Source organism: Sphingopyxis sp. L1A2A (assembly GCF_005502465.1).
Taxonomy (GTDB): domain Bacteria; phylum Pseudomonadota; class Alphaproteobacteria; order Sphingomonadales; family Sphingomonadaceae; genus Sphingopyxis.
This window is the reverse complement of the sequence record NZ_SCOT01000010.1, coordinates 1-56,813: the sequence shown is the minus strand read 5'-3', so window position 1 is coordinate 56,813 and position 56,813 is coordinate 1. Positions and strand designations below refer to the sequence as shown.

Sequence of the window (56,813 nt, the reverse complement as noted above, 5' to 3'; positions counted from 1 at the left end):
CGAGGCAGATTGTGACTTTGGTCGGCATCGGCCAGCCGACGATGCTCGCGGCCGTGAAGAATCCGACGCGAAAGTCCGGCTGGGGCGAGAGCCGGGCTGTCTTCTCGCGTGCGATTCGGGTGGCAGCATCGTCTGGATCGATCCCGAGATAGCGCGCGCCTCCGCCGCGCCGCGCGATCGCCAACGCGAGATTGCCGGTGCCCGAACCCACATCGAGAATGATGTCGTCGGGCGCCGGCGCCATAAGCTCGACCAGCCGGCCGCGCCACCGGCGCTCGCGCGTCGTGATCGCGACGCCGGCGTCGTAGAAAGGCGTGAGGAAATGATAGCCGGCCGCAGGCGTAAATCTTGGGTTCCTGTCCTGCGAATCTGACATCGCTCGTGCTTTCCTCCTGCCACCCGGACCCCGTCAATCGGCAAAGGGTTCCAATGTTCCGAACCATGCGACCAGCGCGAGAATGGCAAGTCCCGCGGACGCTTCGAGCACGAGGCTGCGGCGCATCGCCGACACGGCGAGACTCGAATCGGCGCCTATTTCGTCGGGGCTGGCGACCGATGCCTGCAACGCCGGCGTAAGTCGCCAGCGGTTGACCGCGGCGAGGGCGAGCATCGCGGCGAAAAGGATGAGCTTGGCGACGAGAAGCTGACCATAAGGCGAGACGATCGATCGCCCGACATTCTCGACTCCGATGATAATCTGGCTGTTCACCAGTCCGGTCGCGGCGATCACGAGCACGCACAGCGTCCCGACGCGCGCGAACTGGTCGAGGCTTCGCGCGGCAAGCGCGAGCCTTTCCGTCCCAGGTGGGTCGCCGGGGCGAAGGAGCAGCAGAAAGGCGGCAATCGCACCGAACCAGACGGCTGCGGCAATCATATGGATCGCGTCATTGGCGCGATGCACGGTGCCGACGATACCTTCGGACGCGCCGGCGTGGCCCGACCAGACCAATGTTGCCAGCCCGGCCGAGCCGGCGACGCTCAGGACCGATGCCGCAGCGACGGGATTGCGGCCAAGCCAGAAGCTCGCCGCCCCGGCGACCAGCAGCGCGAACATGCGCACAAGCCATGCGGTGCCGACGTCGGTCTCCCGGACCATCGTCAGAAACATCTCGGGGTCGATAGCGAGGACCCCGACGCCCTGCATGCTCGCGGTCAACAACGCCATGCCGGCAAAGGACAGGATCAGGCCCGAGACGCAGAGCCCAAACTGCGGGCGCCCGAAGAGCGCTCCGACGCCTGACGTCCGTTCGTCGGATCCGAGCGCATAAAGTGAGAAAGCGGCAAGCCCCGCAATAAGCATCAGGTTCGCGAACAGCGCGAACCTGACACCCATCAGCAGGAGATCTGCCACCTTCTTTTTACTTCACGGTGAAGCTGAATTCGCTACCCATGCGGTGCGTGTCGGCGCCCGCAGCCGACCATTTGACCTTATAGGTGCCGGGAACGAGCGCGCGCTTGACCATCAGCATCATCGATTTGCCGCCCTTGCCCATCATGGACGTGGTGGGGATCTTCATCGGAGCGTGATTGGCCATGCCGGGCATCCCGGTCATCACCAGTTCGGCCTTCACCGTCGAGGCGATAACCTTCTCGTTGAACTGCAAATTGACCGAAGTCACCTTCGAAACCGTTGAATTCGCGGCCGGCGTCGAGCCGACGAGCTTGGTGTGGGCGCTTGCGACGCCCGGCACGAGAAGCAGCGCTACGGCCGCGGTGACAGAGGGGAGAAACGACTTGAACATTAAAACCTCCAATTGCGGGTCTGTCCTGCTAATACGCAAACCAGCCGCGCGGCCCTCACAAATTGGTTTCGCGTTGTTGGATTATTTCTGAGGGGTGATGGGATCATGCGCGTATGATCTATGGATGGACTGGCAGGAAAGGCCGATGGACGAACTCCGGATTTTGAATGAAGCGAAGGTGCCGAGCGCACTGGACACGCTCGACGAGCGTGTCCTCGTCGCGCTGTCGGCACGGCTGCGCGAGGCGTCGGCGATGCGGCGCATGATGGCGCTCGCCGCTTTCGTCTCGCTCGGCGGCGGTTTCTTCGTCGGCAGCGCCATCGTTCCGCCGGCCGTGGCCGCGAGCCCGATCACGCCGCTCATTCCGGCCAGCCCGCTGGCCCCCTCGACCCTCCTGGATTCGCGATGATGACGTCGTCGCGCCGTTTGCTGCTTTTCGGTCTGGTCGCTTTCATCGCCGCGCTCGCCGGTGTGCTCGCCGGGCGGCTCATCGTCGAGACACCGCGCGCAAGCGAGACCGAGCTGCACGCTTTGCTGCATCGGGAGCTGAAACTCTCGTCCGCGCAGCAGGTAAAGATCGACCGGATCGAGGCGAAATTCGCCGAGCGGCGCGATGCGCTCGAGCTCGATATGCGCGCCGCCAATATCCGGCTCGCGCAGGCGATCGAAGCCGAGCATGGCTATGGACCCCGCGTCACCGAGGCGATCGACGAGACCCACCGCGTGATGGGCGAATTGCAGAAGGAAACGCTCCAGCATCTGTTCGCGATGCGCGTCGTTCTTGATCGCGACCAGGCCGCGATGTTCGACAAGAGCGTGGTCAAGGCGCTGACCGCCGATGCGCGGTGAGCCTCGATCTCGCGCAATGTAGCGATCGCGAGCTCGCCGCACTTGCCCGGGCAGGACAGCAGCAGGCCTATCGGGAATTTCTCAGTCGCTACAAGGCGCCCGTGTTTCGCCTGATCCGCAACAATATCGGCGACCCCGACGAGGCGATGGACCTGACGCAGGAAAGCTTTGTCGCGGGCTTTGGGGCGCTTGGCCGCTATGACGCCGACCGGCCCTTCCAGGTCTGGATATCCCGTATCGCGCTCAACAAATGCCGCGACTGGGCGCGGCGGCGTGCGGTTCGGTCTTTTTTCTCTCGCGCCCTGCCCCTCGAAAGCGCGCACGATGTCGCGAGTGAAGGCCCCGCGCCCGACGCCGAGGCGGCAGACCGCACCGAACTGGAGCGCGTTCGCGCCGCCATGTCCCGCCTAGCGCCCAATCTGCGCGAGGTCCTCATCCTTCGCGGCGTTGAGGATCTAAGCCAGTTGGAAACCGCCGAGCTGCTGCAAGTCAGCGAAAAGACCGTGGAGACGCGGCTTCACCGGGCCCGTGCGAAATTGAAGGCTCTGCTGGGCGAAACGACCACCCACGCGGCGGAGTAAACGCAGCGCGGGACATTTGGCGATTTTCGCCTGCGAGGGTGAGGGGCGGACGATCGTGCCGCGTATGACTAAAGAGACAAGGCAACATCCGGGAATTTTATGCAGATAGACAGGCGTCGTTTCGTGACGGGTGCATTGGGCGGCGGGACAGTGGCCGCGCTGGCGCCCTGGTTTCCGGCGTGGGCCCAATCGGTGTCGCCAGGCATCGTCGCGCCGCTGCCGACGGTGTCGGGCAATGACATCACCCTTCGTATCGCGCGCCAGACGATGCGGATCGACGGCAAGGTCAGCCGAGCGATCGGGATCAACGGGACGGTGCCCGCGCCGCTCGTTCGCCTGAAGGAAGGCCAGACCGCGCGCCTCACGGTCGTCAACGATCTCGACGAGGACAGCTCGATCCATTGGCATGGCCTAATCCTGCCGTTCCAGATGGATGGCGTCCCGGGCGTCAGCTTCCCCGGCATCAAGCCGCGCTCAAACTTCGTTTACGAATTCCCCGTCGTCCAGTCGGGGACCTATTGGTATCACAGCCATTCGGGACTGCAGGAGCAGCTTGGCCATTATGGCCCGATCGTCATCGATCCCGCAGGTCCCGATCCGATCGGCTTTGACCGCGAGCATGTCGTCGTCCTGTCCGACCACAGCCAATTGTCTCCCGAGGCGATCTTCCGCAAGTTGAAGGTCAACCCCGGCCATTTCAACATGCAGCGACAGACGCTTTCCGGTCTCCTGGCCGGCAAGGACCAATCACTGAAGGAACGCATCGAATGGGGCAAGATGCGCATGGATCCGACCGACGTCGCCGATGTCAACGGATCGACCTATAGCTTCCTCGTCAACGGCCATGGCCCGCGCGACAATTGGACCGCGCTCTTCAATCCCGGCGAGCGGGTGCGGCTGCGGATCATCAACGCCTCGGCGATGACGATCTTCAACGTGCGCATTCCGGGCCTCAGGCTGACCGTCGTGCAGGCCGACGGGCTCAACGTCGTCCCAACCGAAATCGACGAGTTCCAGATCGCCGTTGCGGAAACTTACGATGTCATTGTCACGCCGGTCGAGGACCGCGCCTATACGCTTGTCGCCGAAGCCAACGACCGCTCGGGCATGGGGCGTGCGACGCTTGCGCCGCGCGCCGGCATGGCCGCCGACGTCCCGCCGCTGCGCGAACGCCCGCTCGCGACCATGAAGGACATGGGGATGGGCGACATGGACATGTCAGGCGGTTCCATGGCGGGAATGGACCATTCGGGCGGTGGCGCCACGGGGGCCATGCCAATGCCCGCAAGCGATCCTGCCTGCTCGCCCGAACATGCCAAGATGGGCCATTGCACGCCCGCGGCCGAAGGCGGCGCGATGGCGGGGATGGATCATGGATCGGGTGGCGGAATGCAGCACAGCATGCGCGATTTCGACGTCGCCCCGCAGGTCAAACGCGACCCGAGTGTCCAGACCATCTCGCCGATGCCGGTCGATCGCATGGGCGAGCCGGGGCAGGGGCTCGAAAATGTCGGGCACAAGGTGCTCACCTATCATGATCTGGTGGCGCTCGAGCGCAATCCCGATGTGCGCGCCGCCGAACGCTCGCTCGACATTCATCTGACCGGCAATATGGAGCGGTTCATGTGGTCGTTCGATGGCGTCAAGATGTCCGACCATCATGAGCCGATCCCCTTCATCGAGGGTGAGCGGGTGCGGATCAACCTCATCAACGATTCGATGATGAGCCATCCCATCCACCTCCATGGCCATTTCTTCGAACTGGTCACGGGCAAGGGCGATCGCTCGCCGCGCAAGCATACGGTTCTCGTTCAGCCCGGAGGCACCGCCAGCTTCGATTTCACCGCCGACGCGCTCGGTGACTGGGCGTTCCACTGTCATATGCTCTACCATATGCACGCCGGGATGATGCGCGTCGTCAGCGTCCGTCCGAAGGGAGACGCGGCATGACCCGCGCTTCGCTTTTCCTCGCCGGCACCGCCGCGCTCGCTTTCGCCGTTCCCGCCACCGCGCAGTCGATGGATCATTCGTCGATGCCGGGCATGACCATGCCGGCCGAGCCGAAGAAGCCAGCTGCCAAGCCGCAGCCGGCTCCGCCGCCGCAATCCGAACCCGCGCCGATGCCCGAGATGGATCATGGCGGCATGGATATGAAACCCAAGGATGCAAGTTGCGCTCCCGAGCATGCGGCGATGGGCCATTGCACGCCCGAGGCAAAGTCTTCGGACAACGGCTCGAGCGCGGAAATGCCGGACATGGGCGCGATGGACCAAGGCACGGTGGCCCCGGCCGATCCCGACTGTCCGCCCGAACATGCCAAGATGGGCCATTGCACGCCGAAGGACGCGTCGATGGAACCGATGGAAGGCATGGCCGGAATGGGCGGGGCGAGCGGCACCGACTTGCCTCCGGGCGATGCCGCCGCGCCGGCGCCGCCCAGCGACTGGTATGCCGACCGCATCTATCCCAAGGCCGAAATGGAGCATTCGCGCCATGCGATGATGGAAGAAAATGGCGCGCAGAAAATCGCCTTCATCAGTTTCAACCTCGCCGAATATCAGGCGCGCAAAGGGCATGACGGCTTTCGCTGGGACGGCGAAGCCTGGTATGGTGGCGATATCAATCGGCTCACCGTCAAAAGCGAAGGCGAGGGGGTTTTTGGCGAGGGCATCGAAGGCACCGAGACGCAATTGCTCTACAGCCGTGCCGTCGGCCCCTATTTCAACGCCCAGGCCGGCATTCGGCAGGATCTCGGACCCGGTCCCGATCGCACCTATGCGACAGTGGGCTTCGAGGGGCTCGCGCCCTATTGGTTCGAGGTCGAGGGCGCCCTGTTCTTGTCGAACAAGGGCGATCTGCACGGCCGGCTTGAAGGCTATTATGACCAGCGCATCACCCAGAAACTGATCCTCCAGCCGATAGCCGAGCTGAATTTCGCGTTACAAGATGTTCCCGAAATCGGGGTCGGGTCCGGCTTGTCCGACGTGGAGCTCGGGCTGCGCCTGCGTTACGAAATCGTCAAGGAATTCGCCCCCTATGTCGGAGTCGAATGGGAACGCAAGGTCGGCGATACGGCCCGTTTCACGCGGGCCGCAGGGGAAGACCCAAGCAGCGTCAGCCTGGTCGCAGGGGTGCGGGTCTGGTTCTAACTCGCGGCGGGGCAACAGATAGGAGAATTGCCGTGAAGTCAGCTTATCGAAGCCTCGCCTGGCAAACGCTCGTCGGCGCCGTTATCATGTATCTCGTCATGTTCGTGATGATTGATCGTCTGTCGAGCTTCTACAACAATCTCAACATGGCCTATATGACGCTCATGATGGTGGCGCCGATGGTCGTCCTGATGATCATCGCCATGCCCGACATGTTTCCTGACAAGCGCCGAAACATCCTCCTTTTGGGCGGAGCGGCGCTCGCCTTCTTTGGCAGCTTCGGGCTCATTCGCACGCAGACCACGATCGGCGACCAGGCCTTCCTGCGGTCGATGATCCCGCATCATTCGGGCGCTGTCCTCATGTGCGAGCAAGCCCGCCTCTCGGACCCCGAGGTGCTTGAATTGTGCCGCGGCATCATTGCGGGCCAAAAGGCAGAGATCGACCAGATGAAGCGAATATTGGACCGAAAATGACGCCGACCTCAAATTACAGCCGGCGAAGCCTTCTTGGCTTGTTCGCCGTTGCAGGCGGTGCCGCGCTTGTTGGATGCGATCGGCGGCCTGCTGCCGGAACGGATACGGCGGGGGCCGCTTTGCCGGCAAGCAGCGGCGGGAGCCAGGCGATGCTCGTTTACCGCGACCCCGAATGCGGCTGCTGCGAGGCGTGGGCCGATATCGCACGCAAGGCTGGCTATAACGTGACTGTCGAGAGTCGCGCTGACATGGCCGCAGTGAAGGAACGCTATGGCGCTCCGCCCGACCTGGCGTCGTGCCACACCGCGATCGTTGCCGGCTATGCGATCGAAGGTCATGTGCCGATGCCGCATGTCGCAAAGCTGCTCCGTGACAAGCCGCGCAACATCCGGGGGATCGCCGTTCCCGGCATGCCGCGGGGCTCGCCGGGCATGGAAATGCCCGATGGGAGCCAGGACGCTTTCGATGTGATGGCGTTCGACATGCAGGGCAAGGCGTCGATCTTTTCCGCTTAGGGCGGGGCCAATTTGGGGCGCCGAGGCGCGACATCAAAAAAAAGTCATTTTCCGGTGAGGGGTAGATGCTTCGGGTGCGTATTATACTCACCGGCTATGGGTCGTGTATCTTCATCTAAGATATTGATCTTTAAGACAATTTTCTGTTGACCTGTATATACATTTGATGCTCTCTCCGGTGCATAACGCAACCAGAAGGGGGTTTCGCCATGAAGTTCAGGACAGTTTTGCTTGCCGGCGCTGCGGTTTTTGCGGGCGTTTCGGCGCCAGCCCTCGCTCAAAGCGAGTCGGCACCCGAGGCCGGAGCGGATAGCGCGAGCAGCGGCAGCGATATCGTGGTGACCGGGTCGCGTATCCGCCGGCAGGATCTCGCGGGCGTTGGGCCGGCGACGGTCGTTTCGGCCGAGCAGATCGAGAACACCGGGGTCGTGAATATCGAGACGGTGCTGCAGCGCCTCCCCGCCAATGCGGGCTTCGCGGGCAACCAGACTTCGGCCTACTGGACTGGCAACGGCTACGGCACCGCGCAGGTCAATCTGCGTGGTCTCGGCATCAAGCGCACCCTCGTGCTGCTCAACGGCCGCCGCCTCGTCGCCGGCGGCACGGGCGCGAACTCGTCGCCCGACCTCAACATGATCCCGGTCGTCGCGCTCGCGCGCACCGACGTCCTCAAGGACGGCGCGTCGGCGATCTATGGCGCCGATGCGATGGCGGGCGTCGTCAACCTCGTCACCCGGACCGACTATGAAGGTCTTGGGATCAGCGCGCGGCAGGGGATCACCGAAAAGGGTGATGGCTCGGATTTCACCGCAGACCTGATCTGGGGCATGCGCAACGACCGCGGCGGTTTCATGGCCGCGGTAACCTACCAGAAGACCAGCGCCGTAAACATGGCGACCCGCGCGCCCTGTTCGCTGGCCGAAACCACCCCCGGCACACTTGGCTGCGTCAACAGCGCATCGACGATCGGCGGACGCGCGGTGCTGCCGAACGGCCAGCAAATCAACTTCAACCAGGTGCTCGGCGGCAACGGAAATTTCTTCGAGCCCTACAGCGCGGCGAAGCATAATTTCAATTCGGCCCCGTTCCTCAACGCCGTCAGCCCCGTCGAGCGCGTCAGCACCGCCTTCTTCGCCGACTATGACCTGACCGACAATATCGAGGCGTTCGGCGAATTCCTTTACACGTTCCGCAAGTCGAACCAGATCGCGACGCCCGGCACGCTGCGCAACCTGTCGATCGCGGCGAGCAACCCCACCAACCCGACCGGCCAGAATATCGTCCTCATCCAGCGCCGCCTCGCCGAACCGGGTGCGCGCCAGTTCTTTCAGGAAACCGATACCTGGCAGGGCACCTTTGGACTGCGCGGCAAGCTGTCGAACGACTGGGGCTGGGAAGTCGCGGGCAGCTTCGGCCGCAATACCGCGGTCGACGGGTCGACCAACATCGCCAATCTCGAGCGCGTCGCCAACACGCTCGACACCAGCAAATGTAGCCTGGCCGCGGGCGCTTCGATTCCGTGCGCCGATTATCTCGGCTTCGGCGATCTGACGCCCGAGGTTCTCGATTATATCCTCTTCACCTCGCGCGACCGAGGCGGCAACGAGCTCGCGACGTTCACGGCCGATCTCAACGGCGATCTGTTCAAGCTGCCTGCGGGGCCCGTCTCCTTCGCGGCGGGTGTCGTCTATCGCAAGGAAAAGGGCTGGCGCGATCCCGATCCGCTGACGGTGCTCGGGATTGCCAACACCAACCAGCAGGACCCAATCTCCGGAACGAGCACCGCGAAGGAGGCCTATCTCGAACTGTCGGTGCCGATCCTTGCCGATGCGCCCTTCTTCCAGGCGCTGACGGCGGGCGGCGCGGTGCGCTATTCGGACTATGACCTGTTCGGCAGCGACTGGAACTATAAGGCGAGCCTCGACTGGGTCATCAACGACAGCTTCCGCCTGCGCGGCACCTATGGCACCGGCTTCCGAATTCCCAACGTCCCCGAACTGTTCGGCGGCGTGTCCGAAGGCAATTTGACCACGACCGATCCGTGCTCGCGCTATGCGACGAGCGGCAATGCGACGCTGATCGCCAATTGTCAGGCGTCGGGCGTGCCAGCGAACTATGTCCAATTGGGTACGACGATCCTGACGACAGTGGGCGGCAACGAGAATCTGAAGCCCGAAAGCTCGACGACCTGGACCGTCGGCACCGTGATCTCGCCGAAGGGGCTCATTCCGGGCCTGTCGCTCACCGCCGACTGGTTCGACATCAAGATCAAAGATGCGATCCGCGCCATTCCCGGTTCGACCAAGCTCGGTATCTGCTATGCGAGCCAGAATCTCTCGCATCCCTTCTGCGAAGATTTCACGCGCAGTCCGCTGACAGGCGAGGTCACCTTCCTGTCCGCCCAGCCGATCAACACCGGCCGCGAGGAAATGAACGGGCTCGACCTCGGACTCGTCTATAATAACAACATCGGCAGCGTGAATGTCTCGTTCGACGTCAACCTGACCTATCTCAACAAATATGTCGTGCTGCCCTTCCCGGGCGGCGCACCGATCGATTTCGACGGCTTCATCGGCGGCGGCAACGGCGGTTATCCGAAATGGCGCGGCTATGGTGTGCTGACCGCCGAGAAGGACGGCGTCAGCGCGACCTGGTCGACCCAGTGGATCGGCAAGGCGACCGACTTCAACGCGGCACCGGGTGACATCGGCTACAGCACCCCCAACGTCTTCTATCACAATCTCCAGGTTGCGTTCGAGATCGACGAGAAGACGCGTTTCCAGGTCGGCGTCGACAATCTCTTCGACCGCAAGGCGCCCTACATCCAGAGCTTTACCGATGCGAACACCGACACGATGACCTATGACCTGCTTGGGCGCCGCTTCTATGTCGGCTTCCGGACGGCATTCTGAGGCTATCGTCATGGCTATCCGCTGGCCGTTGCTTGTACGGCGAACGCATAAATGGTTGGCCCTGGTGGTCGGCGTCCAGGCTTTGCTCTGGACGCTGACGGGCTTTTATATGGTGGTTGTCCACATCGACACCATTCACGGCGACCATCTGGTACACGCTCCCGCGGCCCGGCCGTTCGACCTGTCGGGTCTGGCGCCGCCGTCGAAAATCGTCGCGGCCGCTCCCGGGGCTTCAGAAATTCGCTTGCAGCGATTTGCCGAGGCGCCCGTCTGGCGGGCCGAAACCCCCGACGGACCGCGGTTGTTCGATGCCCGCACGGGCGCGCCGCTGCCTGCTCTGACCGAGTCCCAGGTCCGCGAGCAGGCGCGGCGCATCTACACCGGCGACGGCCAGATCGTGTCTGTGCGGTTGCTGACCAAGGCGCCGCAGGAAATGCAGTCGCGCAAGCCGCCCTATTGGCAGGTCGAATTCACCGGCTGGAACCGCCCGACGCTCTATCTGTCGCCGCAGACGGGCGAGCTGGTTTCGCGCCGCCATGCACTCTGGCGCGTCTTCGACTTTGCCTGGATGCTCCACATCATGGATTATGACGAGCGGACCGACGTCAACAACCCGCTGCTCCGCGTCGCGACCTGGAGCGCCTTTGCCATGGCGTTGACCGGCGCCTGGCTGCTGATCTGGTCCTTCAAGCGCCGAAAGAAGAAGACGGCATGAAACGCATCCGGCTGACGCCGCTCTTTTTCCGCCGCATCCACAAATGGGTTGGGCTTATCCTCGGACTCCAGTTCCTGCTCTGGGCCTTGAGCGGCTCGGTCATGGCGCTCCTCGACAAGGACAAGGTCGGCGGACACGGCGGCGGGATGTCGCATGCGCATCCTTTGCCGGCCGGCGAATATTTCGACGTCGCCGCCTTGCCGCGCGGCGAACCTGTCACGGGAGTTCTCTTGCGCGATCTCGGCGCCCGGCCGGTCTACGAGCTTCGTACCACCAAGGGCATCCGCCTCGTTGATGCCACCACCGGTAAGGACATGCGCGTCGATGAGGGCATGGCGCGCGAGGTCGCGTCGATGATGAACGAAGCGCCGATCCAGAGGGTCAGCATACTCGCCAAGGCGAACCTCGAAGCGCGCGATCATGACGGGGCGATGTGGCGCGTCGACTTTGCCGACGCGGAGAACAGCAGCGCTTATGTCTCGCTTGATACGGCGCGCTTCCTCGTGATGCGCGGCGATACCTGGCGGACATGGGACTTTTTCTGGATGCTTCACAATATGGATTATGTGAACCGGAAGAGCTTCAATCACCCGCTGATCATCTTCGTCGCCTTTGGCGCGCTATGGCTTTCCGGGACCGGCTTCTATCTGCTCTTCAAAAGCTTCAGCCGCGCCGATTTCCGCTGGTTGCGTCGGCGCCGCAAGCCTGTGGTGACCCGCAGCACAGCCTGACGACCGGTAGTCAATCGTCGATCGAAAAGGCGGCCGAGAGTTCGAAGCGCGAGCCGGGATGCGTCAGCCAGGCGTGGCTGACGAGGCGTGAGTGGCTCCACGTCCGGCGCGTCATCCGCAGCACCGGTTCGGCATCCGACAGCCCCAGCATGCCGTGCGTTCGCGCATCGGGCATCTCCGCGCGGACGCGGTGCTCGACCCGTTCGAGCGGCGCGGTTTGTGTCAGATACTCGTTCGGCGTCGTCTGCGTGAAGTCCATCTTTCCATAGTCGGGGGCAGCCGACGCGAGCACAAAGCGCTCTTCGAGCTGGATCGGGAATTCCGCTTCGTGATGGACGATGATCGAGTGGAACAATTTCGTTCCGACCGGCACTTCCAAAAGCGCCGCCATTTCGGCATTGGCCCGGATCTCGTCATTCTGCACGACACGGGCACGGTAAACATGACCGCGCTCGCGTATCTCTTCCGCTATATTTCGGATTTCGATAATCTGGCCGATCGGTTTCGGCTCCGCAATAAACGACCCGCTACCGGCGCGGCGAACCAATATGCCCGCAGCCTGCAGCTCGCGGAGGGCCCGGTTCGCGGTCATGCGCGATACGTCGAACTGCTGCACCAGTTCAGCTTCCGAAGGAACACGGTCGCCGGGCTTTAAGTGGCCGTCCCGAACGGCGTCGCAAATGCTTTGCTTGATTGCCGCATAGCGTGGCGCAGCGCGGCTGTCCTTGTCCTCGGCTTCGTCTGGCCGGGAACCGGCTGAACCTTTTGAATTGTTTGAACCGCTTCTGGCTGTGCGTGGGTTGAATTCCATAACCCGTCTATACAGGTTGGTGCGGGGAAATTCCAACCGGCTGAACGGGCGAAGGAAAAAATATCGTGTCCCCGGAAAACCCGCCATCTCGGCCGGCTTGATGACAGGCTCGTGGCGGTCTTTCCGCTCCGAATAGCGGTCGACGCGCTGCTCGGCATCCGTCAAGACCCATTCGGAAAAATACGATTCAATTGGTTGAGGGTGGCTGCTTTTCTATCGCGGCGCCAACACCTTGAGTGCCCGGGCAACTAGGCTGCGAGTTGCATAGTCTGTTGTTTCTCGGCGCCGCGCGCCAGCAATCGTGCGATCTCGTCGGATGTTCGCTCCACCGCCAGCTTTAGTGCTTCGTCGATATGGACATAGTCCTGCGTCACATTCTGCGAGGCATGGCCCAGCATGGCGCGAATTGTGAGTTCCGAAAATCCGAGGTCGCCGGCGACACTTCCGAAGGTGTGACGAAGCGTATGCGGCGTCACGCCTTTGATCCCTGCCAGGCCGCACACCCGCTTCAGGCAATCGCTGACCGCAGTGAACGGGCCGTCGCCAATCGCCGATGGAAACAGATGCGTGTTGCCGGCAATTTCCGCCTGCGCCTCGAGCACACGGATTGCGGCGGGCCCGATTGCGCGGACTTGCGCGCCGCCCTTGGTATCGGGAAACATGACATAGCCGCGATCGGGGTGCAGCCAGCTGCGATGCATCGCTTGGCCTTCCTGACGGCGATAGCCGGTCAGGAGCAATGTGCGCAGCACGCCAAGGGCGACCGGATTTTCCCCGTTCGCCTCGGCATAGGCGATTGCCTTTCCGAGCATCTCGATCTCAGTGGTGCTCAGTCGCCGTGTTCTCTTCTTTCCGGCGAGTTTCTTGGCGCCAAGCGTGGGATGCGTATCGAGCAGGCCCTTATGCTTGGCGTGGCCGAGGATCGCCTGGAGCGTGCCGACGCAGCGACCCGCGACGCCGGGGCCACCGGTTGCCTTTCCGCCACGGCCTCCCGTCCGGGGCTTTGCAGTCTTCCCGTTCTTCACGTCGGTCTGCATCTGCTCGACAATCGCAATTGTCAGATGCTTGACGATCCGGTTGCCGATCAGCGGGCCAATATGCGTGCGGATGCGGCTCTCATCCAAGTCGAGCGACGATGTTTTGATGGGGACGTTCTTTCGGCCGAGAATGTTCCCGGCCCGAGCCTCTTCGAGATACCAGTCGCACATCTCGGAAACCGTCATACCCTTGCGAACCTGGCGGACTTTGTCGGCGGGATCTTCTCCAACAATGACCTCAGCCAGTTTCAGTTTCGCGAGATCGCGAGCCCTGTCGACAGTCAGCACGCCAAAGCGCCCAAGGTTCATACGACGCTTAATGCCCTCGGCATTTCGATACTGAACGACAAAGGTCTTGATGCCGGACGCCATGATCCGAAGACCGAAGCCCTTTACCTCGGTATCCCACAGAATGAGTTGTTTCGCTTTTGGCGGACCGAGGGCGTCTATGGCCCGCTTAGTCAACTTCACTATCGGCATTCGCACCTCCTGTTGGAGACACAGCCCCAAAATTCGCCTATGTCTCCAATGTGTCTCCAGATTCGTGGAAAAAGGGGACAGCCGCAGGATACAATAGGTCGGATACATTTTCAACAAATAGTGGAAAAATAGGGACATAGCGTAGTATTGGAAGGTATCGAAAAGGTAGAACGGCAAGTTGCCAAGGTTGGGGTCGAGGGTTCGAATCCCTTCGCCCGCTCCATCGTTACCATATATTGTTGCGCGCGTGGGCGCGCCGGTGGCGAGTTCCTGCATGGAATGGAGCCTGCCGGCCCCTTCGATCGTCACGCCCGTTGTGCTGGTGGTCTTTGGCTGGACGGTGACGCTTTCAATCAGGCCGCGCAGTTTCTGGATCGCTTCCAGGCGCGCTTCGGGGTTTTCGGCGCGGGCAGCGTTCCGTTTCGCCACCTGATCGCGATAGTCGGCGATGATCACGGGGTGCAGCGCGACGACGGGAAGCGGGGCCAGCTGTTCCATGTCGCTCGCCAGCGCATCGCGTTCGGTGCGCGTGTTCCAGATGATATTCGCGGCGTGCGGGAACGGCTTTTACTTCAGGTTTTTGAGTTCGTCGCTGGCGACACGTTGCAGCGCGGTCGTTTGCGCGGGGCTCAGCCCGAGTTCTCCGGCGCCTCGTTCACGCGGCCCCAGGGTGGAGGGATCGATACCGGTGATCGCGCCGAAGGTTACCAGCGCCGACAGATAATAGCCCGCGACGCTCGCGTGATAATGGTCATAGCTCCATAGATCGAGCTGGCCAAAGCTGATCCCGTCGTAAGGATTGGGGTCCGCGACGGCCGCGCTCATCGCTCTGCTCCATGCCTGGCCGATCGGGAGAATGCCCGTGACGGCCGCATTGGAAGCGCGCACGCGGTCGGCCGCGGCGCGCAGGTCTTCGGCCATCGCGTTCACCGGTTTGCCGTACCAATGGCCGCCGGGCTGGTAGGTCTGGTCGGCGCGGGTCCAGGTCGATGCGAGCCGGATATCGACCGCCGGATTGCGTTTCCGGAAAAAGGTCGCCAGCCGGTCGACGTCGCGCATATATTTGCCGGGATCGCCCGGCTTGTCGCGATCGAGGGTGCTGAATTCCTGCAGCACGACGACGTCCCACGACCGGTCGAACAGAGCGCGGCGCTCGTCATAATGAAAGCCGAGTGATTTTCCGCCCTGGGTTTCCAGGGTCACATCAAAGTCCAGCCCGGCCTGCTCGCAGAAGGTTCTGAACAGGGCGGGGACGCCGCCATAGCCGGCGCCATTAAGGTCGGTCACCTTGCCCGCGCCCCAGTTGCGGGCGGCCGAATGGGCGCCCTGCGTAAAGCTGTTGCCGATAAACAGGATCGTGCGCGGCGCGGCTTTTGGGGGTGGCGAGGATGTCGCGCCAGCGGCGGTCGGCGCGGGCGCGCTCTCCTTTGCCGTTGCCGCCGGCGCGACGGAAAGCGCAGCGCAGCCGATGAAAAGCCAGAGGCTGTGCCTGCGTTTCATGTCAGAACTCCGTGGTGATCGAGGTGTACCAATAGCGACCATAGGGGCTGTAAAGCGATCCCAGATAGCCTTCCGACGACAGCGGCGGTTTTTTGTCGGCGATGTTGCGCACCCCGACGCGCCAGCGCATCGACCCGCCCAACGCGTCGCGGTCGCGAATGCGGATCTGGGCATAAAGATTGGCGGTGACCTGCGACTTCACCCGCCACGGATTGCCGTCGGCATCGACGAAGCCGAGTTCATCGACCGCGCCGGTGTAGCGGCCGAAGGCGCCGATCTGGAAATCGCCAAGCGACCAGGTCAGCGATGCGGTGCCGCGCCATTTGGGACGGCCATTGGCTTCGATCAGATCCTGCGTTTCGGGCAGCGGCGTCGCGGCGTCGATGTCGCCTGCTCCGCGGGCGGCGACGAGTGCATCGACGGCGTCGCCCGGCGGACGCGCGAATTTGAGCAGCCGGGTCGCGTTCACCGCCAGATCGAACCGGCCGATCCCGGTCTTGGGCGATTGCCAGTAGAGCCCAAAATCGAGCCCGCGGACGGTCTGGGGCAACAGGTTGATGAACTGGTCGCGCACCGTCGTGATGCGGCCGGCCGGGGCAATGCCGGTGCCCGCGAAGGCCGCGATGTCGTCGGCGTTGGCGGCGTCGCGGATGACGTTGGGGTTCGATAAACCTTGCAGGCGCAAGAGATAGTCGAGCGCGATCGCGGTGTCGTTGCCCAGGATACCGACAATGCCCTTTTGCCGGATCGACCAATAGTCGACGGTAAAGGTCACGCGCCCGAGGTCGCCCGACAGAAAGGCCGGTTCGAACACCGCGCCGAGATTATAGTTGGTCGATTTTTCGGGCTTGAGGTCGGGGTTGCCCGATACCCGGCGCGAATAGCCGACATTGTTGCCGCACGCGTTGAAACTGGTGATCCGCCCGGCGCGAAGGTCGACCTCGCAGCGCAGGAAGTCCTGGCTGGTCGCCAGGCGCGCATATTCGACCGCATTCACCTGTTCGAGGTTCGGGGCACGGAAGCCCTGCGAATAGGATCCGCGGAGGCGGAAGCCGTCGAGGACGTCCCATGCTGCGGCGACCTTTGGCCGCGCGACGCTGCCGAAATCGCTGTAATGTTCGACGCGTCCGGCGAGTTGGACGTCGAACCGGCGAACGAGCGGGATGTTCATGTCCTCGGATATCAGTGGTACCGCGAGTTCGGCATAGGCGGCGGCGACGGTTCGCTTGCCATAGGTGTCGGGATTGTCGCTGACCGCCGCCGCGTCGCTGATCGTCACCGCACCACTGACCGCATCGACGAACGGCGTTGAACCGTCGACCGCCGCGTCGCGGTCGTCGCGCTGCGTTTCGCGCCTTACCTCGACGCCAAAGGCCATGCCGACATCGCCGCCCGGCAGCGCGAACAGGTCGGGCCGCGACGCGCGGAAGTCGCCCATCGTCAGCGTCGTCTTTGACCGGCGCCGCAGCTGGAAGGTGATCGCGTCGATCGCCGTCTGCGCGCTGGGCGTGCAGTCGCCGAAGCTCAGTGTGTCGACGCAGCCGCCGTTGAACGGGTTATAGGCATCGGGGGTGGCGAGCGCGAGACTCTGCTGGAGCGCCGAACTTCGCACCGCGACGCTGCTATCGACCGCCGAGGCTTCGGAATAGACGAAGGCGCTGTCCCATTTGAAGCCCATGGCTTCGCCGCGAACGCCGATCAGACCGCGCAATTGCTCGCCGCTAACCTTTACCGTCTGTGGCCCGGTGTCGACGAAACGATAGGTCGTCAGCAGGACCGGCAGCCCTGCGGCCGGGACGTTGGTCAGCCCGGGCAGGCGGTTTGGGCTGCCGACCGGTCCGAACGGGTTGTAATAGTTGGTCGCGGGAATCCAGATCTGGTTGAGATTGATGACCGGCGGCTGGATACGGACCGTATCCGACCGGTAATAACCGAATTCGCCAAACAGGATCAGGTCATCGGTGAGGTCGTAATGGCCGTTGGCGAAGGCGTTGTAGCGTTTCACGCCGGGCATGACCGTGGTGCCGACCGCGGTGTCATAGCGCAGGTTGCGGAAGGCACCCGTGGTGGCGAGCGCGGTGTTCACCAGGCAGAGGTCCGCCGTCAGTGGCTGGGTGCAGCCGCCAAGGCGGGTCGGGCGGACCGTGAAGGAGCCCGCCGCGGTGGTCAGGTTCGTGGCGCCGCGCCGCGGCCGCCCGCCCGTGACCGGCACCTGGAGCGCGGGCCAGGCGCCGCGCGTGGCGCGGCCGTCGGGCGTGAAGGATCCGGCAAAGGCGGGATCGTCGGCGAACAGCGGCCGAAGATTGGCCGAGGCGGTGAAATCCTGGTCTTCGGCGCGCAAGGCCGCGCGGTCGGTATATTCGAACGAGACGGTGATGTTGCCGCGATCAAAGCTCTTGCCGGCCAGGATATTGCCCTGAAACTCGGTCAGGTGCGTGCCCTCGGCACCGCCATATTGGGCCTGGAGCCGGAGGCCGTCGTAATCATTTTTGAGCACGGTGTTGACGACGCCCGCGACCGCGTCCGACCCATAGAGCGCGGCGGCGCCGTCGAGCAGCACCTCCAGCCGCTCGAGTCCGGTCGTCGGGATTGCGTTTGAATTATAACTGAGGACCGGCACCGTCCCGGTGTCCGACAGTCCCTGGCTCGCCGGATGGGTGACGATGCGGCGACCGTTCAGCAGCACCAGCGTATTGCCGACGCCGAGCGACCGGAGATTGACCGAGCCGACGTCGCCGCGCGCGGCGTTGCTGGTCTGGGCATTGTTGCCGGGGTTAAAGCTGACGTCGCCCATCTGCGGAATGTTGCGGATCAGCTCGTCGCCGCTGACCGCGCCGATGGCGTCGAGCCGGTCCTGGCCGACGACGACGACGGGCAGCGCCTCGGTCACCCGCGCCCCTTCGATGCGGCTACCGACAACGACGATTTCGGGTTGCGCCTCTGCCGCATCGGCCGGCGCGGTCTCGTCCGCGGGCGCGGCCGGTGCGGCGTTCTGCGCCTGCGCTGGTGCAAAGGCAAACAGGCTGATCGCGGTTCCCGCCAGCAGCATTGCCGAATTTCTACCCCTCATTGTCCTTCTCCCTATTGTCTTCGATGGCCTTTGCGGCCCTTAATCCATGTCCTGTTCGACGGGCAGCGCGGCCAGCGGAGACGGCGCGCCGCCGTCCAGCGCCGCCCGCAACTGGTCGCGGTCCAGCGCATTGTCCCAGCGTGCGACGACGACCGTCGCGACGGCATTGCCGATGAAGTTGGTCAGGCTGCGGCACTCGGACATGAAGCGATCGATGCCGAGGATCAGGGCCATGCCGGCGACCGGCACCGAGGGCACGATCGACAAGGTCGCGGCGAGGGTGATGAACCCGGCACCGGTCACTCCCGCGGCCCCCTTGGAACTGATCATTGCAACCAGCAGCAGCGCGATCTGGTCGCCCAGCGACAGGTCGACGTTGCACGCCTGTGCGATGAACAGCGCGGCGAGCGTCATGTAGATGTTGGTGCCGTCGAGGTTGAACGAATAGCCGGTGGGAACAACCAGCCCGACGACCGATTTCTCGCAGCCGGCGCGCTGCATCTTTTCGATCAGGCTGGGCAGCGCGGCTTCGGACGAGGAGGTGCCGAGCACAAGCAGCAGTTCGGCCTTCAGATAGCGGCAGAGCTTGAGCACCGAGAAACCGTTGAGCCGCGCGACAAGCCCGAGCACGCCGAGCACGAAAATGAGCGACGTCAGATAGAAGGTTGCCACCAGTTGGCCGAGGTTGACGAGCGAGCCGAGGCCGTATTTGCCGATCGTGAAGGCAATTGCGCCGAACGCCCCGATCGGCGCCGCGCGCATCAGCACCCCGACGAGCCGGAAGACGACCAGCCCGACGCGCTCGAGAAAGTCGAGGACGGGTGCGGCGGGTTTGCCGACCATCGACAACGACAGGCCGAACAGGATCGCGACGAACAGCGTCTGGAGGATCGAGCCGTCGGTAAAGGCCGACAGAAAGGTGGTCGGGATGATGTCGAGCAGGAAGCCGGTCAGGCTCGCCTCATGCGCCTTTTTGTCGAAATCGGCGACCGCGGTGGCATCCAGGGTGGCGGGGTCGATGTTCATCCCGGCGCCGGGCTGTACGACATTGGCGACGATCAGCCCGACGACCAGCGCCAGCGTCGAAAAGAACAGGAAATAGGCAAAGGCCTTGCCCGCAACGCGGCCGACCGACGCCATTTCCTTCATCCCGGCGATGCCGGTGACCACGGTCAGGAAGATCACCGGGGTGATGATCATCTTGACCAGCTTGATGAACCCGTCGCCGAGCGGCTTCAGCGCCTCGCCCGTCGCCGGCCAGACATGACCAATGGTCGCGCCGAGCAGGATGGCGGCCAGAACCTGGACATAGAGATGGCGATAGAAGGGTTTCGCCTCCACCGGCGTCGGCTGAGACTCGTCGATTACTATGGCGGCCACGTGTCACATCCTCCCGAGCGCGGCATTTCACCGCTGCTTCCTCAAGTTTATGGCCGGCATTATTGCCAGTCCATCGGTTCACGATTTTAGCTTAATAATTTGATATATATGTATAAATTTTGAGTGCTTGGGTTGCAGAGCGTAAATTTGGTGCGATTTTCCGCTTAGCGATCAGCATTTTGTGCGATAATCCGCACATATGGCTGATGCAACCGATAGAGATGATTCGCGGCCGCTCGGCGTCGGCCGGCGACTGGTTTGGACATCCTTGCTCGCCATGCTGCTGCTGGGATTGATCGCGGTCGCTGCTTTGCGCTGGGCTGCCGATCACGCCCGCGCGGCATCTGACGTCGCAGCGGCGCAGCAGGCGCGCAGTGCCGCAAGCCGCCTGGCCGGCGAATTGCAGAAATTCCGTCTGCTGCCGCTGGTGCTGACCGAATATCCCGACGTCCACGTCGTGCTGGGCGACGGCGATGTGGCCGCGGTTGCGCGCATGAACAGCAAGCTGGAATTGCTCGCCGATCGCACCGATGCCGCCGCCATCTATCTGATCGGCCGCGACGGCAGGACGATCGCGGCCAGCAACTGGCGCCAGCCGCAGAGCTTCGTCGGCCAGAATTACGGTTTCCGCCCCTATTTCCGCGACGCGATGGCAAAGGGCGGCGCCGAGCTGTTCGCGCTCGGCACGGTCAGCGGGCGGGCGGGTCTGTTCATCGCGCGCCGCGTCGAGGATGACGGCCGCGATCTGGGGGTCATCGTCGTCAAGGTCGAGTTTGAGCGCCTCGAAGCCGAATGGGCGCGCCAACCGCTCGCAACCTTCGTCACCGACGATCATGGCGTCGTCATCATCACCAGCCGACCCGCGTGGCGGTTCCGGACCATGGGACCGATCGACGACCGCACCCGCGCGGCAATCCGCGCGGCCTTGCAGTTCGGCAAGCTGCCGCTCGCGCCGCTGCCGCTGACGCGTGTCGGCGCGACCTGGACCAGCGGCACTGTCAGTTATCGCGAGGCGGCGCTGCCGGTGCCGATGGCGGGTGCAACGCTGCACGCGTTCCAACCGACCGCACCGGCGGAGGCGAGCGCGAACGCGACGGCGCGCACCGCGATCCTGATCGCCTTCATCCTGCTCGCGGCGCTGTTGACCTGGCGGTTCCGCGCGCGCGAGACGCAGCGGCTGCAGCAGGAAGCGCGCCGCATGCTCGAGGTCGAGGTCGCGGCGCGCACCGCCGATCTGGTCGATGCCAACCGGCGTTTCCGTGCGGCGCGCGAGGAACTGGCGCAGGCCAGCCGGCTGGGCACAATCGGCCAGATCACCGCCGGCGTCGCGCATGAAATCAATCAGCCGGTGGCGGCGATCCGTGGCTTTGCCGAAAATGCCGGAACCTTCCTCGACCGCGGCGATCCGGCCAGGGCGCGCGACAATCTGGGCACGATCGTGTCACTGACCGAACGGATCGGCGCGATCGTTGCCGAGCTTCGCACCTTTGCACGGCGCAGCACCCCGGCGATGGGTCCGGTCGAAATTGCGGCGGTGATCGACGGCGCGCTGCTGCTCGTCGGTGACCGTATCCGCGAACAGGGCGTCACGATCGAACGCCGCGGCGAGGTGGCGGGACTGCGCTGCGTCGCCGATCGTGTCCGGCTCGAACAGATTCTCGTCAACCTGCTGCAAAATGCGCTCGACGCGCTGGGCGGCCGCGATGACCCGCGGATCCGGATCCAGACATTGGCGGCGCACGAGATCGCGATCATCGTCGCCGACAATGGGCCGGGAATATCGGCCGACGTCGCCGACAATCTGTTCACGCCGTTCGTCACCGGCAAAGCCGAAGGCCTGGGCCTCGGGCTTGGCATCGCGCGCGATATCGCCCGCGAATTTGGCGGAACCCTCGACAGCGTGTCGTCGCCGCTTGGCGGCGCCGCGTTCGAACTCAAGGTCCGCCACGCATGACCGAGTTTTTGACCCGCCAGCACATCATCTTTGTCGACGACGACGACGCGCTGCGCGCTGCGACGACCCAGTCGCTCGAACTGGCGGACATCGACGTGCGCGCTTTTGCCGACGCCGAAACCGCGCTGGCCGAAATTGACGCCCGTTTTGTGGGTGCCATCGTCACCGATATCCGGATGCCGCGCCTCGATGGCCTGGAATTCTTTGCGCGTATTCGGGCGATCGATCCCGACATTCCGGTCATTCTGATCACCGGGCACGCCGACGTGCCGATGGCGATCGGGGCGCTGCAAAGCGGCGCCTTCGATTTTCTGGCCAAGCCCTATGCCACCGAACATCTGGTCGCGTCGGTTCGCAAAGCACTGGAGACGCGGCGCCTCGTGCTCGACAACCGGATGCTGCGCGCCGCCGCCGAGAGCAGCATCGACAGCCCGCTGATCGGCGACAGCCCGGTGATGGCGCAGGTTCGCGCTACCATCCAGCAGATTTCGCTGGCCGATATCGACGTCCTGGTCGAGGGCGAGACGGGGACGGGGAAAGAACTGGCGGCGCTGTTGCTCCATCGCAAAGGGCCGCGTTCGGGGCGTCCCTTCATAACCGTCGATTGCGGCGCGCTTCCCGAACAACTCGCCGAGGCCGAGCTGTTCGGCCATGATCGCGGCGCGGTCGGTTATGGCGCGCTCGCTCGCGAAGGGCGGATCGAGCAGGCCAATCGCGGCACCTTGTTCCTCGACGGTATCGACAACATGCCGCTGGCGATCCAGTCGATGCTGCTGCGGGTGGTCGAGGAGCGCAAGGTGCAGCCGATCGGCGCGACCGAACCGCGCGCGGTTGACCTGCGGATCGTGGCGTCGGCGCGCGACGATCTGCAACAGGCCGTTGCCGCGGGCAGTTTCCGCGAGGATCTGTTCTATCGCCTCAACGTCGTGCGGCTGCGCCTGCCGCCGCTTCGGGAGCGCCGGCCCGACATCCCTCAGTTGTTCGCGTTTTTTGTGGAAGAGGGGATCGGCCGGCTCGGCAAGCAGGATTTCAAGATGAGCGATGCGGCGCGCAAGCATCTGATCGAGCACGACTGGCCCGGCAATGTCCGGGAACTGCGCAATTTTGCCTATAGCGAAGTCCTGGGGATCGAGCGGCGTGCGACCGAACCCGGCGAAACGCTGCCGACGCTGTCCGAACGGGTCGCCAATTTCGAAGCGCATGCCATTCGCGACGCGCTGGCCTCGACCAATGGCGATGTACAAGCGGCGCGGTCGATCCTGCGCGTTCCCCGCAAGACCCTGTATGACAAGATTGCGCGCCACGGCATCGAGCCTAAAATCTATCGAAAATGATCTGCAGCGAGCGCGCCTGCGTTCATCTTGCTCGGTAGCCAACAGCGAATTGCGCTACCAGATTTCGAGCCGCTCACCGCTGACCGAATTCCCGGCGCGAGATTGGGGTGTCAGTCATAAAAATATCGCTCCTCGGCGATCCGGTCGCCGCGCACCGTGTAGAGGGCAATTTCGGTGAAGGCTTGGCGCACACCGCTGGCGGGATTGATAAGCACCATGTCGAGAAACAGCGCAAACTGGTCGCCGGTGACGAAGGGGCCATCGATGCCGATCTCGTCGATCCGGGCGCCGCCGAAGCGGGCCCGGCGCTTGATGCGCGCGGCTTCGATACCTGACACCACCGCGCATAGACCGCCGGGCGGGGCTGCCGGTTCGATACTGGTCACGTCTGGCGCCCAGTAGCGATCGCCGGCGGTTTCGAACTCGCCGGCGCGCAGCAGCGCCGTGAAATCGCGGGCGATGTCTTCGATGGATGCCATCACCACCCCTTTCGGATGCCTCCGGAGCCGGGCGCGGCGGACGGCGCGAAATTGGTGCGCCGCCTGCCGTGCCCCCGCACCGGCCCGTCTATTTCAAGATCAGTTCCTGATATTCGGTGCTGCCGAGCTGCTCGCGCATCTTGCCGCGCTCGCCGGATGCCGTGGTGGCCGAACGATTGTCCTGCGCCAGCAGGGCGTTGACCTTTTTCCGCATCGCTTCCTGCTGGGCGGTGGTCAGGTAATCCTTATACTCGACGATCAGGATCAGGTCGGGTTCGCCCGCACGCGGGTTGTTGGTCGCCAGCACATGATATTCGACCACGACACCCTCGGCCCTGCCCAATTCCTGGATTTTCTTCCAGCTGGTCGCCAGCCAATCCATATAGTTTTCGAACTGGCCGGGCAGCACGTCGATGCGGCCAGCTTCCCAGACCGTGCCGGGCTTGTAGCTCGATTCCTGTGCCATGGCGGGTGTGACCTGCGCGGCGGCGATCAGCATCGCGGCCCCGGCAACGAGCGTTTTCATCGGTATCATCGTCTCTTCCTTTCTTCCTCTCCATCTTCCCGCTCGGGGATCGGGCGGGGGTCTTCAAAAAGGCTAGGCCGGCACGGCGCTGGCGAGCGCAACCCGTCCGCGCAGCCGGCGGCGCAGCAGCAGGATCAGCGCCGACATCAGCAGCGCGACGACCGAAAAGGCGATGAGCGCGAGCTGGAAGCTGCCCGTCGCGTCCTTCGCCGCGCCCCAACCATATGGGGCGACGAAGGCGCCGATCTGCGACAGCGTGTTGATCGCCGCCGCCCCGACCGCGAGTTCGCGCACGTGCAGCGCCTCGGCCCAACCCGACGATGTCAGCATCGGGATCGCGAAGCACACGGTCGCAAAGGCGAGATAAGCGATGCAGACCAGCAGCGGCGAGGGCGCCAGTCCCATGACCAGCACCGCGCCGGCGAGGACAAGACCGCACCGGGATGCCATACCCCAACGGTCACCATTCCGGTCGGCCTGGTTGCCGAGGACCAAGACGGCGGCGGCCCCCAACAGACCGCCGAGCGCGACCAGATAGCCGATCGCCTTGGCGTCGAGCGTCGTCGCATCCTGCAGGATCAGCGGGGCATTGAGGATGACCGTCGTAATGACGGCGATCAACAGAAAGCCGATCGCGCCGAGCAGCAGGACGCGCGGATTGCGGAAGGCGGCCAGCACATCGTGGCGGACGGGGGCGCCGATCCGCGCCTGTTCGCGCGCGAGTTCGGTCTCGATCCACGCCTTTTCGTCCGGCGTAAGCCACGCGGCGGTCGCCGGGGCATCGGGCAGATAGCGCAGCACCACCAGCCCGAACAGGACCGTCGGCAGTCCCTGGACCAGGAACAGCCATTGCCAGCCGTGGAGTCCGCCGGTGCCGTCGAGAGCCAGTAGCCATCCCGACATGCCCCCCATCGCGATCGACGCCAGCGGCGAGGCGATGAAGAAGCGGCTGACCGCGCGGCTGCGGTGGCAGGGCGGAAACCAGTTGGAGAAATAGAAGATGACGCCGGGGTAGAAGCCGGCCTCGGCCACGCCGAGCAGGAAACGGAGCACATAAAATTGCATCGGCGTCGCGACGAACATCATCGCGGCCGAGAGCAGCCCCCAGGTGATCATGATCCGCGCGATCCATTTGCGCGCGCCAAAGCGGACGAGCATCAGGTTCGACGGGATTTCGAACAGCGCATAGCCGAGGAAGAAGAGGCCGCCGCCGAGCCCGTAAATCGTCGCGCTAAACCGCAGATCTTCGTTCATCTGCGCCGCGGCAAAGCTGACGTTGACGCGGTCCATATAGGCAAAGAGATAGGCGATCAGAATCAGCGGCAGGATGCGCCAGAACGCTTTTCCCATCGCCGAGCGTCCGATTGCCGATATGTGCCTGCGGTCCGTCGCCATGACGTTCTCCCTGGTGCAGACACGGTTTTCCCGTCGCCGGAACCGGGTTGTTCCCGGCCGGCGCAACGCGCTTAAAATGTCTGCAATACCCGCGGCGGACTATGGGTTTCCGTAGCGTCAGCCGTCAATCGCGCTATCGTCAATAAAGCGTCAGCCGGACGTCAATTCGATAGGGGAGACGGCGTTTCCATACGATTGCTGGGCGATGGCAACAGGTCGGGCCAGCCATATTTGTCCCACGCGGCGGCCATGCCGATGCGCTGGGCAAAAGGGATGAACTCCGGGTGCTGCCAGATTCGCCGGATCGGATCGACATTGGCCCAGATCGACAGCAGACAGAGCGTGTTCGCGGGCGTGATCGCGTGGCTTGCCGCCTCGAACAGCCGTTCGGGGTAGCCCATGAAGATCGCGGGCAGGACGACGGACGGGTCGGCGGGATCGTGCAATTGCGTCTGCATCATGTCGAGCATCGCACAATAGGTGGCGCGATCCTCGTCGCGGCCGCTGCACACGCCATTCGCGGCGACATGCCAATAGGCGTCCATCATCGCGGGAGGCATTGGGTCAGTCCCGGCTGGTGGAAAGATGATCTTGTTCATCAGCCCCTTGGTCTGCTGATACTGCTCGACGGCCAGGTCATTCCGGCCCGATGCTGCAGTTGCAACGGCCAGCCACATCGAGGGGAAACCAAGATCGACCATACGCTGGCCCGCCTCGATCGCGCCGTCGATGTCGCCCATATTGAACCGGCCGACCGATCGCAGGTTGAATTTCCGGCCATCGACCGGATCCTGATCGATCGCCGCCTCGACATATTGCATCGCGTCGGAGGTCCGTCCGCAATAGAGCAGGAACGAACCGAGCCGCATGCAGACCGCCGGATTGTCGGGTTCCAGCCGATAGGCCTTGAACGCCAGATCGAGCGCGCCGACAATGTCGTTCTGCGTCCATTGGTGAACCCCCAGCAGCGCATGGGCATAGCCCGAACCGGGGGCCAGGTCGATCGCGGTGCGCGCGCAGTCCGCCATGCGTTCCGATTCTGCAGCCCGGTCCAGGCATGGCGTATAGACGGCGACCAGCTGATGGGCTTCGGCGAGCGCAATCCACGCCTCGACAAACTGGGGATCGAGCGCCACGGCTTGCTCGAGCAGGTCGACCGCGATCCCCAATACCCCATCGCCGAACACCCGTGCACTGAGCGCGCGACCTTGCAGAAACAGGTCGTAGGCCTCTTTGCTGCTGGTCATGCCGCGCACCGTCGGCGGCTCCATCGCGATGCCAAGGGCATTGCCGATCGCGCTCGTCACCGCTTGCGCCACCGTTGCCTGCAGCGCGAAAATCCCGTCGAGCGATCCGTCGTAACGCTGGGCCCAGTTTTCGAAACCCGTCGCACCGTCGATCAGATGGATATGGATGCGCAGCCTTTCGCCCTGTCGCTGAACCGAACCCTCGACCAGGTGCGAAACGCGCAGTGCTTTGGCGATTTCGGGCGGGGTCAGCGGCGAATCCCGGAAGTGGAACGAAGAGGTTCGCCCGGCGACCAGCAATTGCGGCACTTGTCCCAGTGCCGTGATGAGTTCCTCGACGACGCCGTCGGCGAAATAATCGGGGGCGTCGCGCCCGCCGACCGACTGAAAAGGCAGCACCGCGATTCTCGTCCGCCCGCCGTCCGCCGCAGCGACAGGGGCGGAAGCTGCTGCGGGATCGTGAGCGCGCCATGCGTCGCGCAGCCGTGCGGACGTTTCGCGATCTCCGGTCCGTTCCAGCGTGGCCAGCCCCGCCTCGACCGCCGCGTGCAGCCGCCGCTCGGTATCGCCGCCGCGCCGCGCCAGCCACTGGTTGAAGGCCGCGCCGAAGTCCATCTGATCGAGGATCGGTTTCGTCCCGATCGCATCAAGCTGCTCGATCGCTGCGGCAAAATCGCTGCTTGCCAAGACGCCTTCCAACGCGGCCAGATCGGTCAGGACCGCACCGGGATGCAGCGCGACGCTCTTGCGCGAGACGTCCAATATGTCCGGCGCGTGCGGCGCGAGCAGCTTGCCAAGATCGAGCAGACATTGGCGAAGGCTGGCTCTGGCGTGCGCCTCAAAGCGGCCGGGCCACAAGAGTTTGCTCAGAAAGTCGCGCTCGATCGCCTCGTTCCCGGCCAGGCACAATATGGCAAGCAATCCCCGCGCGCGGCGGTTGGTGATCGCGATTTCGTGGTGATCGGGAGTGCGGAGTTGAAACGTGCCGAACAACGAGGCGTAAGCCGCGGGCTGGCTCGGACATAGAGTCCCCACCTGTTCCATTGGCCCGTTTGCGCCTCCCCACCGCTCGGCAATAGTAGCGCAGGCCCAACCGGCCCGGCAATTGCTATTTATTGCCCCGCGGCATGCGGTGACGTTGGCTTCCCGTTTGCTGGTAATCATGACCGTGCGCGCGGATCGGGATAGTCAAGAGATGCAAGTCGTTCTTTGGGCGGGGGACGTCCGCTTCTGACCAACGATCGCTAATGCGCCGTCGCGGTCACCTGATTTCGTCCCCCCCGCTTTGCCCGGTAAAGTCGTCGATCGGCTTCTTCGAATATACTGTCCATTTCCGCGAGAGCATTCAGTTCCGCGATCCCCCCACTGATCGTGATCTCGAACCCTAGCGAGGCCGACAGGACAGCGATCTCCTGTTGGAGGTTTCCGAAAAAACATTGGGCTGCTGCGATGTCGCCGGTCAGCAGGATGAGGAACTCGTCACCGCCCAATCTCGCCACAAGATGTTTGCCCCCGGCGAGGCGCACAATGGTGGCGGCCAGTTCGACCAGGGCGCGGTCGCCGACTTTGTGACCGAACCGATCATTTATGCCCTTGAAATTGTCGATATCGACCAAGGCGAGACAGGCCGCCTCTCCCTTCATCGGAACGCGCTCTATCGCAGCATCGAAGCCGGCGCGATTGGGGATTTGGGTAAGCGGATCCGTCATTGCGAGACGCGCGATCTCCCGTTCGCGCGCGCGCTGCGCCGTGACGTCCCGGACAGTCGCAACGATCCCGACCACCCTTTCGCCCGACATCACCGCCTTGACCGTCGCCTCGAGCACGCGAACCTTGCGATTGGCGAGATTAAAATCGGCGATATGGGCTTCGGCAGGAGCGGCGAGGGCGGCGCGGGATAGATTGGCCAGGACCGGGCTGATCTTCAGCGCCAGTTCGTCGATCGACGCGCCGCGACAGGCGGCCGCACTTAATCCCAACAGCTCGTCGGTCGCGCCATCGGCCCATTGGCAACCGCCGACACCGTCGAAACTGAGGATCGCGTCGGGGGAATGGTCGAGGATTATCCGCAGCAGTTCTTCCCGGCGCGCGGCCTCGGCCAGCGCCTCCGCGCGCGAGGCCACGAGGGCCGCCACGGGCAATGCCGTCCCGAGCATTATAGCGAGATAAGACTGGAAGAAGATCGCTTCGAAAACCGGGCCGCCCTGCACCAAAGCGACCGGCCCCACATGGTAGATCGCGGCGAGCGCACCGGAAATTCCGACGATCACCACGCCGGCTTGCGTGGCAAGACGGCCTGATCGGAAAGCCAGCAGGAGGAGGCTGCAGAGGGGCGCAAACAAGACCGGGAGGCCGCTCTGGCCGAACACGAACGCGCTGACAGCAGCGTGAAACAGCAGGAGACCCAGATCTTCTATCCGATTCCGCGGCGGGCGCGCCCGGATCGCCGATGCATAGCTGCCGTCGAAACAGGATTTTAGAAACGGTGTGAGGATGACAATGCCGAGGGCGTTGCTGGAATACCAACGCTCCAGCGAAGGTAGAAAGGCCTCGCCATAGTTCACCAACGATATAGTCGACCCGGCAATTGCGCCAGCTGCCGGTGCAATCAGCCCGGCCCAGAAAAGAAAGGTGAATGTCGCGCGGGCATTGGCGAGTATCTCGCCCCGATCCGAGCAGCGACGCAATGTCCAGGCCGCGAGAAGAACTTGGGCCATATTTATTGCGCCGTACAAGATGATACCCGGAGCCCATTCGCGGGTAAGGGCGTTGGCCGCAAGGTTTGCCGCCCATCCGAGCGCGAGTGCGAAAGGCCAATCCGATTTGGGTCGGCTCAGCAACAGCGCAAGCACCGCAGCATCGGCTAGCCAGACGGTTGCGTGGCTTTTTCCGTCACTGGTGAGAAGGATCGTTCCGGCGGCGAAGCTGAAGTATAGCAGCGCGGCGGTCAGCGCGAGCGCGACGCGGTGTTGGGACCGGCGAGTCGGCAAAATGATATCCTGTGATGGCATCGCGAATTGCTCAGTGTAGCGGCGCGTCATAGGGCGAAGATCGAGCGCGATACAGCATTCTGGTCTTTACGGAAGAACCCGCAAAAAGTTTAGCTTTGATTATGGATCATGTGGGGGATCTGCTCCCGGGGCGCTACCGATCCTTGGACTGCGCCGTTGTTCCGCTGCCGGTTGCCAATATCGTGCTTTTGATATCCGGCAACGTCGGCATCCCGATGCTTTCGCGATGGGGTCTTTCCGGGTCATCGCCGCAGGCGTCTGAACCTTGTTGTCGGCTTCGGCCAACTTGGGTGGAGCTCAGCAATGACAAAGCCGTGGTTCGCTTTGCCCTGGGGCATGGCCTTCGGCGCGGCGAACCATGGTTCGCCGCGCCTTGAGCCTAAAACCGCACGCGCGCCGATACCCCATAGGTGCGCGGTTCGTTCGCCAGGATGCGGTTCGCCGTGCTCCCGGGAAAGGCACCGTTGTTGAGCCCAAGCGCCCCGCCGAGCGGCTGATAGACGGCGAGCGGGCGATAGTCGGTATTGGTGAGGTTGCTGCCGAAGAGCGCGAGCGACCAGCGGTCGTTGGGGCCGTTCAACGTCAGCCGCGCGCCGAGTAGCGCATAGCCGTCGGCGAGCGATTGCGGATTGGCGTCGTTGACCGTGCCGACATATTGGTCGGACACGAACGAAACATTGGCGTTCGCCGCCCATGTGCAGCCGCTCGACCCGATATCGCCGTTCCAGTCGACCCCGACATTGCCCGACCAGGCGGGCGAGAAGCTGTTCGGCTTGCCGGTCAGATCTTGCGTCCCGCCAATGCCCGGCAAGCCCGAGGCGCCCGCGAAATCGGTGAATTTCGAGTCGAGATAGGCAAGCGAGCTCGACAGCGAGAAGCGGTCGCTCGGGGCGAGCTTCAGGTCGAGCTCGAAGCCCTGCTGGCGCAAATTGCCGGCGTTGCGGACGACGAAGCTGACCCCGTCGAAGGCGCGGTCCTGAAAGCCCGCGATGTCCATGCGAAAGAAGGTGATGTTCGCGGTCAGTGCGCGGTCGAGCCGGCTTGTCTTGGCGCCGATCTCGTAATTTTTGACCGTCTCGCGGTCGAAATTGACGACGCCGTCGCCGTCGAGCCGCACATAATCGCCGCGCACGATCCATTCGAGGTTGCCGAATTCGGCCCCGACGGTGCCGCGCACCGCGACGTCGTCGGAGCCGCCATAGGTCTTGCCGTCGAAGCGGTTCTTCCGCGGCCCGTCATACCATTGGCCCATGGCGGCCAGGCGCGCCGAGACATTGTCGCCGAGCGCGACATTGATGTGGCCTGCCAGTTTGTAGCGGTCGAACGATCCGGCTTCGGCCGACACTTCGCCCGAAAATTCGTCATCGGGCAGCGCGCTGCGGATCGATAGCGCGCCGACGCTCGCCTTGCGCCCGAACAAGGTGCCCTGCGGGCCGCGGAGCACCTCGACCCCGTCGATGTCGAGGAAGGCGCCAAGGATCGAGCCCGAGCGCGGAACATAGACGCCATCGACGAACACCGCGACGCTCGGTTCGATCAGCGTGTTGGCGAGGCTGCCGACGCCGCGGATGCCGATGCGCGTCGACCCGGTGTTCGATGAGCGGACGGTCTGGAAATTGGTCGCGACGCGGCCGAGGCCCATTACGGTGAGGACGTTGGCGCTTTCCATTGTTTCGCCGCTGACCGCCGCGATCGAGATTGGCACGTCCTGGATATTCTCGGCGCGCTTCTGTGCGGTGACGACGATCGCGTCGCCCATGTCGGCCGCAGTGTGGGCGGGGGCCGCTTCCTGCGCGCCGGCTGGCGTGGCCGCGAGTGCGACGGCGAAGGCGGCGGCTCGTGCAGGCAATCGTCTTCATATGTCCCTCCCAGGATGATCTATTGGTGATCTTTGATCGAAAGCTATCGGCGCGCGGGCGGCAATATTTCACATTTCACGACAGGTTTTTTGCAATGCGCGTCACAATGGTGCGATCGCGAGCCAGCCGAGCACCATCGCGGCGAGCAGCACCGTCTCGCCGATCATCAGCGCGACGGGCTTCCACTCGACCTGCACCAGATCGCCGCGCCGCGTCTTCATGCCGATCGCGGCGACGAGGCACCAGCGTGAGAGCGTGTTTCCGGCGTCGGTGACCGTCGAGGGGAGCGCGACAAGGCTATTGAGCGCAACCAGCGCGACGAACGCGACAGCAAACCAGGGCAGCAGTGGCGGCCGCTCGGTGCCCGACGCACCCGCTTCGCGTCGGCTGATCTGCCTGGCGACAAGAATGACCGGCAGCAGCATCGCGACGCGGAGCAGCTTGACGATCGTCGCGGTGTCGCCCGCGTCGGGCGAGATCGCATAGCCCGCGCCGACTGCCGGCGCGATGCTGTCGATCGACATCAAGGGCAGGGACGGCCGCCGCCTGAAGGACAAATGGGTCGCGGGCGGCCGATCGTACCTGGGCCTGATGATGGAAGGCTTTCCGAACCTGTTCATCATCGCCGGTCCGAACGGCCCGTCGGCGCTGGCCAATTTCATCCTGCTCAACGAACAGAATGTCGACTGGGCCTGCGACTGTATCGCCCATTTGCGCGCCAACGGCCTGCGCACGATCGAGGCCGATGGTGCTGCCGAGGACGGTTGGATGCGCAAGGTCACCGAACTGGGCAATCGTTCGCTCTATCCGACCGCCAACACCTGGTACACTGGGGCCATTGTGCCGGGCAAGCCGCGCAACTTTCCGGTCTATATCGGTGGGCTAGGCCGGTATCGCGAAATCTGCGGCGACGCGGCGGCGGAGGGCTATCGCGGCTTTACCCTGGGGTAAGGCCGGTTGCCGTCGGCGACGGTCGCGGGGCTAGCGCGTGACGACGTCGCCCGACATCGGTGCCAGCTTGCCGAGGAAGCGGTTCTGCGCCGCAAAGCCGATGCCTTCTTCGCGCATCGCGGCCTGTAGATTTTCGACCAGCGCGTTCAGGTCGCGCATCCGCACCCCCATGTCCTTGTGCGAGCTGGCCATGTCGCGGCCGCTGTAATCGCAACCGGCGTTGAGGATGTGGCAGAATTGCTCGAACAGGGTGCGCTTCAGCCGCACCATGTCGTGCGCCTTGAAAATTTCGGCGATGCGCGGGTCGGCCTCGGACAGCTCGACGGTGCGGTGGGCGATGCGCCGGATGCCGTCCTGGCCGCCGAACGCGGTTGCCATCGCGGTACCGGCGAACGGCGTCGCCCCGGCGTTGCGGTTGCTCTGGACATAGGGATCGACGGGCAGCTCACCGGTCGCCGGATCGCGGACCTTTTCCTCGACGCCAAATTCCTTGTCCCAATCGACCGGGGGTTCGGCGGCGGGCTGCATCAACAGGGCGGCGGCGAGCAGGAACATCAGGCGATCCCTTAAAAGGCGATTTGCGCGGAGAGGAAGCCGCCGCGCTGCTGGTCAAAGGTGGCGATCGAACCCAGATCGACATAGGCGGCGGTGACGGTCAGATGGTCGGTCAGCGCATAAGCGGCGAACAGATCCCACCAGTCATCCTCGCGCGCGATCGCCAGATTGTCGGGCTTGCTGCGAAATTCGGCGCCGATGACGGCGCGGCGCGACAGTTGATAGGCGACCGATCCTTCAAACTGGAGCCGGTGCGTGTCGTCGCTCGCGGTACCAAAGCCGAGCAGCCCGGTCTGGTTTGCCTTGGTCAACCGCGCGGTCGCGTTGACCAGCACGCTGTGGCTGAGCAACAGCTTGGTGGCGCTCAGCGTGATGTCGGTGCCGCTGCCGTGTGCGGCGCCGACGGCGCGCGCGACCGGGGCGTCGCGGTTGCGCTTATGCTCGACGCCGACGCTGATCTGCGGCAGCAGCGCGTTGCCATAGACGGTGTCGCCGGCGAGGCGGAGCTTGGCGGCGAAAATATCCTGGTTCAGCACATAGCCGCGGCCGAGCCCGAGTGCGGTGCCGACCTCGCGGGTATCGAAATTCTGCCGCGCATAGCTCAGCTCGATGCGGTTCGCGATGCCGATCGCCACGCCACGGCTTTGCCAGCCATAGTCGGGCAGTTCGATCAGCGTGATATGCCCCGACAGGCCAATGCCGCGATCGGTCGCGCGCCCCGCGATCGTCGACCAGGTGGCGAGCCCGCCCCCGCTGGTCCCCTCGATCGTCGCGACGCCATTGGTGAGCAGCAGCTTGCCGCCGTCGATCAGCGGCGCCTCTTCGGCGGCGACCGGGGTCGCGGCGCAGGCGAGCGAAAGGGCGGCCAGCAGGCGGAAAAGAGGTTGGTCCATAATGGCTTCATCGCAGCAAGAGACGAAGATTGCGTTAACTATGAAATTGAAACCTTGAGAGAATCTTAAGCTCTGTCCCGTAGCTGGACAGGATGAAGGGACCAGTTTTCATCCTGACAACGAGTGCGCTGGCGGCACCGCTTGCCGCGGCCTGGGCGGCGGCGCCCGCGGCAGTTCAGGTGCAGATTGTCGACGAGCGCGGGCTGCCGGTCCGCGATGCGGTCGTCGAACTGACCCCGAACGGCGGCTGGCGCGGCGGCGCGATCCGCTTTGGCTGGAAATCGGCGATGGCGCAAAAGAGCGTCGCCTTTGTCCCCGGCACGCTGATCGTGCCGCGGGGCAGCGCGGTCGCTTTCCCCAATCTCGATAGCGTCCGCCACAGCGTTTACAGCTTTTCAAAGGCGGCGCGGTTCGAAATCGATCTTTATGGCCGCGACCAGACGCGCTCGCACAGCTTCCCGGTCGCCGGCACCGTGGCGCTCGGTTGCAACATCCACGACCAGATGCGCGGCTATCTCCGCGTCGTCGACACGCCCTTTGCCGCCAAGACCGACCAGAATGGCATCGTCCGCCTGTCGGGCATGGCGGCGGGGGGGTATCAGCTGACCGTCTGGCATGCGCGCGCGCGCGCGCCGGGCGGGGAGCTGAAACGCGCGCTTGCGGTCGGTGCTGGAGCGAATAGCCAAAAGATCGCGCTGAAGCTGCGATGATGGCGCGCTCCGCCCTGCCCAAACGCTTTCGCTTTCGTTCGCTCAAGCTGCGGATCGCGGTGGCCTATGCGGCGCTGTCCACGGCGATCCTCGCCGCGATCTTGCTGCTTGCGGGCAACGGCATCGCGCGTTTCGGCGAAGACAGCGCCTCGCGCGACCTGGCCGCCAATGCGCGCGTGTTCGACGAGATCATCGATCTGCGCGCCCAGCAGATGCGCGGGTCGGCCGACATATTGTCGCGCGACTTCGGCTTTCGCGAAGCGGTCGCGACCGGCGATCAGGCGACGATCGACAGCGCGCTTGTCAGCTTGCGCGAACGTTCGCGCAGCGACGCGGCGTTCGTCGTCGGGCTCGACGGGGCGATGGTCGGTTCGGCGACCGCGGCGCTGCCGGCATCCGACGATTTGTGGGACGCGCTCGACGGCGGGCAGGACCATGGCATCATCCAGATTGGCGACAAGCTGGCGCTGGCCGCGGCGTCGCCGATCGAGGTTCCCGACACGATCGGTTGGCTCGTCCTCGCGCAGCCGCTCGATGCCGCCGAAATGCGCGGGCTCGCCCAGCTCGCGGCGGTCGATATCGACGCACGGGTGGTGCGCGCCTCGCAGCTTCCCGCCGGGCTCGCCGCCGCACCCTCGGGACAGGTGGTGGAAAGCGGGGATCGCGAACGCGTGCTCCATCATGTGACCGCGCTGCCGAGCTTGCAGGCGGGGATCCGGCCGCGGCTGGTGCTCGACCACTCGCTCAGCCAGGCGCTTGGCGAATATTCGGGACTGCAATGGCTGCTCGCGGCGCTCGCCGCGGCGGGGCTGACGCTGGTCATTGTCTTGAGCTGGCGGATCGCGCGCACCATCACCCGTCCGCTCAGTGCGCTCGACGAAGCGACGCGCCGCCTTGGCGAAGGCAAGGACGCCGCGGTCGAAGTGACCTCGGACGACGAGATCGGCCGCCTTGGCGCGAGTTTCAACACGATGGTCGCCGCAATCGCCGAACGCGAGCGCCAGATCACCCATGTCGCGCTCCACGACGGGCTGACCAACCTGCCCAACCGCAAATTGTTCGTCGAACAGCTCGACCACGCGCTGGCGCGGCGGCGCGACGAGGCGCGGCTGATGGTCGTCTATGTCGACCTCGACGATTTCAAGGTCGTCAACGACACGCTCGGCCATCCGGCCGGTGACGCGCTGCTGCGCAATGTCGCGGCGCATTTGCAAGGCGTGCTGGGCGATGCGATCGTTGCGCGGCTGGGCGGTGACGAATTCGCGATCCTGTTCAGCGATCTGCCCGCGACCGAAAACCTCGCCGCGCTCGCCGACAAATTGCAGGGCTGTTTTGACCGCTCGATCCTGATCGACGGCCAACAGGCCGATGCGTCGGCCAGCATGGGGATCGCGGTCGCGCCCGACGACGGCATCGACGGCATCACGCTGATGAAAAACGCCGACCTGGCGCTCTATCGCGCCAAGCGCGACGGCAAGGCGACGCATCATTTCTTTGAACAATCGCTCGACGAACAGGCGCGCCATCGCCGCCAGATGGAACTCGACCTGCGGCTGGCGATCCGCGACGGCGGGTTCGAGCTGTATTTCCAGCCGCTGTACAGCATGCACGAAGAACGGCTGATGGCGTTCGAGGCGCTGATCCGCTGGCCGCATCCCGACCACGGCATGATCAGCCCGGTCGAATTTATCCCGCTCGCCGAGGAAACCGGCCTGATCATTCAGATCGGCGAGTGGGTGATCCGCGAAGCGTGCCGCCAGGCGGCGACGTGGGATGGAGAGCTGTCGGTCGCGGTCAACATCTCGCCCAAACAGTTTTTGACCCCCGGTTTGGCGAACATCGTCCTGTCGGCGCTGGCGTCATCGGGGCTGCCGGCCGACCGGCTCGAACTGGAAATCACCGAGAGCATTTTCATCGTCAATGTCGAAAAGACGCTCGAAACGCTGCACGGCCTGCGCGCGCTGGGCGTTCGCATCGCACTCGACGATTTCGGCACCGGCTATAGCTCGCTCAGCTATTTGCGGTCGTTTCCCTTCGACAAGCTCAAGATCGACCAGAGCTTTGTCCGCGACCTGACCCAGGGCGGCAATGCCAACGCCGTAATCCGCGCGATTACCACGCTGGCCGACGCGCTGGGCATGGAAACGCTGGCTGAGGGGGTCGAGGACGAGGCGCAGGCCGAAATCTTGCGGCAGGAGGGCTGCCACCAGATCCAGGGCTATCTGCTCAGCCGCCCGATCGACGCCGCCGCGGTGCATGTCTTCATTGCCGACATGGTCGCCGAACCCGATCAACATCGGCTGATCGCATAACCGGCGCCGCCGGACGCCGGGCGGCCTTACAAAGCAGCCGGCACCCCCCATATGAACTGCATGCCGCTGGACCACGCCGCGTCGTAACGTGGCGGGCCAACTGTCGGGCATTGTCTCCTATCGATCAAAATGGCTTTGGTTGGGTTTTCCGGGACAGGAAAATGATCGCGCATCCGGTGGGCTGACAGCCCGGGTCGGCGATCCGAAAGGCATGCCCTCATGATCGGCTATTTCATCCTTCTCCACCGCTTTCCCGAACAGTTCAAACGGATGTTCCGCGCCATCTATGCGCCCGGCAACAGCTATGCGATCCATGTCGACAAAAGCTCGGGTCCGGAATTCGCCGCCGACATCGCCGATTTCCTTCGACCCTATCAAGGCGTCGCGATCATCGAATCGAAAAAGGCGCTGTGGGGTGGCTATAGCCTGGTCGATGCCGAGCTGCGCGGCATGGCCAAATTGCTGGCGATGAGCAGCAGCTGGACCCACTATATCAACCTCAGCGGCCAGGATTTTCCGCTAAAGTCGCAGGCCTATATCCGCGAATTTCTGCGCGCCAACCCACGGCGTCAATATATCCGCGCGCTCGACCAGCGGACAATACGCCCCGATACATTGAACCGCGTCAGCCATATGTTCGTCGAGGCGTTGGGGCGGATGTTCCGGACCCGCATGCCGCGCGCGTTCCTGAAGGGCGCGACGCCGTTTATCGGCACCCAGTGGAAGGCAGTGACGCGCAGTTTCTGCCAGTTTGCGGTCCATCACCCGAGCGCCGATCGCTTTAAGGCCTTTTATCGCCGTAGCTTCATCCCCGACGAGGCGTTTTTTCAGACGCTGATGATGAACAGCGCCAACCAAGGTGAGGTGATGAACGACGATCTGCGGACGATCGACTGGGTGCCCGATGGCGACATCAAGCTACGCCCGCGCACCTTCGTGACCGCCGATGCATTGCGCCTCACGCTCAGCCCCGACCTGTTCGCGCGCAAGTTCGATCTGGACGAGGATGTGGCAATTTTTGATCTGATCGAGGCGCATCTGAAAACGCCGGCGGCGACCGACTATGTCGGCGATCTGGCCATCAAGCCATCCAAGCCGCGCGCCAAAACAATCGAAGCGCTGACTCCGAGCTGAAAAGCCGTCGGGCTGAAACAGCAAGGGCTCCGCCGATGGTTCGGCGGAGCCCTGCGCGCGGCGATGAGCCGATAGGGATTAGCCGTTCAGGCGATCCTTGACGGCCTTGGCCGGACCAAAGGTCAGCTTCTTGGCGGCCTTGATCTGGATCGTCGCGCCGGTCGAAGGATTGCGGCCTTCGCGCGCCGGGGTGGCCTTGACCTTGAACTTGCCAAAGCCGTTGACCGAAACTTCGTCGCCCTTGGCGGCGGCATCGCCGATCGCGGCGAAGACGGCATCGACGGCCTTGCGTCCGTCGGCTTTGCTGAGGTCCAGCGACGCGGCGACGGCGTCCGACAGTTCGGCGTGATTCATAAATTCTCTCCTGGTTTCGGTCGGGCGAGTCCCGGCCAATGCGCTGCCATAGCCGCATGATACGGCGTTCGCCAAGCCTCGGTTTTTCGGGCGGTCGACGCGCGAAAACTCAGTTTATCGCGGGATCGCAGGCGGCTTGAGCGTCAGCGGCAGTCCGGCGGTGAGCAACACGACCTCGGTGGCGACCGCAGCAACCGCCTGATTGAGCCGGCCCGCCGCGTCGCCGAAGCGCCGCGCCAGCGCATTGGCGGGCACGATGCCCAGCCCGACTTCGTTGGATACCAGGATGATATGGCCAGTGAACCGATTGATTATATGACATAATTCTGCTTCGGCATGATCAAGGCCGGCATCGGCGAGGAGCAGGTTCGACAGCCACAGCGTCAGACAGTCGACCAGCACGACCGCGTCCGGGGCATTCAGCGCCGCAAGCACCGCGGGCAGATCGCGCGGCGCCTCGACGGTGCGCCAGCGCGCATCGCGGTCGGCCTGATGCCGCGCGATGCGGTCCTGCATTTCATCGTCGAATGCTTCGGCGGTTGCGACAAAATGATGGTGACCCGCAATCGCCTCGGCGCGCGCTTGCGCATATCGGCTCTTGCCCGACCGCGCGCCGCCCAGGACAAACAGCCCGGTGCCGGTCATGCGCGCACCCCGGCGAGGGCCAGCAAGCCGTCCAGATCGACGTGGCGCGCAAGTTCTGTAGCGATGTCGTCGAGCGCCGCATCGACGTCGGCGGCATAGTCGCGCCCGCCGCCCGCCACGCCGATGCGCGCCAGCAGCGAGCGGCGCAGGTCGGTCGAGGCGAACAGGCCGTGGAGATAGGAGCCGATCACCCGGCCATCGCTGCTGATCGCGCCATCGCTGGCGCCATCGGCGAGCATCGCGAAGGGCTGGTCGGTGCCGGGGCCGCGCGTTTCGCCCATATGCATCTCATAGCCTGCCACCTCCGCGCCTAACGCCGAGCCGGTGACGCGGCGCAGCGTCTTGGCGGGCGATAGCGTCGTTTCGACGTCGAGCAGCCCCAGCCCGTCGACCGCCGCCGCCGCCCCCTCGATCCCCAACGGATCGGCGATCCGCCGTCCGAGCATCTGGTAGCCGCCGCACAGGCCGATGATCATCCCGCCGCGCCGGTGAAGCGCCCGGATGTCGATGTCCCAGCCCTCGGCGCGCAGCGCGCCCAGATCGGCGATCGTCGCTTTCGACCCCGGCAGGACGATGATCGCTGCCTCGGCGGGGATCGGCCGCCCCGGCGGCACCATCACCACCTCGACCCCGGGTTCGAGCTTGAGCGGGTCGAGGTCGTCGAAATTGGAGATGCGCGGCAGGATCGGGCAGGCGATCATCCGCCGCCCCTCGTGCGGGTCGGCGGGACGCTCGAGGATCACTGCATCCTCGCTCGGCAGCCGCGCCGCGGCGCTCAGCCACGGAATGACCCCGAAGCCCGGCCAGCCGCTGCGCCGTTCGATTTCGCGATAGCCATCGTCGAACAGCGCCGGATCGCCGCGGAACTTGTTGATCAGGAACGCGCGGATCATCGCCGCATCGTCGGGATCGATCACCGCGCGGGTGCCGACGATCGCCGCGATCACCCCGCCGCGGTCGATGTCCCCAACCAGCACGACAGGGACATTCGCGGCGCGGGCAAAGCCCATATTGGCGATGTCGCCGGCGCGCAGGTTGATCTCGGCGGGCGACCCCGCGCCCTCGACAACCACCAGATCGCATGTCGCGCGCAGCCGGTGATAGCTTTGCATCACCTCGGTCAGCAGCGCGCCGCGCGCCTCGCGAAAATTGCCGCTGCCCAGCGTCCCGCGCACCCGGCCATGGACGATCAGCTGCGAGGTGCGGTCGGCCTGCGGCTTCAGCAGCACCGGGTTCATGTCGCTGTGCGGCGGCGTGCGGCACGCGATCGCCTGCAACGCCTGCGCGCGCCCAATCTCGCCGCCGTCGATCGTCACTGCGGCATTGTTCGACATATTCTGCGGTTTGAACGGGCGCACGACCAGCCCGCGGTTGGCAAAGGCGCGGCACAGCCCCGCAACCAGCACCGACTTGCCGACGTCGGACCCGGTGCCCTGCACCATCAACGCAGCCATGCCGCCCCTCCCGCGATCAGCCACAGCAGCAGGCAGGCGCGCAGATAGATCGCCAGCGCGCGGTCGATGTCGTCGCCATTCGCGTCGCGGCGGCCGTCGCCGATCCAGGGCTTGTCGTGCATCACCCCGTCATAGGCGACTGGCCCCGCCAGGCGAAGCCCCAGTGCGCCCGCCATCGCCGCCTCGGGCCAGCCGGCATTGGGCGAGGCGTGGTTTCGCGCATCGCGCCGCAAGACGTGCCAGCCGCCGCGACCAGCGAGACAGATCAGGACGCCCGACAGGCGCGCGGGGATCCAATTGGCCAGGTCGTCGCTGCGCGCCGCGGCCCAGCCGAAGGCGCGCCAGCGATCTTCGCGGTGGCCGATCAGGCTGTCGGCGGTGTTCACCGCCTTATACGCCCACACGCCGGGCAGGCCGAGGAGGAGTAGCCAGAACAATGGCGCCGCGACCCCGTCGCAGAGGCTTTCCGCCAGGCTTTCGATCGCGGCGCGCGCCACCCCGGCTTCGTCCAGCGCCGCGGTATCGCGGCCGACGATCGCGCCGACGGCGAGCCGTGCGCCGGGCAGGTCACCGGCGTCGATGCGCTCGCTGACCGCGCGGACATGGTCGAACAGGCTGCGCTGCGCCAGCGCGGGCCAGGCGAGGATCGCGACGCCGATCCAGCCCCAACTGCCGAGCGTCGCGAGTAGCCAATATTGAATGGCCCAGGCGGGACCGATGGCGACGATCAACAGGAGGAGCAGGGTCAGGATTCCCAGTGCTCGCCGCATCGCAAAGCTGCGCCTCGGCTGGTTCAACCCTGCTTCGCAGTGCTCGATGATCCGCGCGAACAAGCCAACCGGATGGCCGATACGGCGATAGAGCGGCCGCGGCCAGCCGAGCGCCGCGTCGAGCGCCAGCGCGGTCAGCGCGATCGGCTCAGCCATTCGCCAGCGCCGCGTCGAGCCGCGCCAGCGCCGTGGCATCGGCGGGCAGGCCGATGCGCAACCATCGCGGCTGGTCGGCAAAGGGGCGGGTCAGGATCGCGCGCCGCGCCAGCCGCTCGAACAATGCGTGTGCATCATCGACCGCGATCAGGCGAAACAGCGGGCACGCGCCGATCGGCCGATGCCCGCGGCGTATCAGCATCGCGTCGAGCGCGGCTGCGTCATGCGGCAGGCGGCCGCGCGTGGCGGCGATCCAGTCGCGGTCGGCATAGGCCGCGGTGCCGATCGCGATCGCCGCTGCCGACAGCGGCCAGGCGCCCAGCCTGTCGCGCAGCGCCGCGATCAGGGCTTGCGGGGCCAGGACAAAGCCCAGCCGCACCCCGGCAAGCCCGAAGAATTTGCCGAACGAACGAAAGGCGACCAGCCGCCGATCGTCGCCCACGAACGCCGCGACGCTGTGGGCCGGGTCGGCGTCAGCGAACGCCTCGTCGACCAGCAGCCAGCCGTCGCGGTCGGTCAGCAGGTCGCGCCGCGCCGCGGCGTCGATGATATGGCCGTCGGGATTGTTCGGATTGGCGAGGATCAGCGAGCCGCCGCAATCGCGTGCTGCGGCCAGGTCGATTGCCAAGCTGCCCGCGATCATCGCGCCATGGGTGCGGTACCCGGGGGCGATGTGCTGCGCCGGACCGCCGATCAGCGCGCCGACCAGTCGCAGCCCGATCTCGCTGCCCGGCACCGCGCAGACCTGGCGCGGATCGACCCCGAAATGGGACGCGGCGATGGCCTCCAGCGCGGCCAACGCCTCGGGCTCGGGCAGCCGCTGCCAGTCGAACGCCATATCGGTTGCACCCGGCCAAGGGTGCGGATTGATCCCGGTCGACAGGTCGATCCAGTCGTCGCGGCCGAAATGGCGCTGCGCCGCCGTCAGCCCGCCGCCATGCCAGGTCCATGGCTCGCTCATGCCAGATGTACGACCAGCAGCGCGGCGGCGACGAGGAAGCTTTCGCCGACCTCGATCCCCGCGCCATGCCCGTCGCCCGAAATGCCGCCGATCTTGCGCATCAGCCACCAGCCCCAGAATGCGAAAATCAACGGTGCGGTCAGCAGCGACGGCGATATCCACGCCGCCGCGAGCAGCAGCGCGCTCCAGATGGCGAAATCGATCGGGCGCACGACATTCCGGAACCGCGACCCCAGCCCCGCGTGCAGATCGGGCAGCGCGCGTGACCAGATGAGCGGGCCGATCCGCGCCGCAAAGGGGACCAGCGCGATGGCGACGAGCGCTTCGCCGTCGATCAGCGCGCGGAGCAGCACCAGCTTGGTCATCAGTTGCAGCGCGATCGCGACGATGGCAAAACTGCCGACGTGCGGGTCCGACAGCACCGCCAGCAAGCGCGCGCGGTCCTTATGCGCCGCGCCGCTTGCATCGGCGAGGTCGCCCAGCCCGTCGAGGTGGAGCGCCCCGGTCGCCGCAACCCAGATCAGCAGCGCACACAGCGCCCCCGTCCATGGATCGATCGCGGACCCGGCCCAGCCTGCGCCCGCGACAAGCGCGCCGACGATCAGCCCGACCGCGGGAAACCATCGCATCGACGCGGCAAATTCCTCGCTCGATACCGCGATCCGCGGCGTCGGCAGCCGGGTGAGGAACTGGATCGCGATCAGCAGCCCCTTCACGGGCAAAGCCCGACGATCTGCGCGCTGGTCGGCTCGCCCGGCCAGACGGTCAGCGACAACCGCGCCGCATAGGGCAGGTCGAATGCCCACAGCTGGCGCTGGTCGAACCCGGCCAGCGTGTGCAGCGCCGCGCGCATCGTGCCGCCATGCGTCACGACCAATGTCGGCACCGGCGCCAGATCCCCGATCGCGGCGGCGACCCGCGCCACCAGCGCCGACCAGCGTTCGCCGCCGGGCGGCGGATTGAGGTCGGGATCGTCCCAGAAGCGGCCGAGCGTGTCTGGATCGACATCGCTGCTCGCCCGCCCGTCCCAGTCGCCGAAATCGAGCTCGCGCCAGCGCGGATCGATGGTCAGCGGCAAGCCCCGCGCCTTGGCGATCGCTTGGCCCGCCGCGCGGCTGCGGCACAGGTCAGAGGCGACAATATGTTCGATGTCCAGCCCCGCCGCCTGCGCCGCGCACGCCGCGATCCCCGCCGGTGTTGCCGCGCCATCGGTGCGACCCAACATCAGCCCCGGCGTTTCGGGCGCGCCGTGGCGCAGCAGATGGAGCGCAAAGCCGCTCACAACGACGCCGACACCTGCGCTTCGGCAAAGGTCGCCATGCCGTCGTGCGCGGCGAGCGCGCTGCGAAGGATGTTCGCCGCCACCGCGGCGCCGCTGCCTTCGCCCAGCCGCATGCCCAGCGCCAACAGCGGGTCGAGTCCGAGCATGTCGAGCAGGTGCCGGTGCCCCGGTTCAGCCGAACAATGACCCGCGATGCAATGCGCGGCGATCGCGGGATTGTCGGCGGCGAGCGGGGCGAGCGCGGCGCTGCCGATAAAGCCGTCGAGCAGCACCGGCACCCCGAGCTGGCGCGCGCGGAGCACCGCGCCTGCCATCGCCGCGATCTCGCGCCCGCCGACGCGGCGCAGCGTGTCGAACGCCGACACCGGTGCGGCGCGATGGAAGGCGATGGCGCGCGCGACGACATCGGCCTTGCGCGCGACGCCATGGCCGTCGACCCCGGTGCCGGGGCCGACCCACGCCGCGGCGTCGCCGCCGAAACTGCGCGCGCACAGCGCCGCTGCTGCGGTCGAATTGCCGATCCCCATCTCGCCGAGCAGGATCAGGTCGAGATCGGCGTTGACCACCGCCGCGCCGCGGTTCAGCGCGTCGAGGCATTCGGCCTCGCTCATCGCTGCCGCGATGGTGAAATCGGCGGTTGGCCGGTCGAGGTCGAGCGCAACGACGGCCAGCTCCAGCCCTGCCGCCGCGGCCAGCGCGTTGATCGCCGCGCCGCCGTTCGCAAAATTCGCGACCATCTGCGCCGTCACGCTCGCCGGAAAGGCGCTGACGCCATGCACGGTGATACCATGATTGCCCGCAAAGATCGCGGCGCGGGCGCGGTCGATCCGCGGCCGTGCACGGCGCTGCCAGCCGGCAAAAAACACCGCCAGCTCCTCGAGCCGCCCCAGCGACCCGGCGGGCTTGGTCAGCTCGGCCTGCCGCGTCCGCGCGTCGGCCTGGGTATGGGGATCGGGATCGCTGAGCGCGGCGAGGGCGGCGGCAAAGGCCTCGGGAGACGTAAAACAGGTCATTCGGCGACATATCCTGGCGGCGGGGTGCGGGTGATGAAATGGCCTTTGACGCCCTCGGGCCACAGCGAAAAGGGGACGCGGCCAAATTCGCTCGCGGCGTAATGGACCGCATAGTCGAGGATGGCGCGCGCCGCGGCATCGCCTGCGACGAACCGGCCCAACACATAGGCGATCTTGCCCGGCGCGCGCAGGTGGACGGTGCAGAAATCCTGGCACGCGAACAGGCACGCCATCTCCTGCACCGCAATCCCGGCATAGCGCGGGTCGGCCGCCTTCGCGTCTCTGAGCGCCGCGACCAGCCGCGCGCCGCCGCGCACGCCGCCTGTATCGACCTGCGCGTCACCGCTGTGGCGGCAGCTGTTGCACACCACCACCGCCGGGCCGGGGTCGGCGCGCGTCAGCATCAGGCCGCGCTTTGGGCGGGCTGCGGCGGCGCCGGAACCCCCGCCGCCACAAGGACGCGATAGAGCGCGTACAGCCCGATCAGGATCGCCCCATTACGCACAAACTGCTCGGCGAGCAGGTCGGGCGCCGTCGCGGTGTGCAGCCCTCCGAGCACCAGTGCCCAGCCGACGATGATCCCTTTATACGCGGTGAAACCCGCCGCATAAGCAAGGCTCAGCCGTGCCGCGACCGACCGGTAACCCGCGGCGCGCACCGCGGCATAGCCCGCCAGCGCCGACCCCACCGCGGCGGTGCCAAGCGCGACGCCCCACGCCAGCGTGCTGCCGTCACGCGGGTAGCCGAGCAGGAAAAAGCCGACGAACTGGCTCGCGAGCCACGCCAGCAACATCAGCGCCACGCCCCCGCGGCGGCGCATATGCACCGCCGCGAGGGCCGCGAGCGCGGGGAAGGGCGTCGCGCAGGCGAGCGCCAGCGTCGTCGCCGTACTCGCCGCGGTCAGCAGCGCCACCCACAACGCCGATGCGCCGCGCTTTGACATCGCGCCCATGTCAGAACCGCCCCCGGAAGCCGGCATAGACGCTGCGCCCCAGCGACCCGTAACGGAACGCGGTCATATATTGCTCGTCAAAGATATTCTCCGCGCGGGCGAACAGCTTGACGCCATCCGACAGCGCGAACTCGGCGCGCAAATCGACCAGCGTATAGCCGCCCAGCCGTGTCGCATTGCTCGCATTGTCGAAACTTCTGCCCGCCCAGCGCAGCGCCGCGCCGGTCGTCAGGCCGAAGGGAAATTCATAGCTGACCGACGCATTGGCGGTCTGGCGCGGGCGCCGCGGCAGCCATTTGCCGAAATTGGCGGTGCCGGGCGAACGATCCTCGGCGACGATCCAGCTATAATTGCCATCGAGCACCAGCCCGCCCAGCGTCAGCGCCGCGGCGGCTTCGACGCCATGCGCTTCGGCGCGCGCGACGTTCAGATAATAGCCGAAACGCCGCGCCGCCGGATTGCCGGGGGCGAAGCAGAGCGGATCGGTGGCGGTCGCCGAACAGCTGTTGAAGATGATCTGGTTCGTTGTGGTGCGGTCGAACCAGCTCGCCCCGACGACCAGCTTGCGATCGAACAGCTGCTGCTCGATCCCCGCTTCCCAGCCCTTCGCCGCTTCGGGATCGAGCCCGACATTGCCGAATTCGCTGAACAGTTGGAACAGGCTCGGTGCCTTGAACCCTTCGCCATAGCTCGCGCGCAGCACGGTACCGGTGGGCAGGCGCCACACGCCCCCCGCCGCGAACAAGGTCTGCCCGCCATAGCGGTCATGATCGTCGTACCGCACGCCGCCGTTGAGCGTCAGCCCATCGACCGGTTCGACGCTGATCTGCCCATAGGCACTGGTGAGTTCGGCCTCGCCGCGCGCGAAGGCGGGCAGCGGCGTCGACAGCGACGCTGCGGGCGATCGGCTGCGGAAATCCGACCGCTCATTCTCGACCCCGAAGATCGCCGAAATTCGCTCGCTCACCGCGAAACTGCCCTGATATTCCCAGCGCTTGTTGCTCCCATCGGCCTCGAAACTGCGCGGCCGCGCGCGGGTCGGGTTGAAATTGTCGCGGTTGGTGTCGGTGTGGCCATACGCGATGCGATTGCGCAGCCGCCCGTCCGCCAGATCGATATTCACCCCGGCATAACCGACAAATTCCTTGTTGAGCCCATAATCGGCGCTGTCGGCGTTGAAGCCGTCGAATTGCACCCGTCCGCTTGCATAAGTGCCGCGCAGCTCGACGCTGACCTGATCGGTCAGCGCCAGTTCGGCGCGCCCCGACAGATTATGGTTGCGGTACCCGTCGCGCTCGACCCCGCCGAACGCTTTGGCATGCGACGAAATGCCGTCGGTAGTGAACCGCTGGCCGCCGATCCGCCAGCTGAGCGGACCGGTCTTGCCGCCGATCGCGGCGCGCGCGCTGACCGTCTGGCGCGATCCCGCCTCGATGTCGAAACTGCCCTCGATTGCCTTTTCGGGCGACGCGGTGACGATATTGACCACCCCGCCGATCGCCTGGCTGCCCCACAGGATCGACTGCGGGCCGCGCAGCACCTCGATCCGCGCGATGTCGCCGACCAGCAAATTGGTGAAGTTGAACCCACCGCCGGTCGACGACGGATCGTTCAGCTTCACCCCGTCGATCACCGCGACCGTATGTTCGGACTCGGCGCCGCGGATACGCAGCGACGTCGCGGTGCCATAACCGCCGTTGCGCGATATGCTGATGCCGGGGGTGCGCAGCAGCAATTCGGTGACGCCGATGTCCTGCGCGCGGTCGATCGCCGCCTTGTCGAGCACCGCGATCGCGGCAGGGATTTCATCGAGTGTCAGCGGCGCACGCGTCGCGGTAACAATGATACTGTCGCCTTCCGAAGCGACGGCGTGCGCGGCGTCTTCGGCAAGCGCGGGGGATGACGCTGCCAGCACGGCGAGCGAAACGGAGTGACGGAAAACGCGATTCATCTTGGTAACCTCATCGACAACACCGCACGCACGCGGGATCGATGTCTGGGCCACCGGGCGCACGACAACGTCCCCGCGCGAACGCGGTCAACTTTGTCGTCATGCGGGTTCACCCCCGTCCGCTCGGTGCACCCTGCCCGCGCGAAAGACGACGGCGACGGGCAGGTCTCCTGGCTTGCGGGTCAGCGCCGGGTCGGCCGCCTTCTCGGGACTGAAAGTCCCAATGGCAATTGGCCGATGGCTCGCCGCGTACAGTTGCAGGGGCAGCCGGGGTTTTCCCGTTCCCTATTAATCCCCGTCGCCGGGGAACCTGTCGCTTGGCGCCCGTTAGCTTGGTTTTGGTGCGGCGGTCAATCGCTGCAATGCACCATCGTCAGCCGGTCGCCATCAGAACAGCCCCGGCATTTCGCGCTGCGCGGCGCTCGGCTGGTCAGGAATCAGCATTTCGGGTTCGGCGAGCACGCGGACATCGCTGCGGTGCGCGGCCGGGCCGACGCTGGCGTCGGCGATGCGCGTCGTGCAGCTGGCACCGGCCAGGAAATCGATCGCCGCGCGCACCGATGCTTCGCGCGCGTCGCCCAGCGGCAGGCTTAAATCGTCGCTCGCGGCGCAGCTGTTGGCGATTTTGGGGGCCAGCCCGTCATAATAGTCGCTCGCGCCGGTGGCGTTGCCGGTGGCAAAGGCGACGACGCGCATCCGGTCGTCGCACTCGGCCTTGTCGAGCGCGATCTGACCGACCGGCTTGCCAAAGGTGTTGCTGCCGACCAGCGTCATGTTGGTGCCCAGATAAGGCAGCATCGAATTGATCACCAGCTCGCTCGCCGACGCGGTCGATCCGGTGCCGATGAAGGCGATGCGGGTCGGCGCGATCGATTCGGGCTGCGCGGTAAAGAAATGGCGGTCGTTCTCGACCGACTTCGACGCGCGGAAATTGGTCTGCGAGTACAGCTCGCTCGCTGTGCGGTTGCGTCCGAGCAGGTCGCCCATCAGTTCGGCGGTCGAAACCAGCCCGCCGCCGTTGTAGCGGAAATCGATGATGACGTCGGTCACCCCCTGATTGCGGAAGTTCAGGAAGGCGGAGCGCAGCTGCGGGTTCGCCGACGAGATAAAGGTGCGCAGGTTGAGATAGCCATAGCTGCGGCCACTTTCGGTGATGATTTTTGCCCCGTAGCGGTCCGAAATCGGATCGAGGTCATAATCGGCCTTGGCGACGGTGAGGTCGCGGGTGCCGGCGCCATCGGTGATCCGCAGCACGCGGGTGACGCCGGGGTCGCTGGGCCCCAGCGCGTTGGTGATGCCCGCGGTGCCTTCGGCGGCGACGATGCTCGCGATGCTGCGGATGTTGCCGCTGTTGGTACCGATTCCGACGATCGCGGTGCCGCGATCGATCCCCGCGGCAAAGGCGGGGGCGGTTTCATAGGCCTCGGCGATCAACACGCGTTGCCCCGCGGCGTCATAGGTCAGGCGGATGCCGAACCCGGCGCTCGATCCGCTGGCGAAAAACGCATTCTCCTCGGCGATCGAGGTGATGTAGGTGAAAAAGCGGTCCTTGCCGAGCGCGCGCGCCGGGGCGACCAGCGCGTCGATATAGGATTGAACGCTGGTGAAGCTCGCCGGATTGACCCCGCTGGCGACGTCATTGGGGAACAAATACCATTCGTCGATCACCGCCTTGGCAAAGCCCTGGCGCGCGGCGAGGGCGCAGCCCGCGGTCGGTGTCGGGGTGGGCGAGGGGGTCGGGGTGACCGTCACCGGTCCGCCGCCGCCACCGCCGCCGCTCGAACCGCCGCCACCGCCGCACGACGCCAGCACAAAGGCGGAGATGGTCAACAGGGCGATGGATTTTTGCGACCGATGCTTCATCGACTGTCCTTGCAAATAGGCGTGATACGCCGCCGTGTCGACGCAGATACGGCGGTCATCGCCTTATGTATGCGCGATTAAATTGCCCGGCAATGAACTTGGCTCGGCGCGGGCTTCAGCGACCGTTTTTATCGCCGTTTTCGGCCGCTGCTGGATCGCTGCGGCCCTTGAAGCCCTGCGCGATCACGTAAAGCTCGGGCGATCCCTTGCGGCTCGCTGGCGGTTTGGCGTGCTTAACCGTGGTGAAATGCTTTTTGAGCAAGGTCAGCAGGGTGTGGTCGGCGCCGCCGGCAAACACCTTGGCCACGAACGCACCGCCGGGCAGCAGCGTCTGGACCGCGAAATCGGCGGCGGTCTCGGCCAGTCCGATGGTGCGCAGATGGTCGGTCTGCTGATGGCCGACGGTGTTCGCCGCCATGTCCGAAATCACCAGGTCGGGGGCGCTGCCTAGCGCCTCGATCAGCGCATCGGGCGCCGCATCGGCCATGAAATCCATCTCGAGGATGGCGACGCCATCGATCGGTTCGCACGCGAGCAGGTCGATTCCGGCGACCCGCGCGCGCGGATTGGCTTTGCGGACGACCTGCGACCAGCCGCCCGGCGTGATGCCCAGATCGACGACCGCGCGTGCTTTCTTGATAAAGCCGAATTTGTCGTCGAGCTCGATCAGCTTGTACGCGGCGCGCGATCGATACCCCTCGGCCTGCGCGCGGCGGACATAGGGGTCGTTGAGCTGGCGCTGCAGCCAGCGCGTCGACGACACGCTGCGCTTTTTCGCGGTCTTGACGCGCACATGCAGTCCGCCCCGCCCGCTTGAGCCTCCGCTGCCGCCCTTGCTGCTCCCGCTGCCGCTGCTCATTTGCGATACTCGCGGCGGGTCACCGGCACATCGCGGCCCTGCATCGCCAGGGTCCGCAAAATGCCCTCGCGAATGCCGCGATCGGCGACCCCGACCCGCGCCGCGGGCCACAGGTCGATGATGCTTTCCAATATCGCGCAGCCGGCGACGACCAGATCGGCGCGCTCGCGGCCGATGCAGGCGATTTCGGCGCGGTCGGCGATGCTGGCGTCGGCCAGCCGGCGGCTGATGCCGCGCATCGCATCGGCCGGCACCACCAGCCCGTCGACCGCGCGGCGGTCGTATCGCGGCAGGTTCAGGAACACGCTGGCCAGCGTCGTCACCGTGCCGCTGGTGCCGAGCAGGCGCAGCTCTTGCCCGGCGAATTGCTCGGCGCGCCCGGCAAAGGCGGCAAAGGCGGTGCGTGTCACTTCGCGCATATGGGCATAGGCGGCCTGGCGGCCGGCCAGACTGTCGTCGGGCAGCGGCGCATGTTCGGTCAGCGACACGACGCCCCACGGCACGCTGATCCAGTCGTGGATTTTCACGTCATGGTCCGACACATCGACATGCATCAGCTCGGTCGAGCCGCCGCCGATGTCGAAAATCAGCGCCGGACCCTCGCCGGGCTCCATCAGATTGTGGCACCCCAGCACCGCGAGCCGCGCCTCTTCGGCGGCCGAAATAATGTCGAGCGCAATGCCGGTTTCGCGCCGCACCCGCTCGGCCAGCTCGGCGCCGTTCGACGCGCGGCGGCACGCTTCGGTGGCGACCGCACGCGACAGTGATACGTGGCGGCGGCGCAGCTTGTCGGCGCAGATCGACAGCGCGGCGACGGTGCGGTCCATCGCCGCATCGCTGATCCGGCCGCTGCCATGCAATCCTTCGCCCAGCCGGACGATGCGTGAAAAGGCGTCGATGACGACGAGTTCGCCGTCTTGCGGGCGCGCGATCAGCAGGCGGCAATTGTTGGTGCCCAGATCGATTGCGGCATAGCTGCGCGGCCGAACGAAATGCGCGGGGCGCGCGGCGGATTCCGCCGGATTTCGCCCTTTTGCCGCCGACCCCGTTCTGGAACCTGGCCGCGGCGGTCGCCCTGATGGCGCTGCCATTTGCCGCATGGCTAGTATTACCTGTCTCTCTCACGCATCCGCGAAGCACGGACGTGCACTTGATCGGGAACCTAGGCTTTGGCGGGCTTTAAGGCAAGCCCGCCCCCCTCAAGCCCTTCAGGACAGGCTCTGATCATACCGACCGCGCAAAGAAAACCCCGCCCGGCGGGGCCGGGCGGGGTGAAGGGGGAAAGGATGTTATTGGAGGTCGGGACTGCCCTTAACGGCAGCCGTCATTCCCCTTGTCGATCGCGCGGCCGGCGATGGCGCCGACTGCGCCGCCGATGATCGTGCCGACGGCGCGGTCACCGCGGCCGGCAATTTCATGGCCGGCCAGGCCACCGGCGATCGCGCCGATGATCGTGCCGCCGGTACCCTTGTCGCACTGGCGATAGTCGCGGCGGTCGTAACGCTGGTTATAGCGACGGTCCTGGCGATAATCGCGGCGGTCGGCGCGGCGATCGTAACGACGGTCATAGCGACGGTCGTCGCGGTCATAACCGCTGTAATAGCTCGAATAGCCGTCACGGTCGTAATAGCCGTTCTGCGCCGCAGCAGGAGCCGCCATGCCCAGCGTCGCGGTGGACATCAGGGCGGCGATCGAGAGGGTCACCATCTTTTTCATTGTCGTTCTCCTTCTTTCGTCGTTTGGCCCCGGGGGGCTGCCCGTCTGGGCGGTGATCGATGAAGGGGTTATGCGCGATTCGCATTGAGCCGACCCTGAACGCGCTTGTTGGCTGGCGTTCAGCTTCGCGCCCCGGAACGCTTCCCTTTCGCCCGTCGCGGCCCTAACCCGCGCTGATGCGCCGCCTGTTTTTCGCTGCCGTGATCTTCATTGCCATCGGACCGGTGCCGGGGACGGTGCAGCGCTTCCCCGTCGATGACCCGAGCCAGCGTGCTGCGGCGCGTCCGCTTGTTTTCGCGGCCGCCGCGCGTGGGGCGATGCGCTATGTGCGCGGCTGGCGCCTGGTCAGCCCCAACAGCCGCTTCGGCGGTTTTTCGGCACTGGCCCGCACCGGGGCGGGGCAGTTCCAGCTGATCGGCGACAATGGCTATCGCACGCGGTTGACGATCGACCCCCGCGGCGCGGTGTCGGACGTCGATATTCGCCCGCTGCCGACCCCCGATGGCCGCCCCGCAACCAAAGCGATGGCCGATGCCGAGGCGCTGGCGATCGATCCGGTCAGCGGCAAGGGCTGGATTGCGCTCGAAGGGATCAATCAGATCTGGCGGCTCGACCGGGATCTGGGCGCGATCGAATCGTGCCGTCGGCTGCCCGCGCCGCGCTGGCCCGCGAATCGCGGCGCCGAAGCGATGGCGCGGCTCGCCGACGGGCGGACGGTGGTGTTTTCCGAAGATGCCGACGACGATCCGCGCGGGCGCGAGGCGCTGCTGTACGCGGGCGATCCGGCCGCCCCCGGACCGGCGCCGATTCGCTTTTTCTATGATTCGCGCGGCAAGGGACTGGTCAGCGACGCGGCGGCGCTCCCCGACGGGCGTCTGCTGATCGTCCACCGGCGGCTGGGCTTCAATCCCGTGTTCACGACGATCATCGCGGTCGCCGATCCCGCTGCGATCACCAGCGAGGCGGTGCTGCGGTCGCGGACGATCGGCCGCGTCCCCCGACCGCTGGCCGAAAATTACGAAGGCGCCGCGGTGACGGTCGAGCGGGGACAGACATATTTGTGGCTGGTCGCCGACGATAATTTCAACCGCTGGCAGCGCAGCCTGCTGCTCCAGTTTGAACTTGTCGATCTGCCGCCGACAGCGACGCCAACCGAAAGGGTGACGGGCAGCAAAAAGGCGGCTCGGTAACCCGGCCGCCTGATTGCTTTAGCGATGGAAAAGCGCGTTAAGCGGCCTTTTCGGCCAGCTTCTTTGCGACTTCCTTCTTCACCTTGCGCGCGGCATCCGACAGCTGGTCGTCGCCGGCTTTCAACAGCCAATTGTCGAGGCCGCCATTATGCTCGACGGTGCGCAGGCCGTGGGTCGACACGCGCATCTTGACGCCCTTGCCCAGCGCGTCCGACAGCAACGTCACATTCTGCAGGTTCGGCAGAAAGGTGCGCTTGGTCTTGTTGTTGGCGTGGCTGACATTGTTGCCTACCATACGACCCTTGCCGGTCAGTTCGCAGATGCGCGACATGATGTTTGTCCTCGTACAAAAAATTTCGGTTCGGCGTCCGGGTGCGTCCCGACTAATCGGGGGATGCAGGACCGGAGTGAGCCGGGAAAGGCGCGCGCTTATCGGCTTGCTGCAGATTCGTCAAGCGACTAGCGCCTGACAATGACTGCCACTCTGTTCCCCCCCGCCATGCGCCGCGCGCTCGACCTCGCTGCAAAAGCGGGCAATCTGGGCGAAGTGCCGGTCGGCGCGGTCGTCGTCAAGGACGGCGCAATTATCGGCGAGGGCCATAATGCCCCGCGCGAATCGCACGACCCGACGGCGCATGCCGAAATCGTCGCGATTCGCGCTGCGGCGGCAAAAATCGGCAATGAACGGCTCGACGGCTGCGACCTGTACGTCACCCTCGAACCCTGCGCGATGTGCGCCGGCGCGATCGCCCACGCCCGCATCGCGCGGCTTTACTATGGCGCCGACGATCCCAAGGGCGGCGCCGTCATCCACGGCCCGCGCGTTTTCACGCAGCCGACGGTGCATCACCGGCCGGAGGTGTATGACGGGATTGGGGCAGGGGAGGCGGCGGCGCTGCTCAGGGACTTTTTCGCAGCGCGGCGCTGAAAATCGTCGCCTATTGGCCCAGCACCTCGTCCACCCACGCTGGCACCAACGACCCCGCCGGGCCGTGCCGCGCTTCGCCGAACCAATGGCTGCCCTGGCTCGGCTCCATATTCAGCTCCAGCGTCCGCGCCCCCGACTGGCGTGCTTCGCGGACAAATCCCGCCGCCGGGTACACCGCGCCCGATGTGCCGATCGACACGAACAGGTCGGCGCGGTTCAGCGCGGCGTAAATCTCGTCCATCCGGTACGGCATTTCGCCGAACCATACGATGTCGGGGCGCAGCGTCCCCGCCGCGCCGCATACCGGACAGGCGGGGCGATCGAGCAATGGCGCGGTCCATGGCGTGCGCGCGTCGCACGCGGTGCACCAGGCGTTCAGATGTTCGCCATGCATATGGATCAGCCGCTTTGCCCCCGCACGCTCGTGCAGATCGTCGACATTCTGGGTGACGATCAACAGCTCGCCCGGCCAAGCGGCGTCGAGCCGCGCCAGCGCGTCATGCGCGGCGTTCGGCACCTTGGTCTGGATCGCTGCGCGCCGCATGTCGTAAAAGCGCAGCACCAGATCGGGGTCGCGCGCGAACGCCTCGGGGGTCGCGACATCCTCGACGCGATGCTGTTCCCACAATCCGCCGCCGTCGCGAAATGTGTCGATGCCGCTTTCGGCCGACACCCCGGCGCCGGTCAGGATGACGATGTTGTTGATGTCGCTCATGGCTCCCTCTTATCCGTTCGCATCGAGCCCTTCGACTGCCTTTAGCAGGCGCTCAGGATAAACTTCATCCTTTGGATGAAGTCGAGATGCCCATCGTTAGCGTCCGCCTTCACGGTGTCTCGACTTCGCTCGACACGAACGGCTAAGGGGAGGCGATAGTCAGGGGACGGCATATGACCAGCATCGGCATTATCGGCAGCGCAGGGCGGATGGGCGTCGCGCTCGCCGCGGCGATCTCCGAAGCGGGGCAGCGGCGCTGCGGCATCGACAAGGGCGGCGACGTCCGGAAACTGGCCGGCGACGCCGACGTGCTCGTCGATTTCTCGTCGCCCGCCGCGCTGGAAGCCACGCTCGACGCCTGTGTTGCGGCCAAGAAGCCGATCGTCATCGGCACCACGGGGCTTGAGGAGCGCCACCATTATCTGATCGACGATGCCGCTGCCGACATCGCGGTGCTCCAGACCGGCAATACCTCGCTTGGCGTCACGCTGCTCGCGCATCTGGTGCGCGAGGCGGCGGCGCGGCTCGACCCCGAATATGATATCGAAATCGTCGAAATGCACCACCGGATGAAGCTCGACGCGCCCAGCGGCACCGCGCTGCTGTTGGGGCAGGCGGCGGCCGACGGCCGCGGGATCAATCTCGCCACCTGCTCCGAACGCGGCCGCGATGGCGTCACTGGCGCGCGCGGCCATGGCAAGATCGGCTTTGCATCCTTGCGCGGCGGCACCGTCGCGGGCGATCATGACGTGATCTTTGCCGGGCCCGAGGAGATGATCACTTTGTCGCACCGCGCCGAAAACCGCATGATTTTTGCGCGCGGCGCGGTGCGCGCGGCGCTGTGGCTGACCGGGCAACAGCCCGGGCGCTACACGATGCCGCAGGTGCTGGGGCTGCCCGAACGGTGAAAAAGGCCGATATTTTCGAATTCTACCGCCGCCTCGCCGAGCTCAACCCCAGCCCCGAGACCGAACTCGCTTTTGGCAACACCTACCAGCTGCTCGTCGCGGTCGTGCTGTCGGCGCAGGCGACCGATGTCGGGGTGAACAAGGCGACGCGGCGCTTGTTTCAGGCGGTGACGACGCCGCAGCAGATGATCGACCTGGGCGAGGACGGCCTGAAAGACCATATCAAGACGATCGGGCTGTTCAACGGCAAGGCGAAAAACGTCATTGCGCTCTCCGAAATCCTCGTCCGCGATTTCGGCGGCGACGTCCCCGCCGACCGCGACACGCTGGTCGAATTGCCGGGGGTCGGGCGCAAGACCGCCAATGTCGTGATGAACTGCGCCTTCGGCGCCGAAACCTTTGCCGTCGACACCCATATCTTTCGCGTCGGCAACCGCACCGGGCTGGCGCCGGGCAAGACCGTGCTGGCGGTCGAAAAGGCACTGGAGAAAGGCACCCCCGGCCCGTTCCGCGTCGGCGCGCACCACTGGCTGATCCTCCACGGCCGCTACATCTGCAAGGCACGGACGCCCGAATGTTGGCGCTGCCCGGTAGTCGATCTGTGCCGGTTCAAGCCCAAGACGTCGCCGCCGAAGGCGAAAAGGGTGGCGTGACGACCCACGGCGGCGAACGTCTGCTTTGGGGTGGATTTAAGACGTTCCCTCCCTTTCAGGGAGGGGTTAGGGGTGGGTGCGAGCGCTAGCGAGCCGAGGCAGAGCGCCGCCTTCGGCGGCCACCCACCCCCGACC

Annotated in this window: 54 protein-coding genes and 1 riboswitch (1 of these 55 running past the window's edge); of the genes, 20 read left to right on the top strand and 34 right to left on the bottom strand. The window is 65.3% G+C overall.

Going from position 1 to position 56,813, the window contains the following annotated elements; genetic code table 11:
• From FFS68_RS08500 to copC, 3 genes are all read right to left on the bottom strand, one after another.
• Positions 1-244, bottom strand: the 5' portion of a protein-coding gene (locus FFS68_RS08500; RefSeq protein WP_249340084.1) for a class I SAM-dependent methyltransferase. 200 nt of this gene lie to the left of the window's left edge; only the first 244 of its 444 coding nucleotides appear in the window; it begins with the start codon at positions 242-244; its stop codon lies beyond the left edge, outside the window.
• 165 nt (positions 245-409) lie between these two features.
• Complete coding sequence (copD, locus tag FFS68_RS08495; protein ID WP_137752757.1) at positions 410-1,351, bottom strand: copper homeostasis membrane protein CopD; 942 nt, start codon at positions 1,349-1,351, stop codon at positions 410-412.
• A 7-nt stretch (positions 1,352-1,358) separates the two neighbouring features.
• On the bottom strand, positions 1,359-1,742 hold the full coding sequence (gene copC / locus FFS68_RS08490; RefSeq protein WP_137752756.1) for a copper homeostasis periplasmic binding protein CopC: 384 nt from the start codon (positions 1,740-1,742) through the stop codon (positions 1,359-1,361).
• 145 nt (positions 1,743-1,887) lie between these two features.
• On the opposite strand from copC, the gene FFS68_RS08485 reads away from it, so the two are divergent.
• The 10 genes from FFS68_RS08485 to FFS68_RS08440 all read left to right on the top strand — a co-directional run bounded on the left by FFS68_RS08485 (position 1,888) and on the right by FFS68_RS08440 (position 11,670).
• Positions 1,888-2,151, top strand: coding sequence for a hypothetical protein (locus FFS68_RS08485; protein WP_137752755.1), 264 nt, complete (start codon positions 1,888-1,890; stop codon positions 2,149-2,151).
• Positions 2,151-2,591 carry a periplasmic heavy metal sensor gene (locus FFS68_RS08480; RefSeq protein WP_137752804.1) on the top strand — a complete coding sequence of 147 codons (441 nt, stop codon included), beginning with the start codon at positions 2,151-2,153 and terminating at the stop codon, positions 2,589-2,591. Before FFS68_RS08485 ends, FFS68_RS08480 begins: the two co-directional genes overlap by 1 nt.
• Complete coding sequence (locus FFS68_RS08475; RefSeq protein WP_137752754.1) at positions 2,588-3,172, top strand: RNA polymerase sigma factor; 585 nt, start codon at positions 2,588-2,590, stop codon at positions 3,170-3,172. Before FFS68_RS08480 ends, FFS68_RS08475 begins: the two co-directional genes overlap by 4 nt.
• A 99-nt stretch (positions 3,173-3,271) precedes the next feature.
• A complete protein-coding gene (locus FFS68_RS08470) occupies positions 3,272-5,122 on the top strand; it encodes a copper resistance system multicopper oxidase (protein WP_137752753.1) in 1,851 nt (616 codons plus the stop codon).
• Positions 5,119-6,321: a copper resistance protein B gene (locus FFS68_RS08465; RefSeq protein ID WP_137752752.1), complete on the top strand. Its 1,203-nt coding sequence runs from the start codon at positions 5,119-5,121 to the stop codon at positions 6,319-6,321. The genes FFS68_RS08470 and FFS68_RS08465 overlap by 4 nt, the downstream gene beginning before the upstream one ends.
• A gap of 86 nt (positions 6,322-6,407) precedes the next feature.
• Positions 6,408-6,797: a DUF305 domain-containing protein gene (locus FFS68_RS08460; RefSeq protein WP_171003787.1), complete on the top strand. Its 390-nt coding sequence runs from the start codon at positions 6,408-6,410 to the stop codon at positions 6,795-6,797.
• Positions 6,798-6,946: 149 nt separating this feature from the next.
• The gene (locus FFS68_RS08455) at positions 6,947-7,312 is read left to right on the top strand and encodes a DUF411 domain-containing protein (protein WP_249340083.1); all 366 of its coding nucleotides are present in this window, start codon (positions 6,947-6,949) and stop codon (positions 7,310-7,312) included.
• Positions 7,313-7,521: 209 nt separating this feature from the next.
• Positions 7,522-10,224 (top strand): TonB-dependent receptor, encoded by a 2,703-nt coding sequence (locus tag FFS68_RS08450; RefSeq protein WP_137752749.1) that lies wholly within the window; start codon positions 7,522-7,524, stop codon positions 10,222-10,224.
• A gap of 10 nt (positions 10,225-10,234) precedes the next feature.
• Positions 10,235-10,939, top strand: coding sequence for a PepSY domain-containing protein (locus FFS68_RS08445; protein ID WP_137752748.1), 705 nt, complete (start codon positions 10,235-10,237; stop codon positions 10,937-10,939).
• The gene (locus FFS68_RS08440; protein ID WP_137752747.1) at positions 10,936-11,670 is read left to right on the top strand and encodes a PepSY domain-containing protein; all 735 of its coding nucleotides are present in this window, start codon (positions 10,936-10,938) and stop codon (positions 11,668-11,670) included. Before FFS68_RS08445 ends, FFS68_RS08440 begins: the two co-directional genes overlap by 4 nt.
• Positions 11,671-11,680: 10 nt before the next feature.
• Here FFS68_RS08440 and hutC read toward each other — a convergent pair whose 3' ends face one another.
• The 5 genes from hutC to FFS68_RS08415 form a co-directional block, all read right to left on the bottom strand.
• A complete protein-coding gene (gene hutC / locus FFS68_RS08435) occupies positions 11,681-12,646 on the bottom strand; it encodes a histidine utilization repressor (protein ID WP_249340082.1) in 966 nt (321 codons plus the stop codon).
• A gap of 83 nt (positions 12,647-12,729) precedes the next feature.
• Positions 12,730-13,998: a site-specific integrase gene (locus FFS68_RS08430; RefSeq protein WP_137752802.1), complete on the bottom strand. Its 1,269-nt coding sequence runs from the start codon at positions 13,996-13,998 to the stop codon at positions 12,730-12,732.
• Positions 13,999-14,565: 567 nt separating this feature from the next.
• Positions 14,566-15,498, bottom strand: coding sequence for a DUF4886 domain-containing protein (locus tag FFS68_RS08425; protein WP_249340081.1), 933 nt, complete (start codon positions 15,496-15,498; stop codon positions 14,566-14,568).
• 1 nt (position 15,499) lies between these two features.
• Complete coding sequence (locus FFS68_RS08420; RefSeq protein ID WP_137752746.1) at positions 15,500-18,568, bottom strand: TonB-dependent receptor; 3,069 nt, start codon at positions 18,566-18,568, stop codon at positions 15,500-15,502.
• Positions 18,569-18,607: 39 nt separating this feature from the next.
• Positions 18,608-19,948 carry a dicarboxylate/amino acid:cation symporter gene (locus FFS68_RS08415; protein ID WP_283214597.1) on the bottom strand — a complete coding sequence of 447 codons (1,341 nt, stop codon included), beginning with the start codon at positions 19,946-19,948 and terminating at the stop codon, positions 18,608-18,610.
• Positions 19,949-20,147: 199 nt separating this feature from the next.
• Between FFS68_RS08415 and FFS68_RS08410 the strand changes: the two genes are divergently transcribed.
• Both FFS68_RS08410 and FFS68_RS08405 read left to right on the top strand, forming a co-directional pair.
• Positions 20,148-21,902: an ATP-binding protein gene (locus FFS68_RS08410; protein WP_212742329.1), complete on the top strand. Its 1,755-nt coding sequence runs from the start codon at positions 20,148-20,150 to the stop codon at positions 21,900-21,902.
• A complete protein-coding gene (locus tag FFS68_RS08405; RefSeq protein ID WP_137752745.1) occupies positions 21,899-23,236 on the top strand; it encodes a sigma-54 dependent transcriptional regulator in 1,338 nt (445 codons plus the stop codon). The genes FFS68_RS08410 and FFS68_RS08405 overlap by 4 nt, the downstream gene beginning before the upstream one ends.
• A 110-nt stretch (positions 23,237-23,346) precedes the next feature.
• Here the strand turns inward: FFS68_RS08405 and FFS68_RS08400 are convergent, their stop codons facing one another.
• From FFS68_RS08400 to FFS68_RS08370, 7 genes are all read right to left on the bottom strand, one after another.
• Positions 23,347-23,715, bottom strand: a complete 369-nt coding sequence (locus tag FFS68_RS08400; protein WP_137752744.1) for a nuclear transport factor 2 family protein — start codon at positions 23,713-23,715, stop codon at positions 23,347-23,349.
• 88 nt (positions 23,716-23,803) lie between these two features.
• Entirely contained in the window at positions 23,804-24,250 is a 447-nt protein-coding gene (locus FFS68_RS08395) for a hypothetical protein (RefSeq protein WP_212742328.1), read from the bottom strand.
• A 63-nt stretch (positions 24,251-24,313) separates the two neighbouring features.
• Complete coding sequence (locus FFS68_RS08390) at positions 24,314-25,636, bottom strand: MFS transporter (protein WP_137752743.1); 1,323 nt, start codon at positions 25,634-25,636, stop codon at positions 24,314-24,316.
• A gap of 161 nt (positions 25,637-25,797) precedes the next feature.
• Positions 25,798-27,918, bottom strand: a complete 2,121-nt coding sequence (locus FFS68_RS08385; protein WP_137752742.1) for a hypothetical protein — start codon at positions 27,916-27,918, stop codon at positions 25,798-25,800.
• A gap of 209 nt (positions 27,919-28,127) precedes the next feature.
• Positions 28,128-29,924, bottom strand: coding sequence for a sensor domain-containing diguanylate cyclase (locus FFS68_RS08380; protein ID WP_137752741.1), 1,797 nt, complete (start codon positions 29,922-29,924; stop codon positions 28,128-28,130).
• Between the two features lie 349 nt (positions 29,925-30,273).
• The gene (locus tag FFS68_RS08375) at positions 30,274-31,743 is read right to left on the bottom strand and encodes a TonB-dependent receptor (protein ID WP_137752740.1); all 1,470 of its coding nucleotides are present in this window, start codon (positions 31,741-31,743) and stop codon (positions 30,274-30,276) included.
• A gap of 111 nt (positions 31,744-31,854) precedes the next feature.
• On the bottom strand, positions 31,855-32,277 hold the full coding sequence (locus tag FFS68_RS08370) for a putative sulfate exporter family transporter (RefSeq protein ID WP_212742327.1): 423 nt from the start codon (positions 32,275-32,277) through the stop codon (positions 31,855-31,857).
• On the opposite strand from FFS68_RS08370, the gene FFS68_RS08365 reads away from it, so the two are divergent.
• Complete coding sequence (locus FFS68_RS08365) at positions 32,261-32,704, top strand: hypothetical protein (RefSeq protein WP_212742326.1); 444 nt, start codon at positions 32,261-32,263, stop codon at positions 32,702-32,704. The two genes, FFS68_RS08370 and FFS68_RS08365, sit on opposite strands and share 17 nt — an antisense overlap.
• 30 nt (positions 32,705-32,734) lie before the next feature.
• Here FFS68_RS08365 and FFS68_RS08360 read toward each other — a convergent pair whose 3' ends face one another.
• Together FFS68_RS08360 and FFS68_RS08355 are read right to left on the bottom strand one after the other, a co-directional pair.
• Positions 32,735-33,259, bottom strand: a complete 525-nt coding sequence (locus FFS68_RS08360; protein ID WP_137752737.1) for a group 1 truncated hemoglobin — start codon at positions 33,257-33,259, stop codon at positions 32,735-32,737.
• A gap of 11 nt (positions 33,260-33,270) precedes the next feature.
• Entirely contained in the window at positions 33,271-34,152 is an 882-nt protein-coding gene (locus FFS68_RS08355) for a DUF3034 family protein (protein WP_137752736.1), read from the bottom strand.
• A 92-nt stretch (positions 34,153-34,244) separates the two neighbouring features.
• Here FFS68_RS08355 and FFS68_RS08350 point away from each other — a divergent pair, with 92 nt between their 5' ends.
• The 3 genes from FFS68_RS08350 to FFS68_RS08340 all read left to right on the top strand — a co-directional run bounded on the left by FFS68_RS08350 (position 34,245) and on the right by FFS68_RS08340 (position 38,308).
• On the top strand, positions 34,245-34,862 hold the full coding sequence (locus FFS68_RS08350) for a methylamine utilization protein (protein ID WP_137752735.1): 618 nt from the start codon (positions 34,245-34,247) through the stop codon (positions 34,860-34,862).
• On the top strand, positions 34,862-37,174 hold the full coding sequence (locus FFS68_RS08345; protein ID WP_171003784.1) for an EAL domain-containing protein: 2,313 nt from the start codon (positions 34,862-34,864) through the stop codon (positions 37,172-37,174). The genes FFS68_RS08350 and FFS68_RS08345 overlap by 1 nt, the downstream gene beginning before the upstream one ends.
• A 219-nt stretch (positions 37,175-37,393) precedes the next feature.
• Positions 37,394-38,308, top strand: a complete 915-nt coding sequence (locus tag FFS68_RS08340; RefSeq protein ID WP_137752733.1) for a beta-1,6-N-acetylglucosaminyltransferase — start codon at positions 37,394-37,396, stop codon at positions 38,306-38,308.
• A gap of 78 nt (positions 38,309-38,386) precedes the next feature.
• Here the strand turns inward: FFS68_RS08340 and FFS68_RS08335 are convergent, their stop codons facing one another.
• From FFS68_RS08335 to FFS68_RS08265, 15 genes are all read right to left on the bottom strand, one after another.
• Positions 38,387-38,662: an HU family DNA-binding protein gene (locus FFS68_RS08335; protein WP_137752732.1), complete on the bottom strand. Its 276-nt coding sequence runs from the start codon at positions 38,660-38,662 to the stop codon at positions 38,387-38,389.
• Positions 38,663-38,776: 114 nt separating this feature from the next.
• Positions 38,777-39,307 carry a bifunctional adenosylcobinamide kinase/adenosylcobinamide-phosphate guanylyltransferase gene (gene cobU, locus FFS68_RS08330; protein ID WP_137752731.1) on the bottom strand — a complete coding sequence of 177 codons (531 nt, stop codon included), beginning with the start codon at positions 39,305-39,307 and terminating at the stop codon, positions 38,777-38,779.
• Positions 39,304-40,761: a cobyric acid synthase gene (locus FFS68_RS08325; protein ID WP_137752730.1), complete on the bottom strand. Its 1,458-nt coding sequence runs from the start codon at positions 40,759-40,761 to the stop codon at positions 39,304-39,306. Before FFS68_RS08325 ends, cobU begins: the two co-directional genes overlap by 4 nt.
• Positions 40,749-41,687 (bottom strand): adenosylcobinamide-phosphate synthase CbiB, encoded by a 939-nt coding sequence (gene cbiB / locus FFS68_RS08320; RefSeq protein WP_137752729.1) that lies wholly within the window; start codon positions 41,685-41,687, stop codon positions 40,749-40,751. Before cbiB ends, FFS68_RS08325 begins: the two co-directional genes overlap by 13 nt.
• Complete coding sequence (locus tag FFS68_RS08315) at positions 41,680-42,648, bottom strand: aminotransferase class I/II-fold pyridoxal phosphate-dependent enzyme (protein WP_137752728.1); 969 nt, start codon at positions 42,646-42,648, stop codon at positions 41,680-41,682. Before FFS68_RS08315 ends, cbiB begins: the two co-directional genes overlap by 8 nt.
• Positions 42,645-43,364 carry an adenosylcobinamide-GDP ribazoletransferase gene (locus FFS68_RS08310; protein WP_137752727.1) on the bottom strand — a complete coding sequence of 240 codons (720 nt, stop codon included), beginning with the start codon at positions 43,362-43,364 and terminating at the stop codon, positions 42,645-42,647. Before FFS68_RS08310 ends, FFS68_RS08315 begins: the two co-directional genes overlap by 4 nt.
• Positions 43,361-43,930: a histidine phosphatase family protein gene (locus tag FFS68_RS08305; protein ID WP_137752726.1), complete on the bottom strand. Its 570-nt coding sequence runs from the start codon at positions 43,928-43,930 to the stop codon at positions 43,361-43,363. Before FFS68_RS08305 ends, FFS68_RS08310 begins: the two co-directional genes overlap by 4 nt.
• Positions 43,927-44,943 (bottom strand): nicotinate-nucleotide--dimethylbenzimidazole phosphoribosyltransferase, encoded by a 1,017-nt coding sequence (gene cobT, locus FFS68_RS08300; protein ID WP_137752725.1) that lies wholly within the window; start codon positions 44,941-44,943, stop codon positions 43,927-43,929. The genes FFS68_RS08305 and cobT overlap by 4 nt, the downstream gene beginning before the upstream one ends.
• Positions 44,940-45,347 (bottom strand): DUF1636 domain-containing protein, encoded by a 408-nt coding sequence (locus FFS68_RS08295; RefSeq protein ID WP_137752724.1) that lies wholly within the window; start codon positions 45,345-45,347, stop codon positions 44,940-44,942. Before FFS68_RS08295 ends, cobT begins: the two co-directional genes overlap by 4 nt.
• Positions 45,347-45,895 carry a hypothetical protein gene (locus FFS68_RS08290; RefSeq protein WP_137752723.1) on the bottom strand — a complete coding sequence of 183 codons (549 nt, stop codon included), beginning with the start codon at positions 45,893-45,895 and terminating at the stop codon, positions 45,347-45,349. The genes FFS68_RS08295 and FFS68_RS08290 overlap by 1 nt, the downstream gene beginning before the upstream one ends.
• A 1-nt stretch (position 45,896) precedes the next feature.
• The gene (locus tag FFS68_RS08285) at positions 45,897-47,846 is read right to left on the bottom strand and encodes a TonB-dependent receptor (RefSeq protein ID WP_137752722.1); all 1,950 of its coding nucleotides are present in this window, start codon (positions 47,844-47,846) and stop codon (positions 45,897-45,899) included.
• 142 nt (positions 47,847-47,988) lie between these two features.
• Positions 47,989-48,175, bottom strand: a riboswitch (cobalamin riboswitch).
• Between the two features lie 58 nt (positions 48,176-48,233).
• Positions 48,234-49,709 carry a S41 family peptidase gene (locus FFS68_RS08280; protein WP_137752721.1) on the bottom strand — a complete coding sequence of 492 codons (1,476 nt, stop codon included), beginning with the start codon at positions 49,707-49,709 and terminating at the stop codon, positions 48,234-48,236.
• Between the two features lie 115 nt (positions 49,710-49,824).
• Positions 49,825-50,568 carry an RlmE family RNA methyltransferase gene (locus FFS68_RS08275; protein ID WP_171003783.1) on the bottom strand — a complete coding sequence of 248 codons (744 nt, stop codon included), beginning with the start codon at positions 50,566-50,568 and terminating at the stop codon, positions 49,825-49,827.
• Entirely contained in the window at positions 50,565-51,668 is a 1,104-nt protein-coding gene (locus tag FFS68_RS08270; RefSeq protein WP_137752720.1) for a Ppx/GppA phosphatase family protein, read from the bottom strand. The genes FFS68_RS08275 and FFS68_RS08270 overlap by 4 nt, the downstream gene beginning before the upstream one ends.
• 211 nt (positions 51,669-51,879) lie before the next feature.
• On the bottom strand, positions 51,880-52,284 hold the full coding sequence (locus tag FFS68_RS08265; protein ID WP_137752719.1) for a glycine zipper 2TM domain-containing protein: 405 nt from the start codon (positions 52,282-52,284) through the stop codon (positions 51,880-51,882).
• Positions 52,285-52,460: 176 nt separating this feature from the next.
• Between FFS68_RS08265 and FFS68_RS08260 the strand changes: the two genes are divergently transcribed.
• Positions 52,461-53,474: an esterase-like activity of phytase family protein gene (locus FFS68_RS08260; protein ID WP_137752718.1), complete on the top strand. Its 1,014-nt coding sequence runs from the start codon at positions 52,461-52,463 to the stop codon at positions 53,472-53,474.
• Between the two features lie 37 nt (positions 53,475-53,511).
• Here the strand turns inward: FFS68_RS08260 and rpmB are convergent, their stop codons facing one another.
• Positions 53,512-53,805, bottom strand: coding sequence for a 50S ribosomal protein L28 (gene rpmB, locus FFS68_RS08255; RefSeq protein WP_137752717.1), 294 nt, complete (start codon positions 53,803-53,805; stop codon positions 53,512-53,514).
• Between the two features lie 141 nt (positions 53,806-53,946).
• On the opposite strand from rpmB, the gene tadA reads away from it, so the two are divergent.
• Positions 53,947-54,402, top strand: a complete 456-nt coding sequence (tadA, locus tag FFS68_RS08250) for a tRNA adenosine(34) deaminase TadA (RefSeq protein ID WP_249340080.1) — start codon at positions 53,947-53,949, stop codon at positions 54,400-54,402.
• A 10-nt stretch (positions 54,403-54,412) separates the two neighbouring features.
• Here tadA and FFS68_RS08245 read toward each other — a convergent pair whose 3' ends face one another.
• A complete protein-coding gene (locus FFS68_RS08245) occupies positions 54,413-55,117 on the bottom strand; it encodes an NAD-dependent deacylase (RefSeq protein ID WP_137752716.1) in 705 nt (234 codons plus the stop codon).
• Between the two features lie 173 nt (positions 55,118-55,290).
• On the opposite strand from FFS68_RS08245, the gene dapB reads away from it, so the two are divergent.
• Together dapB and nth are read left to right on the top strand one after the other, a co-directional pair.
• On the top strand, positions 55,291-56,025 hold the full coding sequence (dapB, locus tag FFS68_RS08240) for a 4-hydroxy-tetrahydrodipicolinate reductase (RefSeq protein WP_137752715.1): 735 nt from the start codon (positions 55,291-55,293) through the stop codon (positions 56,023-56,025).
• Positions 56,022-56,678, top strand: a complete 657-nt coding sequence (gene nth, locus FFS68_RS08235) for an endonuclease III (protein ID WP_137752714.1) — start codon at positions 56,022-56,024, stop codon at positions 56,676-56,678. Before dapB ends, nth begins: the two co-directional genes overlap by 4 nt.
• Positions 56,679-56,813 lie beyond the last annotated feature (135 nt).

Bases quoted from the DNA above. Each gene is read 5' to 3' on its own strand.
- copC (WP_137752756.1), bottom strand. From the start codon at position 1,742: ATGTTCAAGTCGTTTCTCCCCTCTGTCACCGCGGCCGTAGCGCTGCTT.
- FFS68_RS08485 (WP_137752755.1), top strand. From the start codon at position 1,888: ATGGACGAACTCCGGATTTTGAATGAAGCGAAGGTGCCGAGCGCACTG.
- FFS68_RS08480 (WP_137752804.1), top strand. From the start codon at position 2,151: ATGACGTCGTCGCGCCGTTTGCTGCTTTTCGGTCTGGTCGCTTTCATC.
- FFS68_RS08470 (WP_137752753.1), top strand. From the start codon at position 3,272: ATGCAGATAGACAGGCGTCGTTTCGTGACGGGTGCATTGGGCGGCGGG.
- FFS68_RS08465 (WP_137752752.1), top strand. From the start codon at position 5,119: ATGACCCGCGCTTCGCTTTTCCTCGCCGGCACCGCCGCGCTCGCTTTC.
- FFS68_RS08460 (WP_171003787.1), top strand. From the start codon at position 6,408: ATGTATCTCGTCATGTTCGTGATGATTGATCGTCTGTCGAGCTTCTAC.
- FFS68_RS08455 (WP_249340083.1), top strand. From the start codon at position 6,947: ATGCTCGTTTACCGCGACCCCGAATGCGGCTGCTGCGAGGCGTGGGCC.
- FFS68_RS08450 (WP_137752749.1), top strand. From the start codon at position 7,522: ATGAAGTTCAGGACAGTTTTGCTTGCCGGCGCTGCGGTTTTTGCGGGC.
- FFS68_RS08445 (WP_137752748.1), top strand. From the start codon at position 10,235: ATGGCTATCCGCTGGCCGTTGCTTGTACGGCGAACGCATAAATGGTTG.
- FFS68_RS08440 (WP_137752747.1), top strand. From the start codon at position 10,936: ATGAAACGCATCCGGCTGACGCCGCTCTTTTTCCGCCGCATCCACAAA.
- FFS68_RS08430 (WP_137752802.1), bottom strand. From the start codon at position 13,998: ATGCCGATAGTGAAGTTGACTAAGCGGGCCATAGACGCCCTCGGTCCG.
- FFS68_RS08425 (WP_249340081.1), bottom strand. From the start codon at position 15,498: ATGAAACGCAGGCACAGCCTCTGGCTTTTCATCGGCTGCGCTGCGCTT.
- FFS68_RS08420 (WP_137752746.1), bottom strand. From the start codon at position 18,568: ATGAGGGGTAGAAATTCGGCAATGCTGCTGGCGGGAACCGCGATCAGC.
- FFS68_RS08410 (WP_212742329.1), top strand. From the start codon at position 20,148: ATGGCTGATGCAACCGATAGAGATGATTCGCGGCCGCTCGGCGTCGGC.
- FFS68_RS08405 (WP_137752745.1), top strand. From the start codon at position 21,899: ATGACCGAGTTTTTGACCCGCCAGCACATCATCTTTGTCGACGACGAC.
- FFS68_RS08400 (WP_137752744.1), bottom strand. From the start codon at position 23,715: ATGGCATCCATCGAAGACATCGCCCGCGATTTCACGGCGCTGCTGCGC.
- FFS68_RS08395 (WP_212742328.1), bottom strand. From the start codon at position 24,250: ATGATACCGATGAAAACGCTCGTTGCCGGGGCCGCGATGCTGATCGCC.
- FFS68_RS08390 (WP_137752743.1), bottom strand. From the start codon at position 25,636: ATGGCGACGGACCGCAGGCACATATCGGCAATCGGACGCTCGGCGATG.
- FFS68_RS08380 (WP_137752741.1), bottom strand. From the start codon at position 29,924: ATGACGCGCCGCTACACTGAGCAATTCGCGATGCCATCACAGGATATC.
- FFS68_RS08365 (WP_212742326.1), top strand. From the start codon at position 32,261: ATGCTGTCGATCGACATCAAGGGCAGGGACGGCCGCCGCCTGAAGGAC.
- FFS68_RS08370 (WP_212742327.1), bottom strand. From the start codon at position 32,277: ATGTCGATCGACAGCATCGCGCCGGCAGTCGGCGCGGGCTATGCGATC.
- FFS68_RS08360 (WP_137752737.1), bottom strand. From the start codon at position 33,259: ATGTTCCTGCTCGCCGCCGCCCTGTTGATGCAGCCCGCCGCCGAACCC.
- FFS68_RS08355 (WP_137752736.1), bottom strand. From the start codon at position 34,152: ATGGACCAACCTCTTTTCCGCCTGCTGGCCGCCCTTTCGCTCGCCTGC.
- FFS68_RS08350 (WP_137752735.1), top strand. From the start codon at position 34,245: ATGAAGGGACCAGTTTTCATCCTGACAACGAGTGCGCTGGCGGCACCG.
- FFS68_RS08345 (WP_171003784.1), top strand. From the start codon at position 34,862: ATGGCGCGCTCCGCCCTGCCCAAACGCTTTCGCTTTCGTTCGCTCAAG.
- FFS68_RS08340 (WP_137752733.1), top strand. From the start codon at position 37,394: ATGATCGGCTATTTCATCCTTCTCCACCGCTTTCCCGAACAGTTCAAA.
- FFS68_RS08335 (WP_137752732.1), bottom strand. From the start codon at position 38,662: ATGAATCACGCCGAACTGTCGGACGCCGTCGCCGCGTCGCTGGACCTC.
- cobU (WP_137752731.1), bottom strand. From the start codon at position 39,307: ATGACCGGCACCGGGCTGTTTGTCCTGGGCGGCGCGCGGTCGGGCAAG.
- FFS68_RS08325 (WP_137752730.1), bottom strand. From the start codon at position 40,761: ATGGCTGCGTTGATGGTGCAGGGCACCGGGTCCGACGTCGGCAAGTCG.
- cbiB (WP_137752729.1), bottom strand. From the start codon at position 41,687: ATGGCTGAGCCGATCGCGCTGACCGCGCTGGCGCTCGACGCGGCGCTC.
- FFS68_RS08315 (WP_137752728.1), bottom strand. From the start codon at position 42,648: ATGAGCGAGCCATGGACCTGGCATGGCGGCGGGCTGACGGCGGCGCAG.
- cobT (WP_137752725.1), bottom strand. From the start codon at position 44,943: ATGACCTGTTTTACGTCTCCCGAGGCCTTTGCCGCCGCCCTCGCCGCG.
- FFS68_RS08295 (WP_137752724.1), bottom strand. From the start codon at position 45,347: ATGCTGACGCGCGCCGACCCCGGCCCGGCGGTGGTGGTGTGCAACAGC.
- FFS68_RS08290 (WP_137752723.1), bottom strand. From the start codon at position 45,895: ATGGGCGCGATGTCAAAGCGCGGCGCATCGGCGTTGTGGGTGGCGCTG.
- FFS68_RS08285 (WP_137752722.1), bottom strand. From the start codon at position 47,846: ATGAATCGCGTTTTCCGTCACTCCGTTTCGCTCGCCGTGCTGGCAGCG.
- FFS68_RS08280 (WP_137752721.1), bottom strand. From the start codon at position 49,709: ATGAAGCATCGGTCGCAAAAATCCATCGCCCTGTTGACCATCTCCGCC.
- FFS68_RS08275 (WP_171003783.1), bottom strand. From the start codon at position 50,568: ATGAGCAGCGGCAGCGGGAGCAGCAAGGGCGGCAGCGGAGGCTCAAGC.
- FFS68_RS08270 (WP_137752720.1), bottom strand. From the start codon at position 51,668: ATGCGGCAAATGGCAGCGCCATCAGGGCGACCGCCGCGGCCAGGTTCC.
- FFS68_RS08265 (WP_137752719.1), bottom strand. From the start codon at position 52,284: ATGAAAAAGATGGTGACCCTCTCGATCGCCGCCCTGATGTCCACCGCG.
- FFS68_RS08260 (WP_137752718.1), top strand. From the start codon at position 52,461: ATGCGCCGCCTGTTTTTCGCTGCCGTGATCTTCATTGCCATCGGACCG.
- rpmB (WP_137752717.1), bottom strand. From the start codon at position 53,805: ATGTCGCGCATCTGCGAACTGACCGGCAAGGGTCGTATGGTAGGCAAC.
- tadA (WP_249340080.1), top strand. From the start codon at position 53,947: ATGACTGCCACTCTGTTCCCCCCCGCCATGCGCCGCGCGCTCGACCTC.
- FFS68_RS08245 (WP_137752716.1), bottom strand. From the start codon at position 55,117: ATGAGCGACATCAACAACATCGTCATCCTGACCGGCGCCGGGGTGTCG.
- dapB (WP_137752715.1), top strand. From the start codon at position 55,291: ATGACCAGCATCGGCATTATCGGCAGCGCAGGGCGGATGGGCGTCGCG.